At 59.8% G+C, this 57,671-nt stretch carries 48 protein-coding genes, 1 tRNA gene, 2 pseudogenes and 2 riboswitches (2 of these 53 cut by a window edge); of the genes and pseudogenes, 28 read left to right on the top strand and 23 right to left on the bottom strand.

Annotation, left to right across the window (positions count from 1 at the left end; genetic code table 11):
* Positions 1–2,095, bottom strand: the 5' portion of a protein-coding gene (metH, locus tag KGB14_RS07190) for a methionine synthase (RefSeq protein WP_223485206.1). The gene continues 1,616 nt to the left of window position 1, outside the view; the window shows 2,095 of its 3,711 coding nt (coding positions 1–2,095); the start codon lies at positions 2,093–2,095; its stop codon lies beyond the left edge, outside the window.
* Positions 2,096–2,250: 155 nt separating this feature from the next.
* Here metH and KGB14_RS07185 point away from each other — a divergent pair, with 155 nt between their 5' ends.
* Together KGB14_RS07185 and nfuA are read left to right on the top strand one after the other, a co-directional pair.
* The gene (locus KGB14_RS07185; protein ID WP_223485204.1) at positions 2,251–4,536 is read left to right on the top strand and encodes a fatty acid cis/trans isomerase; all 2,286 of its coding nucleotides are present in this window, start codon (positions 2,251–2,253) and stop codon (positions 4,534–4,536) included.
* Positions 4,537–4,734: 198 nt separating this feature from the next.
* Entirely contained in the window at positions 4,735–5,319 is a 585-nt protein-coding gene (gene nfuA / locus KGB14_RS07180) for a Fe-S biogenesis protein NfuA (RefSeq protein WP_223485202.1), read from the top strand.
* 139 nt (positions 5,320–5,458) lie between these two features.
* Here the strand turns inward: nfuA and cobM are convergent, their stop codons facing one another.
* The 4 genes from cobM to KGB14_RS07160 all read right to left on the bottom strand — a co-directional run bounded on the left by cobM (position 5,459) and on the right by KGB14_RS07160 (position 7,608).
* Entirely contained in the window at positions 5,459–6,205 is a 747-nt protein-coding gene (gene cobM / locus KGB14_RS07175; RefSeq protein WP_223485200.1) for a precorrin-4 C(11)-methyltransferase, read from the bottom strand.
* 82 nt (positions 6,206–6,287) lie between these two features.
* On the bottom strand, positions 6,288–6,701 hold the full coding sequence (locus KGB14_RS07170) for a cobalamin biosynthesis protein (protein ID WP_223485198.1): 414 nt from the start codon (positions 6,699–6,701) through the stop codon (positions 6,288–6,290).
* Complete coding sequence (locus KGB14_RS07165; protein WP_223485196.1) at positions 6,698–7,399, bottom strand: CbtA family protein; 702 nt, start codon at positions 7,397–7,399, stop codon at positions 6,698–6,700. The genes KGB14_RS07170 and KGB14_RS07165 overlap by 4 nt, the downstream gene beginning before the upstream one ends.
* Positions 7,400–7,410: 11 nt before the next feature.
* Positions 7,411–7,608: a CbtB domain-containing protein gene (locus KGB14_RS07160; RefSeq protein ID WP_223485194.1), complete on the bottom strand. Its 198-nt coding sequence runs from the start codon at positions 7,606–7,608 to the stop codon at positions 7,411–7,413.
* Positions 7,609–7,728: 120 nt separating this feature from the next.
* Positions 7,729–7,957, bottom strand: a riboswitch (cobalamin riboswitch).
* A 176-nt stretch (positions 7,958–8,133) separates the two neighbouring features.
* A riboswitch (cobalamin riboswitch) is annotated at positions 8,134–8,348 on the top strand.
* Between the two features lie 101 nt (positions 8,349–8,449).
* Here KGB14_RS07160 and cobW point away from each other — a divergent pair.
* The 5 genes from cobW to KGB14_RS07135 all read left to right on the top strand — a co-directional run bounded on the left by cobW (position 8,450) and on the right by KGB14_RS07135 (position 17,059).
* The gene (gene cobW / locus KGB14_RS07155; RefSeq protein WP_317851017.1) at positions 8,450–9,511 is read left to right on the top strand and encodes a cobalamin biosynthesis protein CobW; all 1,062 of its coding nucleotides are present in this window, start codon (positions 8,450–8,452) and stop codon (positions 9,509–9,511) included.
* Positions 9,512–9,514: 3 nt separating this feature from the next.
* On the top strand, positions 9,515–13,402 hold the full coding sequence (gene cobN / locus KGB14_RS07150; protein WP_223485190.1) for a cobaltochelatase subunit CobN: 3,888 nt from the start codon (positions 9,515–9,517) through the stop codon (positions 13,400–13,402).
* 153 nt (positions 13,403–13,555) lie between these two features.
* Entirely contained in the window at positions 13,556–14,563 is a 1,008-nt protein-coding gene (locus tag KGB14_RS07145) for an ATP-binding protein (protein WP_223485187.1), read from the top strand.
* 101 nt (positions 14,564–14,664) lie between these two features.
* Complete coding sequence (locus tag KGB14_RS07140) at positions 14,665–15,228, top strand: vWA domain-containing protein (RefSeq protein ID WP_317851019.1); 564 nt, start codon at positions 14,665–14,667, stop codon at positions 15,226–15,228.
* 184 nt (positions 15,229–15,412) lie between these two features.
* The gene (locus KGB14_RS07135; RefSeq protein WP_223485185.1) at positions 15,413–17,059 is read left to right on the top strand and encodes a phospholipase D-like domain-containing protein; all 1,647 of its coding nucleotides are present in this window, start codon (positions 15,413–15,415) and stop codon (positions 17,057–17,059) included.
* Between the two features lie 164 nt (positions 17,060–17,223).
* Here the strand turns inward: KGB14_RS07135 and KGB14_RS07130 are convergent, their stop codons facing one another.
* Positions 17,224–17,673: a thioredoxin family protein gene (locus tag KGB14_RS07130; RefSeq protein ID WP_223485182.1), complete on the bottom strand. Its 450-nt coding sequence runs from the start codon at positions 17,671–17,673 to the stop codon at positions 17,224–17,226.
* A gap of 339 nt (positions 17,674–18,012) precedes the next feature.
* Between KGB14_RS07130 and KGB14_RS07125 the strand changes: the two genes are divergently transcribed.
* The 8 genes from KGB14_RS07125 to KGB14_RS07090 all read left to right on the top strand — a co-directional run bounded on the left by KGB14_RS07125 (position 18,013) and on the right by KGB14_RS07090 (position 24,698).
* The gene (locus tag KGB14_RS07125) at positions 18,013–18,861 is read left to right on the top strand and encodes a transporter substrate-binding domain-containing protein (RefSeq protein WP_223485180.1); all 849 of its coding nucleotides are present in this window, start codon (positions 18,013–18,015) and stop codon (positions 18,859–18,861) included.
* 51 nt (positions 18,862–18,912) lie between these two features.
* Entirely contained in the window at positions 18,913–19,575 is a 663-nt protein-coding gene (locus KGB14_RS07120) for an amino acid ABC transporter permease (protein WP_105341167.1), read from the top strand.
* A gap of 9 nt (positions 19,576–19,584) precedes the next feature.
* A complete protein-coding gene (locus KGB14_RS07115; RefSeq protein ID WP_223485178.1) occupies positions 19,585–20,247 on the top strand; it encodes an amino acid ABC transporter permease in 663 nt (220 codons plus the stop codon).
* Complete coding sequence (locus KGB14_RS07110) at positions 20,244–21,035, top strand: amino acid ABC transporter ATP-binding protein (protein ID WP_223485176.1); 792 nt, start codon at positions 20,244–20,246, stop codon at positions 21,033–21,035. Before KGB14_RS07115 ends, KGB14_RS07110 begins: the two co-directional genes overlap by 4 nt.
* A 40-nt stretch (positions 21,036–21,075) precedes the next feature.
* Positions 21,076–21,465, top strand: coding sequence for a RidA family protein (locus KGB14_RS07105; RefSeq protein ID WP_038982964.1), 390 nt, complete (start codon positions 21,076–21,078; stop codon positions 21,463–21,465).
* Between the two features lie 143 nt (positions 21,466–21,608).
* Positions 21,609–22,373, top strand: coding sequence for an IclR family transcriptional regulator (locus KGB14_RS07100; protein WP_223485175.1), 765 nt, complete (start codon positions 21,609–21,611; stop codon positions 22,371–22,373).
* 39 nt (positions 22,374–22,412) lie between these two features.
* Positions 22,413–23,630, top strand: a complete 1,218-nt coding sequence (locus KGB14_RS07095) for an amino acid deaminase (protein WP_223485174.1) — start codon at positions 22,413–22,415, stop codon at positions 23,628–23,630.
* A 132-nt stretch (positions 23,631–23,762) separates the two neighbouring features.
* Positions 23,763–24,698 carry a sugar kinase gene (locus KGB14_RS07090; RefSeq protein WP_223485173.1) on the top strand — a complete coding sequence of 312 codons (936 nt, stop codon included), beginning with the start codon at positions 23,763–23,765 and terminating at the stop codon, positions 24,696–24,698.
* Between the two features lie 156 nt (positions 24,699–24,854).
* Here the strand turns inward: KGB14_RS07090 and KGB14_RS07085 are convergent, their stop codons facing one another.
* Together KGB14_RS07085 and KGB14_RS07080 are read right to left on the bottom strand one after the other, a co-directional pair.
* Complete coding sequence (locus KGB14_RS07085; protein WP_007898282.1) at positions 24,855–25,130, bottom strand: peptidylprolyl isomerase; 276 nt, start codon at positions 25,128–25,130, stop codon at positions 24,855–24,857.
* A gap of 75 nt (positions 25,131–25,205) precedes the next feature.
* Positions 25,206–27,734: a PAS domain S-box protein gene (locus KGB14_RS07080; RefSeq protein ID WP_223485172.1), complete on the bottom strand. Its 2,529-nt coding sequence runs from the start codon at positions 27,732–27,734 to the stop codon at positions 25,206–25,208.
* Between the two features lie 116 nt (positions 27,735–27,850).
* Here KGB14_RS07080 and KGB14_RS07075 point away from each other — a divergent pair, with 116 nt between their 5' ends.
* The gene (locus KGB14_RS07075; protein ID WP_223485171.1) at positions 27,851–28,960 is read left to right on the top strand and encodes a PilT/PilU family type 4a pilus ATPase; all 1,110 of its coding nucleotides are present in this window, start codon (positions 27,851–27,853) and stop codon (positions 28,958–28,960) included.
* Between the two features lie 126 nt (positions 28,961–29,086).
* On the opposite strand, the gene KGB14_RS07070 is transcribed toward KGB14_RS07075, so the two are convergent.
* The 10 genes from KGB14_RS07070 to KGB14_RS07025 form a co-directional block, all read right to left on the bottom strand.
* Positions 29,087–31,042 carry an acetoacetate--CoA ligase gene (locus KGB14_RS07070; protein WP_223485170.1) on the bottom strand — a complete coding sequence of 652 codons (1,956 nt, stop codon included), beginning with the start codon at positions 31,040–31,042 and terminating at the stop codon, positions 29,087–29,089.
* A 155-nt stretch (positions 31,043–31,197) separates the two neighbouring features.
* Positions 31,198–31,971 (bottom strand): 3-hydroxybutyrate dehydrogenase, encoded by a 774-nt coding sequence (hbdH, locus tag KGB14_RS07065; protein WP_223485168.1) that lies wholly within the window; start codon positions 31,969–31,971, stop codon positions 31,198–31,200.
* A gap of 7 nt (positions 31,972–31,978) precedes the next feature.
* The gene (locus KGB14_RS07060; RefSeq protein WP_223485166.1) at positions 31,979–33,370 is read right to left on the bottom strand and encodes a GntP family permease; all 1,392 of its coding nucleotides are present in this window, start codon (positions 33,368–33,370) and stop codon (positions 31,979–31,981) included.
* Positions 33,371–33,659: 289 nt separating this feature from the next.
* Positions 33,660–35,075 carry a sigma-54 interaction domain-containing protein gene (locus KGB14_RS07055; protein WP_223485165.1) on the bottom strand — a complete coding sequence of 472 codons (1,416 nt, stop codon included), beginning with the start codon at positions 35,073–35,075 and terminating at the stop codon, positions 33,660–33,662.
* A gap of 148 nt (positions 35,076–35,223) precedes the next feature.
* Positions 35,224–36,804, bottom strand: coding sequence for an ABC transporter ATP-binding protein (locus KGB14_RS07050; protein WP_223485163.1), 1,581 nt, complete (start codon positions 36,802–36,804; stop codon positions 35,224–35,226).
* A gap of 27 nt (positions 36,805–36,831) precedes the next feature.
* Positions 36,832–37,854, bottom strand: a complete 1,023-nt coding sequence (locus KGB14_RS07045; protein ID WP_223485161.1) for an ABC transporter permease — start codon at positions 37,852–37,854, stop codon at positions 36,832–36,834.
* Positions 37,854–38,915 (bottom strand): microcin C ABC transporter permease YejB, encoded by a 1,062-nt coding sequence (locus KGB14_RS07040; RefSeq protein ID WP_223485159.1) that lies wholly within the window; start codon positions 38,913–38,915, stop codon positions 37,854–37,856. Before KGB14_RS07040 ends, KGB14_RS07045 begins: the two co-directional genes overlap by 1 nt.
* The gene (locus tag KGB14_RS07035) at positions 38,915–40,783 is read right to left on the bottom strand and encodes an extracellular solute-binding protein (RefSeq protein ID WP_223485156.1); all 1,869 of its coding nucleotides are present in this window, start codon (positions 40,781–40,783) and stop codon (positions 38,915–38,917) included. Before KGB14_RS07035 ends, KGB14_RS07040 begins: the two co-directional genes overlap by 1 nt.
* Before the next feature lie 135 nt (positions 40,784–40,918).
* Entirely contained in the window at positions 40,919–41,200 is a 282-nt protein-coding gene (locus KGB14_RS07030; RefSeq protein WP_223485155.1) for a peptidylprolyl isomerase, read from the bottom strand.
* 104 nt (positions 41,201–41,304) lie between these two features.
* The gene (locus KGB14_RS07025; RefSeq protein WP_223485152.1) at positions 41,305–42,186 is read right to left on the bottom strand and encodes a lipase family alpha/beta hydrolase; all 882 of its coding nucleotides are present in this window, start codon (positions 42,184–42,186) and stop codon (positions 41,305–41,307) included.
* 338 nt (positions 42,187–42,524) lie between these two features.
* On the opposite strand from KGB14_RS07025, the gene KGB14_RS07020 reads away from it, so the two are divergent.
* A complete protein-coding gene (locus KGB14_RS07020; RefSeq protein ID WP_223485150.1) occupies positions 42,525–43,577 on the top strand; it encodes a hypothetical protein in 1,053 nt (350 codons plus the stop codon).
* Between the two features lie 68 nt (positions 43,578–43,645).
* On the opposite strand, the gene KGB14_RS07015 is transcribed toward KGB14_RS07020, so the two are convergent.
* A complete protein-coding gene (locus tag KGB14_RS07015; RefSeq protein ID WP_223485148.1) occupies positions 43,646–44,725 on the bottom strand; it encodes a 3-deoxy-7-phosphoheptulonate synthase in 1,080 nt (359 codons plus the stop codon).
* 626 nt (positions 44,726–45,351) lie between these two features.
* Between KGB14_RS07015 and KGB14_RS07010 the strand changes: the two genes are divergently transcribed.
* The 7 genes and pseudogenes from KGB14_RS07010 to KGB14_RS06980 all read left to right on the top strand — a co-directional run.
* On the top strand, positions 45,352–46,110 hold the full coding sequence (locus tag KGB14_RS07010) for a carbon-nitrogen hydrolase family protein (protein ID WP_223485146.1): 759 nt from the start codon (positions 45,352–45,354) through the stop codon (positions 46,108–46,110).
* Entirely contained in the window at positions 46,111–46,554 is a 444-nt protein-coding gene (locus KGB14_RS07005; protein WP_223485144.1) for a GNAT family N-acetyltransferase, read from the top strand.
* 127 nt (positions 46,555–46,681) lie between these two features.
* A complete protein-coding gene (gene uvrY, locus KGB14_RS07000) occupies positions 46,682–47,323 on the top strand; it encodes a UvrY/SirA/GacA family response regulator transcription factor (protein ID WP_008015884.1) in 642 nt (213 codons plus the stop codon).
* Positions 47,324–47,325: 2 nt separating this feature from the next.
* A complete protein-coding gene (uvrC, locus tag KGB14_RS06995; RefSeq protein ID WP_223485142.1) occupies positions 47,326–49,149 on the top strand; it encodes an excinuclease ABC subunit UvrC in 1,824 nt (607 codons plus the stop codon).
* Positions 49,150–49,182: 33 nt separating this feature from the next.
* Entirely contained in the window at positions 49,183–49,743 is a 561-nt protein-coding gene (pgsA, locus tag KGB14_RS06990; RefSeq protein WP_223485140.1) for a CDP-diacylglycerol--glycerol-3-phosphate 3-phosphatidyltransferase, read from the top strand.
* A gap of 63 nt (positions 49,744–49,806) precedes the next feature.
* Positions 49,807–49,882 (top strand) — tRNA-Gly (locus KGB14_RS06985).
* Between the two features lie 237 nt (positions 49,883–50,119).
* A pseudogene (locus tag KGB14_RS06980) lies at positions 50,120–50,212 on the top strand (IS66 family transposase); the annotation flags it as partial.
* On the opposite strand, the gene KGB14_RS06975 reads toward KGB14_RS06980, so the two are convergent.
* Both KGB14_RS06975 and KGB14_RS06970 read right to left on the bottom strand, forming a co-directional pair.
* Positions 50,182–50,736: a DUF2867 domain-containing protein gene (locus KGB14_RS06975; RefSeq protein WP_317851016.1), complete on the bottom strand. Its 555-nt coding sequence runs from the start codon at positions 50,734–50,736 to the stop codon at positions 50,182–50,184. The pseudogene KGB14_RS06980 and the gene KGB14_RS06975 sit on opposite strands and share 31 nt — an antisense overlap.
* Before the next feature lie 160 nt (positions 50,737–50,896).
* Entirely contained in the window at positions 50,897–51,520 is a 624-nt protein-coding gene (locus KGB14_RS06970) for a DJ-1/PfpI family protein (protein ID WP_223485138.1), read from the bottom strand.
* 126 nt (positions 51,521–51,646) lie between these two features.
* Here KGB14_RS06970 and KGB14_RS06965 point away from each other — a divergent pair, with 126 nt between their 5' ends.
* Complete coding sequence (locus tag KGB14_RS06965) at positions 51,647–52,201, top strand: TetR/AcrR family transcriptional regulator (protein ID WP_223485136.1); 555 nt, start codon at positions 51,647–51,649, stop codon at positions 52,199–52,201.
* A gap of 32 nt (positions 52,202–52,233) precedes the next feature.
* Here KGB14_RS06965 and KGB14_RS28540 read toward each other — a convergent pair.
* Positions 52,234–52,362 (bottom strand): annotated as a pseudogene (locus tag KGB14_RS28540) (type II toxin-antitoxin system RelE/ParE family toxin); the annotation flags it as partial.
* Positions 52,363–52,465: 103 nt separating this feature from the next.
* A complete protein-coding gene (locus KGB14_RS06960; protein ID WP_223485134.1) occupies positions 52,466–53,935 on the bottom strand; it encodes an efflux transporter outer membrane subunit in 1,470 nt (489 codons plus the stop codon).
* A gap of 87 nt (positions 53,936–54,022) precedes the next feature.
* Between KGB14_RS06960 and KGB14_RS06955 the strand changes: the two genes are divergently transcribed.
* From KGB14_RS06955 to KGB14_RS06945, 3 genes are all read left to right on the top strand, one after another.
* Positions 54,023–54,643: a TetR/AcrR family transcriptional regulator gene (locus KGB14_RS06955; protein ID WP_030132395.1), complete on the top strand. Its 621-nt coding sequence runs from the start codon at positions 54,023–54,025 to the stop codon at positions 54,641–54,643.
* 177 nt (positions 54,644–54,820) lie between these two features.
* A complete protein-coding gene (locus tag KGB14_RS06950; RefSeq protein ID WP_223485132.1) occupies positions 54,821–55,942 on the top strand; it encodes an efflux RND transporter periplasmic adaptor subunit in 1,122 nt (373 codons plus the stop codon).
* Positions 55,939–57,671, top strand: partial view of an efflux RND transporter permease subunit gene (locus KGB14_RS06945; RefSeq protein WP_223485130.1) — the 5' portion only. 1,354 nt of this gene lie beyond the right edge of the window; the window shows 1,733 of its 3,087 coding nt (coding positions 1–1,733); its start codon is at positions 55,939–55,941; its stop codon lies off the right edge, out of view. Before KGB14_RS06950 ends, KGB14_RS06945 begins: the two co-directional genes overlap by 4 nt.

The raw sequence follows: 57,671 nt of genomic DNA, 5'->3' as shown, positions 1-57,671 counted from the left end.
TCAACGGGCCTTCGATGACTTCGATCGGACGCGAGAACGACAGGCGCGATTCTTCGGTGTCTTCGACGATGTGGGTGGTGATGCCCTTGACCAGCGCATGTTCCAGACGCTTGTTGACGTCCCAGTTGCGCCACTCTTCGGTCTCGGCTTCCTTGACGCTGCCGTCGCCCTTGTACTTGTCGGCGATGGCGAGGAGGGCGTCAGTGCCTTCCGGAGTGCGGTTGAGGATCACGTCTTCGACGGCGTCGCGCAGTTCCGCCGGAATCTGATCGTAGATCTCCAGCTGACCGGCGTTGACGATACCCATGGTCAGACCGTTACGGATTGCATACAGCAGGAACACCGAGTGAATCGCCTCGCGCACCGGGTTGTTGCCACGGAACGAGAACGACACGTTCGACACGCCGCCGGAGGTCAGGGCGTACGGCAGTTCGTCGCGGATGTAGGCACAGGCATTGATGAAGTCCACAGCATAGTTGTTGTGTTCTTCAATGCCGGTGGCCACGGCGAAGATGTTCGGGTCGAAGATGATGTCTTCCGGCGGGAAGCCGACGTCGTTGACCAGAATGTCGTAGGAGCGCTTGCAGATTTCTTTCTTGCGCGCTTCGGTGTCGGCCTGGCCGGCTTCGTCAAAGGCCATCACCACCACTGCGGCGCCGTAGCGTTTGCACAGTTTGGCGTGATGAATGAACTGCTCGACGCCTTCTTTCATGCTGATCGAGTTGACGATGCCTTTGCCCTGGATGCACTTGAGGCCGGCTTCGATCACTTCCCACTTGGAGGAGTCGATCATGATTGGCACGCGAGAGATGTCCGGTTCACCGGCAATCAGATTGAGGAAGGTCACCATGGCCTTCTTCGAATCGAGCATCCCTTCGTCCATGTTGATGTCGATCACCTGGGCGCCGGCTTCAACCTGCTGCAGGGCGACTTCCAGGGCTTCGGTGTAGTTGTCTTCACGGATCAGACGGGCGAATTTGGCGGAACCGGTGATGTTCGTCCGCTCGCCGACGTTGACGAACAGCGAGCTGCGATCGATGGTGAACGGTTCCAGGCCCGAGAGGCGGCAGGCCTTGGGAATGTCCGGGATTTCACGCGGCGCATAACCGGCCACCGCTTTGGCGATGGCTTCGATGTGGCCCGGCGTGGTGCCGCAGCAGCCGCCGACGATGTTGAGGAAACCGCTTTGAGCGAATTCTTCGATGACCTTGGCGGTTTGCGCTGGCAGCTCGTCGTACTCGCCGAACTCGTTCGGCAGACCGGCATTCGGGTGCGCCGACACGTAGGTGCTGGCCTTGTTCGACAGCTCTTCAAGATACGGACGCAACTCACTGGCGCCAAGGGCGCAGTTCAGGCCGACCGAGATCGGCTTGGCGTGGGCCACGGAGTTCCAGAACGCTTCGGTGGTCTGGCCGGAGAGGGTGCGGCCGGAGGCGTCGGTGATGGTGCCGGAAATCATGATCGGCAACTCGACGCCCAGCTCTTCGTAAACCCCTTGCACGGCGAAGATCGCCGCCTTGGCGTTCAAGGTGTCGAAAATGGTTTCGATCAGGATCAGGTCGGCGCCGCCTTCGATCAGGCCTTTGGTGGCCTCGGTGTAGTTCTCCACCAGTTCATCGAAGGTCACGTTGCGGTAGCCGGGGTTGTTCACGTCGGGCGACAGCGAGCAGGTACGGCTGGTAGGGCCGAGCACGCCCGCGACGAAACGCGGTTTGTCCGGGGTTTCCAGGGTCTTGGCGTCCGCCACCTTGCGCGCCAGGCGTGCGCCTTCTACGTTGAGTTCATACGCCAGGCCCTGCATGCCGTAGTCGGCCTGGGACACTTGGGTGGCGTTGAAGGTGTTGGTTTCCAGAATATCGGCGCCGGCGTCCAGGTAGGCTTTTTCGATGGCGCCAATCACGTCCGGGCGCGTCAGCACCAACAAGTCGTTGTTGCCTTTTACATCGCTCGGCCAGTCGGCGAAGCGTTTGCCACGGTAATCCTGCTCCTCGAGCTTGTAGCTCTGGATCATCGTACCCATGCCGCCGTCGAGAATCAGGATGCGCTCTTTGAGGGCGTGCTTGAGAGCTTGAAGGCGAACGCTACGATCGGACATTTGGACTACTCGGTAAGGCCATGACGAAGGGCCGGGATAATAGCAAACCTGTGCGCTTTTGGAGCATGTGCGGGTTTTGCATGAATATCGTTCATGTTGGTGCGCAGCCCAGCCCGGTAGAATCACGGCGTTTTCTAATGATCAGGACCAGGGATATGTCGTATCGCGTCGTCACCAGCCTATTGATGCTGTTTTTAAGCGGGGGCGCCGCTGCGCAAGGTTCGGACATTTCCTACACCCGCGACATCCAACCGATCTTCACTGAAAAGTGCGTGGCTTGCCATGCCTGCTATGACTCCGCCTGTCAGCTCAATCTGGGCAGTGGCGAAGGGGCGTCCCGAGGTGGGACGAAGGCGCTTGTCTATGACGGCGAGCGCCGCCAGGCCGCAGTGCCAACCCGGCTGTTTTATGACGCCTTTGGCAAACGTGCCTGGCAGCAAAAGGGCTTTTATTCGGTGCTTGACGCCCAAGGCAGCCAAGCGGCGCTGATGGCGCGGATGCTCGAACTGGGCCACAAAACCCCGTTGCAACCCAACGCCAAATTACCGGAAGAGATCGTCCTGGGTCTGAACCGGGAAAACATGTGCGCCATGCCGACGGAGTTCGACGGCTATGCCAGTACTCACCCGAAAGAGGGCATGCCGCTGGCAGTCACCGGCCTGACCGATCAGCAGTACCAGACGTTGCAACGCTGGCTGGCTTCTGGCGCGCCGATCGATGAGCAGGGCCTGGTGCCCAGCGCCAAGGAAGCCTTGCAGGTGGTGCAGTGGGAACGCTTGCTCAACGCGCCGGGCGCCCGGGAGAGTCTGGTGGGGCGCTGGTTGTTTGAGCATTGGTTCCTGGCGCATGTCTATTTCAAGGACGGCGAGCCAGGGCATTTCTTCCAGTGGGTGCGTTCGCGCACGCCGACGGGTCAGCCCATTGACTTGATCAACACCCGCCGACCGAATGACGATCCGGGCACTCAGGTCTATTACCGTTTGTGGCCGGTGCAGGGCGTGATCGTGCACAAGACCCACATCACCTATCCGCTGAGCGCGGCGAAGATGGCGCGGATCAAAAGCCTGTTTTACAGCGGCAACTGGCAGGTCAGCGCATTACCGGGTTATGGGCCGGAGCGACGGGCCAATCCGTTCACGACCTTTGAGGCAATCCCGGCCCAGGCGCGTTACCAGTTCATGCTCGATAACGCCGAATACTTCGTGCGCACCTTTATTCGTGGTCCGGTCTGCCGTGGCCAGATCGCCACCGACGTGATCCGTGACAACTTCTGGGCACTGTTCCAGGCCCCGGAACACGACCTTTACATCACCGACCCGAATTATCGCGGCCAGGCCACGCCGTTGCTGGCGATGCCGGGGCAGAACGATGACGTCGGCAGTATTCTGAGCCTGTGGCGCGACTACCGTAATAAACGCAACGAATATGAAGCCTTGCGCCGGGACAGCTACGCCGATCTGCCGCCCCCGAGCTGGTCGACCCTGTGGGCCTGCAATGACAACGCGTTGCTGAGCATTTTCCGGCATTTCGACAGCGCCTCGGTGGACAAAGGCCTGATCGGCGATGTCCCGCAAACCATTTGGCTGTTCGATTATCCGCTGCTCGAACGCACGTATTACCAGTTGGCGGTTAACTTCGATGTGTTCGGCAACGTGTCCCATCAGGCCCAGACCCGGTTGTACTTCGATCTGATCCGCAACGGTGCCGAGCAGAACTTCTTGCGTCTGATGCCGGCCGATTCCCGCGATGGCTATCTCGACGATTGGTATCAGAACAGCGGCAAATTCAAGATGTGGCTGGATTACGAGGACATCGACAATGACAAACCAACGGCGCTGACGCTGGACGAAAAGGATCCGAAGCGCGATTTCGTCCTGCAGTTGCTGGCCCGATACGGCGAGCTCAACGCCAGACCTGACCCAATCAACCGCTGTGACGGTGCTTACTGCTCGCGTCCGAACATCGATCCGGCCTTACAGAATGCCGAGCAGGCCTTGAGCCGCCTGACTTCGCGCCCGGCCGCCGGTTTGAAAGTCATTGATCAATTGCCGGAAGCCACGATGTTGCGCATCGAGACTCAAAGCGGCAAACGCGAGGTCTACAGCCTGCTGCGCAACCGGGCCCACAGCAACGTGGCGTTCCTGCTCGGTGAATCGCTGCGCTATCAGCCGGGGCTCGATACGTTGACGATTTATCCGGGCGTGCTCAGCAGCTATCCCAACTTCATGTTCAACATCCCGGCCGGGCAAGTGCCGGCATTTGTCGACGCGATGGAAAATGCCAGGGACGCCGCCAGCTTCGAGAAAGTCGTCGAGCGCTGGGGCATTCGCCGCAGCCATCCGCAGTTCTGGCAGTATTTCCATGATCTGAGCCGTTACATCCACGATACCGATCCGGTGGAAGAGGGCGTGCTGGATATGAACCGCTACGAAAACCTCTGAAATGTCTGCAATTCAATGTGGGAGCGAGCCTGCTCGCGATGAGGGCCTGACAGTCACCTGATAGGTTGACCGTGAAATGGTCATCGCGAGCAGGCTCGCTCCCACAAGGGATCAGCGTATCTTTCCTGACAAAAATACTAGGACTTTGTCCGGCGCGATGATTGGCGTAAACTGCGTCCAAGCCTGCGAGGAGTTTCCATGACCGCTATTACCATTACCGACGCCGCCCACGATTACCTGGCTGATCTGCTCTCCAAGCAGAACACCCCGGGTATCGGCATCCGCGTCTTCATCACCCAGCCTGGCACCCAGTACGCCGAAACCTGCATTGCCTACTGCAAGCCGGGCGAAGAAAAACCTGAAGACACGGCGCTGGGGCTCAAGAGCTTCACCGCTTACATCGACTCGTTCAGCGAAGCGTTTCTGGACGATGCGGTTGTCGACTACGCCACCGACCGCATGGGCGGCCAGCTGACCATCAAGGCGCCAAACGCCAAAGTACCGATGGTCAACGCCGACAGCCCGGTCAACGAGCGCATCAACTATTACCTGCAAACCGAGATCAACCCGGGACTTGCCAGCCACGGCGGTCAGGTCAGCCTGATCGAGGTGGTCGAAGACGGCATCGCCGTGCTGAAGTTCGGCGGCGGTTGCCAGGGCTGCGGCCAGGCAGACGTTACCCTGAAGGAAGGCATCGAGCGCACCTTGCTCGAGCGTATTCCCGAGCTCAAGGGCGTTCGTGACGTGACCGACCACACGCAGAAAGAAAACGCCTACTACTAAGGTGTTCGCTGCGACATAAAAAACGGTGCCCGTGAGCACCGTTTTTTTATGGGTGAAATTCATTGCCCCATCGCGAGCAGGCTCGCTCCCTCATTGGAATGAGGTCAACTGTGGGAGCGAGCCTGCTCGCGATGGGGCCCTATGGCCTGTACAAATGCGCATGCCCCGCCCGATACAACGACGACTCACTGAAATGATCGCTGCCCAACACCCGACCCACCAGAATCAACGCTGTCCTGCGAAACCCCTTGGCTTCAACCTTCCCGGCTATGTCCTCAAGCGTTCCCACCACCCAATCCTGATCCGGCCAGGTCGCCCGATGAATCACCGCGATCGGGCAGTCGGCGCCATAGTGCGGCAGCAGTTCGACGAGGATCTTCTCGAGATGATTGACCCCCAAGTGGATCGCCATGGTCGCCCCATGCTGCGCCAGACTGCCCAGCTCTTCACCGGCGGGCATCGCGGTCTTGTCGGCGTAGCGGGTCAGAATCACGCTTTGTGACACGTCCGGCAGGGTTAGCTCGGCACCCAAAAGCGCCGCGCAGGCGGCAGTGGCGGTGACGCCGGGAATGATTTCGAAAGGGATGTCGAGTTCACGCAGGTAACGAATCTGCTCGCCAATCGCGCCGTACAGGCTCGGATCGCCGGAATGCACCCGGGCCACATCCTGGCCGTTGGCATGGGCGGTCTTGATCAGTTCGACGATCTGTTCCAGGTGCAGTTCTGCGCTATTGACCACCTGTTCGGCCCGGTGACCTTCCAGCACAGCGGCGGGGACCAGAGAGCCTGCATAGATGATGACCGGGCAGCTACGAATCAGCCGCTGGCCTTTGACGGTGATCAGTTCCGGGTCGCCGGGACCTGCGCCAATGAAGTAGACGGTCATCGTCGTTTCCTGTCAGAAAAAGGGCATGGGCACACCTCAGATGAAGATTGCTCATGATCGAAGGTGGGGATTATCGGGGATTTTACGCGGCGCAAGCCAATGCCAAGGTGGCCTGGGCGTATTTTTGTCGCGCAATCAGCAACTTTGCCGGAGCCTGAGCCAATTGTTCGGCCAGTGCCAGGGCGGCACTTTCCGCCACGCCGTAGCAGCCAGTGCGTTCGAACGCGATGTCCGAGTGGTGGCTGAGTTGCGGTTTATAACCGGCCAATTGTTCGCTGCTGAAATACATCAACGGCAATGCGAGTTGCTCGGCCAGTTCGATCAGGCCAGGCTCTTCGCGCTTGAGGTCGATGCTGGCCAGGGCCTTGATCTCACGGAGCTCGATGTGATGGGCCTGTAACGCCTGATCAAGTAGCGCCCGCAGCGTGCTGGCGGGGCAGCCGCGCTGGCAGCCCAGGCCGACCACCAGGGTCGGCGCTGCGCTGACGTCAGTCATGCGCGGTATTGGCCATCGCTTTTGCGGCGGAACAACCAGGCGCTGATCAGGCCCAAGGCCAGCCAGAACACCACGTTGGTCAACTGCGAAGCGATTTTGAATTGGCTTTCCAGAGCTTGCGGCGCCAGCATCGAATGGACTTCCGGTTGCGGCGCACCGATCACATGAGGCACGGCCAGAATCGCCACGCCGAGGATCTTCATCAGCCAGTGGCGGCTGAACACAATCAGCGCGATGCCGACAGCCGTGGATGCGGCAGTGCCAATCCACCAGATCTGCCGTTGCGCCAGATCCGCCGCGGCAGTGCCCGGCAGCTCAGGTGGCAGGCCCAGCGTTGGCGCCAGCACGAACGTCGCATAACCGGCCAAACCCCAGAGCAGGCCCTGGGAGGTGCGGCGTGGAGCACGCAAAGTGTAGAGGCCCGCGAGCATCAGGGCGAAACCCACTGCAACCACCAGATTGCCGCCAGTGGTCGACAGCACACGCTGCCAGCCGTCTTCAGGCTCCCAGGCTTGCGCATCGTGGGTATGAACGGCGACGGCGCCTTCAGCGTGTTCGTGGACTTCAGTAGCCGGAGCCTTCTCAAAGGTTTCCGCCTGCAAAATCAGCGGCGCGACCCAAAAGCTTTGCAGCAGGGTCAACAGCAGGGCGGCCAGCAACCCGGTGAAACCTGCGGTTTGCGCAATACGCTTGATCATCTCAGCAGGTCTCAATGGCACGGAAAGGCAGAACTGTGACGGGTATCGTGCGCGGCATTGTGCACCGCTTCGATGTGCGAGAAACCGGCGAAATACACAAGGCACGCGCCAAGGATCGACGCACAAAAAGCGGCGGTCAGGCGTTGGCTCAGGGTTGTGGTGGTGCTGGCCGTTGCATGGCCGGTGCTGGTGCTGCTGATAATCGACATGGCGCTTCCCTCTGGTCTGTCAGCGGGTGAATAGAGCGCATGAAAACCTCCGCACGCCGGGGGCTCGCAGAGATTTGAACAGCGCCCGCCCACCGCGGGTTTGTCATTCAGTGAACGTAAAAGTCACTTTGTGTTGCGGGCCGGTCTCCGGGCTCGCGAGGGGCAGGGCTAACGCCGAAACCTGCAAGCATCACCTTCCCATGCCGTATGACGGGCACAGTGGATCTGACACTTCACTCGCTTACCGTTGCGGGGGCAGCACCGGACTGACATGGCTTTAGAGTAAAGCACATGATTCACCGGTTTCCCGTTTCACCCTGTGAAGGGCACCCGTAACAAGGCGTGTAGGAGAGCATGGGCGGGGGTTGGGCGTCAATTGGCAAGGGTTCTCAACTCGACACCGAGGCGTTTCCATCGCGAGCAGGCTCGCTCCCACAGGCGACCGCATTTCAATGTGGGAGCGAGCCTGCTCGCGATGGGGCCGGTGGCGGCGCTACAAGACATTGACCCGCCCCCACACGATGCGTAGCCTTGCGCTTTCGAGGTTCTTCGGCATCTGCCGAAGCTAAGAAGGGAACGCGGTCGATGCCGCGGCTGCCCCCGCAACTGTGAACGGTGATGTTCGCTGCCACGCCACTGCAAGCCCTGATCCATCAGGTTCGCGGGAAGGCGCAGCAAACGCCAGTCGAACGATTGGCACACCGTCAGCCAGGAGACCTGCCTCGGTACAGATTCTCACTTTCAACCGGGCGGGGTGATCCGGTGGCGAACTCTTCAGGCACGCGCGCCCGCGTTGCCGGTCGTCGTCCCGTATGCCCGCCACCTTGCCAAAGGGCATCCGATGAAAACACTGGCCAAACTCCCCGTCACCATCGTTACCGGCTTTCTCGGCTCGGGCAAAACCACCTTGCTGCGGCACATGCTCGACAACGCCCAGGGCCGTCGCATCGCGGTGATCGTCAACGAGTTCGGCGAGCTGGGCATCGACGGTGAAATCCTCAAGCAGTGCTCGATCGGCTGCACCGAAGAAGAAGCCAGCGGTCGCGTCTACGAACTGGCCAACGGCTGCCTGTGCTGCACGGTTCAGGAAGAGTTCTTCCCGGTGATGCGCGAACTGGTCGCTCGTCGCGGCGACCTCGACCATATCCTCATCGAAACTTCGGGTCTGGCCCTGCCAAAGCCTTTGGTTCAAGCCTTCCAGTGGCCAGAAATCCGCAGCGCCTGCACCGTTGACGCGGTGATCACCGTGGTCGACAGCCCGGCCGTCGCTGCTGGCACCTTCGCGGCGTTCCCGGATCAAGTGGACGCCCAGCGTAAACTCGACCCGAACCTGGACCACGAATCGCCGCTGCATGAGCTGTTCGCCGATCAACTGGCCAGCGCCGATCTGGTGATCCTCAACAAGGCCGACCTGATCAGCGCCACAGACCTGGCCCGCGTGCGCCTGGAAGTCGCCGAAGAACTGCCGCCAGCGGTGAAAGTCATCGAAGCCAGCAGCGGTCGTCTGCCACTGGACGTGTTGATCGGCCTCGGTGCCGGTTCTGAAGAACACATCGACAGCCGCCACAGCCATCACGATCATCACCATGAAGGTGAAGACGACCACGACCACGACGCGTTTGACTCCATCTCTATTGAGCTGCCACAAGCCGACGAAAGCCTGCTGATGGATGCGCTGACTCAATTGGTGGTTCAGCACGGCATCCTGCGGGTCAAAGGCTTCGCTGCGGTCCCGAGTAAACCGATGCGCCTGCTGATCCAGGGCGTGGGCACGCGTTTCGACAAGCACTTCGACCGTCAGTGGGGCGCCGAAGAATCGCGTACCACGCGTCTGGTGTTGATCGGACAGGATCTGGACGCCGCTGCGCTCGAAGCGCAATTGCGCGCTGCGCTCAGCGTTTAAATCATGCACTTGCTCAGGACTCAGCCCGGCGGTTTCGTGTCGGATGACAATATTGCCGACCTTGGACAAACCCCCGCCGAGCTGGTGATCCTGTGCAGCGGCGATTCCAGCCTGGCGTTGCTCGCCGAAGCGGCGCAGCAGTTGCCCGACGATTACCCGAGCCTGCGCCTGGCCAATCCGATGCAGGTGCAGAATCACGCCTCGGTCGATCTCTACGTCGACGAAGTGCTGCGCCACGCCAAGGTGATTCTGATCTCGCTGCACGGTGGCATCGCCTATTGGCGTTATGGCATTGAGCGGCTGGTGGAGTTATCCGAACGCGGCGTGCAGCTGATTCTGGTGCCGGGGGACGATCGCCCGGACCCGGAACTCAGCGACCTGAGCACCGTAACCGCGCAAGACCGCGACCGGCTCTGGCACTTCCTGCGTCAGGGCGGCATGGCCAATGCGCTGGACCTGTTTCGCTGCCTGGCCAATCGCTGGTTGGGCCGTGATTACGCCTGGTCCGAGCCGCAAACCCTGCCACGCACCGCGATTTACCATCCGCAAAAAAGCCCCGCTGAGCTGAGTGATTGGCAAGCCGACTGGCAGGCTGATCAGCCGGTGGCGGCGGTGCTGTTTTATCGCTCGCACTTGCAGGCGGCGAACACCGGTTTCATCGATATTTTCTGCCAGCGTCTGCAGGCGGCGGGGTTGAACCCGTTACCGATTGCGCTGGCCAGTTTGAAAGAGCCCGGCTGCCTGACGGTGGTTGAGGACCTGCTGGATGAAGTCGAAACGGGGGTGATTCTCAACACCACCGGTTTCGCCCAGTCCAGCCCCGAAGCGCCGCACTTGCGACCGTTTCGCCGCAACATCCCGGTGATCCAGGCCATCTGCGCCCAGGACAACGAGCCGGGTTGGCGCGCCAGCGAACAAGGCCTGGGGCCCCGCGATCTGGCGATGCACATTGCACTGCCGGAACTGGACGGGCGGATCATCAGCCGGCCGATCAGCTTCAAGGACCTGGCCTGGCGCAGCGAGCGCAGTCAGTCCGACGTGGTCTGCTACCGGCCGCAACCTGAGCGCATGGATTTTGTCGCCGAACTGGCGCGGCGCTGGATCGATCTGGCGCGAGTGCCCAACGGCGAAAAACGCATCGCCCTGATCCTCGCCAACTACCCGACTCGCGACGGGCGCATCGGCAATGGCGTCGGCCTCGACACTCCGGCTGCGGCATTGAATATCCTCCGAGCGCTGCACGCCGAAGGTTATCCGCTGCCCGCCACGTTGCCGGACAGCGGCACCGCGTTGATCCAGCAATTGCTCGGCGGCGTCAGCAACGACCTCGATACCCTCGACCAGCGTCCCTGCCACCAAAGCCTCGCGCTGGACGACTACAACCTGATGTTCAACGCGCTGCCCGAGGCCAATCGCCAAGCCGTGCTGGATCGTTGGGGCGCGCCCGAAAACGACCCTATGTTCCGTGGCGGACGAATGATGATTGCCGGTCTGCGCTTCGGCCTGACCTTCGTCGGCATTCAACCGGCCCGGGGTTATCAGGTGGACCCGAGCGCGGTGTATCACGACCCGGACCTGGTGCCGCCTCACGGCTATCTGGCGTTCTACTTCTGGTTACGCAACACCTACGGCGCTCACGGCGTGATTCATGTGGGCAAGCACGGCAATCTCGAATGGCTGCCGGGCAAGGGTGTCGGGCTGTCGGAAAACTGCTGGCCGGACGCGTTGCTCGGGCCGTTGCCGAATATCTATCCGTTTATCGTCAATGACCCGGGCGAGGGCGCCCAGGCCAAACGTCGTACCCAAGCGGTGATTATCGATCACCTGATGCCGCCGCTGACCCGCGCCGAAACTTACGGCCCGCTGCGCAATCTCGAATTGTTGGCCGACGAGTATTACGAAGCGCAATTGCTCGATCCACGCCGCGCCCGGGAGCTGCAACGCGACATCCTGCAACTGGTGCGCGACACGCACATCGACCGCGAACTGCAGCTCGACGCAAAGCTCGACAGCGATGCCGATGCGGCGATCTGGTTGCCGCGCCTGGACACATACCTGTGCGACTTGAAGGAGTCGCAGATCCGCGATGGCTTGCACGTGTTTGGCGAGTCGCCGGTCGGGCGGTTGCGCATCGACACCTTGGTGGCCTTGCTGCGTATTCCTCGCGGCGATGGCCGTGGGGCGCAATCGAGCTTGCTGCGGGCGCTGGCCAAGGCGTTCGCGTTGGGCTTCGATCCGCTGGATTGCGTTTTGGCCGAGCCCTGGAACGGTCCTCGACCGGACGCATTGCTGTCGCTCAGTGATGAACTGTGGCGTACGGCCGGCGATACCCGCGAACGTCTGGAACTGTTCGCCGCGCAGTTGATCTCGCAGACTTTGAATGCCGAGGTCGAACTACTGAACCCTCCTCAAACCATGCCCGGACCTTGTGGGAGCGAGCCTGCTCGCGAAGCGGTTGATCATTCAATATTGATGTCGATTGACCCACCGCTTTCGCGAACAGGCTCGCTCCCACAGGAGGGTGGTTGGTCCGATGTGAGCGCGATCATCGACAGCTTGCGCGAGGTCGTTGCTCCACGCCTGGACGCCTGCGGCCCGGCAGAAATGCGCGGCTTGCTGGACGCCCTCAGCGGTCGGTTCGTCCCGGCCGGCCCCAGCGGCGCACCCAGTCGCGGACGTCTGGACGTGCTGCCCACCGGGCGCAATTTCTATTCGGTGGACGTGCGCAACCTGCCGACCACCACCGCGTGGCGCATCGGCTTCCAATCCGCGAACCTGATTCTTGAGCGGCACCTGCAGGACCACGGCGATCACCTGCGTCAGCTCGGTCTGTCGGTCTGGGGCACCGCGACCATGCGCACTGGCGGCGACGACATTGCCCAGGCCATGGCGCTGATGGGCGTGCGGCCGGTGTGGGCAACCGGTAGCCAGCGGGTCGATGATTTTGAGATTTTGCCACTGAGCTTGCTCGACCGTCCGCGCGTGGACGTGACCTTGCGCGTCTCTGGATTCTTCCGGGATGCTTTTGCCAACCTGATCCGCCTGTTCGATGCCGCCGTGCAAGCGGTCGCCGCGCTGGATGAGCCAGACGATCTCAACCCGTTGGCGGCCAAGGTCCGTGCCGAGCGCAAAGCGCTGCTGGAATCCGGTCTCGATGAAGACGCGGCTCGGCGACAGGCTGGCTGGCGCATTTTCGGGGCCAAACCGGGTGCTTATGGCGCGGGTGTGCAAGGCGCCATCGACGGTCGCTTGTGGCAAAGCCGTGAGGACTTGGCCGAGGTTTACCTGAACTGGGGCGGCTACGCTTACGGCGGCTCCGATGAAGGCACCGCCGCCCGCGAACAGTTCGCCCAGCGTCTGAGCCAGGTGCAGGCAGTGCTGCAAAATCAGGACAACCGCGAGCACGACTTGCTCGATTCCAACGATTATTACCAGTTCCAGGGTGGCATGCTGGCGGCCGTCGAAAGCCTCAGCGGTGAAGCAGCGGCCAGTTATCACGGCGATCACAGTCAGCCGGACTTGCCGAAGATCCGCACGTTGAAGGAAGAGCTGAACCGGGTGATCCGTTCCCGGGCAGCCAATCCGAAATGGATCGACGGGGTCAAGCGTCATGGCTATAAAGGCGCGTTCGAACTGGCGGCGACAGTCGATAACCTGTTTGCGTTCGACGCCACCACGCAGTTGATTGACGATCACCAATATGCGTTGCTGGCGGACGCCTATTTGCTTGATCCGGCGACCCGGGAGTTTGTCCGCGAACACAATCCCCATGCCCTGCGCGACATGACCGAGCGCATGCTGGAGGCGCAGCAACGAGGAATGTGGAAAGAACCGGGCGAGTACCGCGAGGCGCTGGAGAACTTGTTGCTGGATATAGAAGAAGACGGGTAACTCTGTGGCACCGCTAACCTGTGGGAGCGTGGCTTGCCCGCGAAGAGGCCCTCACATCAACATTGATTTCGACTGAGCGGACGCCTTCGCGGGCAAGCCACGCTCCCACAGGTACAAGGTGTGCCTGCCACCGACCATGACTGAGATTTTAAAATGATCGACACCCCCCATTTCCCGCTCTCCGCTGTGGTCGGCGCCGATGATTTGAAGCTCGCGCTGTACCTCACCGCCATCGACCCGAAAATCGGCGGCGTGCTGATCGAGGGCCCGCGCGGTATGGCCAAGTCGACTCTGGCCCGAGGTCTGGCGGACCTGTTGGCCAGCGGTCAATTCGTCACCTTGCCCCTGGGCGCCACTGAAGAACGGCTGGTGGGCACTCTCGACCTCGACGCGGCCCTGAGCAACGGTCGCGCACAGTTTTCTCCCGGTGTGCTGGCCAAGGCCGACGGCGGCGTGCTGTATGTCGATGAAGTCAATCTGCTGCCCGATCACTTGGTTGACTTGCTGCTCGACGTGGCTGCCAGCGGCACCAACCTGATCGAGCGCGACGGGATTTCCCATCGGCATTCGGCGAAGTTTGTGCTGATCGGCACCATGAACCCGGAAGAGGGCGAGCTGCGTCCGCAACTGCTCGACCGCTTTGGTCTGAACGTCGCCCTCAGTGGCCACACCGCACCGGCCGAGCGGGGCCAGATCATCCGTCGTCGACTGGATTTCGACAGCGACCCGCAGGGGTTTTGCACCGAATGGGAAAATCAGCAACACGCACTGCGCGAGCGTTGCCAAAAGGCGCGTGCCGTACTGGCGAGCATCCCGCTCGATGATGCCGCACTGGCGCAGATCACCGAACGCTGTTTTGCTGCCAGCGTCGATGGCCTGCGGGCGGATCTGGTCTGGTTGCGCGCCGCCCGGGCTCACGCCGCCTGGCGAGGCGCGAGCGCGATCAGCGAAGACGATATCGACGCGGTCGCCGAGTTCGCCTTGCGCCATCGCCGTCGCGAACACTCGCCACCGACGCCGCAACAGTCCCAGGCACCACAACCGCCCTCGACCCGGCATGCCAACCCGAGCGAAGGTCAGGGTCTGTGGGGCGAAATGCCTGCCCAGGCGCTGCCGGTCGGCGCTCGACGTGAAGTGCCGAGCTGGCCAAAAAAGCCCTAGGCATTCGCCCTCGATCAGACGCGGGGGCGAATGCCAGACCCCGTGCAGGACGGCTGGATCACGGTAAGCAGGGCAAGCATCACGCAGCCCGCAGCGGATCGATCAATTGGCCCGGCACGTTACTCAATGGCCGACCGCGTCAACGCGACGATGTGCTGTTTCACCTGCGCACCCGCAGTCCTCATGAATTATGGCTGGTGATCGTCGATGCCTCGGCCTCGACCCGGCGTCATCAAGCGTTGAGCGATGCCAAGGGCCTGCTGGCGCAACTGTTCGATGATGCCTATCGTCAGCGTGCGCGCTTGGCGTTGCTGACCGCCAGCGGTCATGTGCCGAAGTGGCAGGTGCAAGGGTTGAAAGCCTGCGCTGGCTTGCGCGACTGGCTCGAGGAACTCGGGGCTGGTGGCGGTACGCCGATGCTGGCGGCGCTGGGCGAGGCGGGGCGTTGGTTGGCGGCACGGCAAAAGCGCTTTCCAGCAGAGCAGCAGCGGCTGTTGCTGGTGACGGATGGGCGGATGAAGGAATGGTCAATGTTGCCGGCACTGGATTGCCCGGGGCTGCTGATCGATATCGAGCGCGGGCCGATTCGTCTTGGCCGGGCTAAAGTGTTGGCAGCGCAGTTGCAGGTTGATTATCGACATGTCGACGAGCTGATTTCAGGTTGATTGTTGTGCTGAAAGTGCTGGCCCCATCGCGAGCAGGCTCGCTCCCACATTTGATCTGCGGCGTTCACAAATCCCATGTGGGAGCGAGCCTGCTCGCGATGGCATCACCTGAATATCGGATAATCACCGAGACCCCACATCGCTACCCTATGCTCTGTAAGCAAGCCAATCACAGGAGTGACCCATGCGCGTTCTAGTCCGCAACAATCAGGACGATTTCCGCGTCAAAGCCTACGCGGGTACCAACGGCGTATTGCTGGCCATCGACCTGGCCGAACCCCGCCGCAAAGGCCTGCTGGGTTTCGCCATCGAAAAACAGCAAGGCGACAAACCGTGGCTGTTTCTGTTCAACAGCCTGACCTTCCCCGGCAAGGCTCATACGTTCCCGCAGTTTCACGCCACCCCCAGCGATATCGCGCCGTTACAGAAATTTCGCTGGGCCGATTACGCGGTCAATCCGGGTGTGACGATCCACTATCGGGTCCACTTGGCCTATGGCAACGCTGACGCGCCACAGCTGGGTGAGTTTCTCGAAGTGACGGTCACCACGGACAACGGCCTGCCCAAGGGCCAGAACGTCATTTTCAACCGGGCGGTGGCCGCGAGTCAGGCCTTCCAGCGCAAGTTCGCCGACCTCGATGCGCAGCTCAGCGCCAACAAGACACTGCCCATCGAAGCCTGGCCCGACGCGCCGCGGCAATGGCTGGAAAATGGTTTGCTCGCTCGCTTGCTGGGGTTTATCGAGCGTGCCGAGGATGGCCAGTGGGCGCTGGACATCGCGATTTATGAATACCAGTTGCAGGTGATCGTCGATGCGGTGAACGCAGCCTTCGAGCGCGGCGTAAAGGTTCGGGTCCTGTACCACGCTCAACCGGGTGAAGACACCACGGTACTGAATGAAGCCAGCCTGGAAAAAATCCCGGCGGCGAACAAACGCGGGCGAGTCACCCACAACATCTTCCACAACAAATTCATCGTCCTGAGCCGGCTCGACGGGGCAGGGCAGCATCAGCCCGAAGCGGTGCTCTGCGGCAGTACCAACTTCACCGCCAATGGTGTCTACCGTCAGGCTAACGTCGTGCATGTGCTGGACGATGCCCGGATCGGCGCCAGTTACCTGCGAACCTTCGAGCAAGTCTGGGCCACACCGGCGGACGTCGCGGCCACCCGGGAATGGCTGACGGAAAACAATCCGATGCAGCCGGACCAGCCGCTGTTCGCAGGGTTCTCACCGCGCACGGGTCAGGGCGACTTGCGTGAGTTTGTCGAGATCATCAACGCCGCCAAAAAAGACCTGCTGTTTGTCACGGCATTCACCTTGCCGGATGAAATACTCAACGCCTTGCTCGGCGAGCCCCACGACGACATCTTGCGTTACGGCCTGCAAAACACCGTCAGCAGCATCACCGGTTTCCACGCCGACCGCACCGCCGAGTTCGCCGCCACCGCGCTGCTCAACACCGGCCTGGAAGGCTGGCTCAAGGAAAACATGAAAGGCCAGAAGGGCAACCTGCTGGTGCACACCAAAGCCATCGTCGTCGACTTCACCAGCGATACACCGACCATCATCAGCGGCAGCCACAATCTCAGTACCGCGGCCAGTAACGGCAATGACGAAAATTACCTGATCATCCGTGGCGACACCGACCTGGCCGATCGTTACGGCTTGGAACTGCTGCGCTTTTACGAGCATTACCGGTTCCGCTACTTTGCAAAAAAACTGTCGCTCAAACAGGTCCGGCCGTTGACTCCGGACGACAGCTGGACCGATGACTATTACCTCGAAGGTGATTTGCGCATGCTGTCGCGGCTGCGCTTTTCGGGACGATAAACAGCCTGGCGAACCTCCTGTGGGAGCGAGCCTGCTCGCGATAGCAGTAGATCAGTCAACAGAGATGTTGAATGTGAGGCCCTCATCGCGAGCAGGCTCGCTCCCACAGATTTTGCGTGTCACCGGCATCAGGGCCTGCTCGCGATAGTGGTCTGTCAGATGACTCAAACATGACTCATCAACCGTACATTCAACAGCTCCCGTGCCCGTGGCGCGGTGGATAAAGTGCTGAGGGTTTTCTGCAACCACGGCAAGTCATGGCGGGGTTTGTGGGCAACCGGCTTGGGCCTGAGCTTGCCGATGTGCTTTTTGAAGTCTTCTTCCAGGGTTTCTCGGGTGCCAATCCCCTTGAGTTTCTTCAGCAGCTTCCCTTCCTTGTAAAACAGCACAGTGGGTGTGCCGGTGACTTCCGGATGCCGGGGCGATTCGCCGGTGTTGAGCATGTAGATTTGCGCGTGATGCCGATACGGCTCGGCAATCTGACGAAAAATCGGCCCGGCCATTTCGCAGGCGGGACAGTGTTGGCTGCCGAAATACAGGATCACCGGGCGCCAGGTTTTGAGCGCCTTGCGGTAGACCGCAGCCATGGTCGGGTGGGTGGACATCGAGCTCATTGAAATCTCCTTTTCAAAGACTGTCGAAGGCCTGTTGACGTTAAAGGAGGTGAGCAGGTGGGTCTACTGTCAGAAATTACAGGTGGGGGCTGCTTCATTTTGAATCGCTACGGCTTCAAATGTGGTGCAAGTACTCGAGCGTTGTGTCCCACGGTAGCGTTCTCTTATTTGTGCGTTTCGTAACGCCTTCCTCGCGCTCACGCGCATCCATCTGATTCAAAACACTTTTCAATTCCCCGAGATTCCGTCCCCTGCCTGTGGCACACTTTCTGCTGTCTATTCCGTTGTTACATACCAAGTTCCGGTACAGCGGAATAAACATGACCTGGAGTGCTTGCCATGCATCGCCGACCTTCTTTGTTTAAAGCGTGTGTTTTCGTTCTCGCGGCTTCGGCCGCTGTCATGGGTGTCGCCCACGCGGCAGACAGCAAGCTCGATAGCGTGCTGGCCCGTGGGAAATTGATCGTGGGCACGGGCAGTACCAATGCGCCGTGGCACTTCCAGGGAGCGGATGGCAAGTTGCAGGGGTTTGATATTGATATCGCGCGGATGGTGGCCAAAGGGTTGTTCAACGACCCGAGCAAGGTCGAGTTCGTGGTGCAGTCGTCCGATGCGCGGATCCCGAATCTGCTGACCGACAAGGTCGATATGAGTTGTCAGTTCATCACCGTGACCGCCAGCCGCGCCCAACAGGTCGCGTTCACCCTGCCGTACTACCGCGAAGGCGTCGGTCTGCTGTTGCCAGCCAACAGCAAGTACAAGGAAATCGACGACCTGAAAGCCGCCGGCGACGGCGTGATCGTGGCGGTGCTGCAGAACGTGTACGCCGAAGAACTGGTGCATCAGGCGCTGCCCAAGGCCAAGGTCGATCAGTACGACAGCGTGGATTTGATGTATCAGGCGGTGAACTCCGGCCGTGCCGACGCGGCGGCCACCGATCAGTCATCGGTGAAATACCTGATGGTGCAGAACCCTGGTCGTTATCGCAGCCCGGCTTATGCCTGGAGCCCGCAAACCTATGCGTGCGCCGTCAAACGCGGCGATCAGGACTGGCTGAACTTCGTCAACACCGTCCTGCACGAAGGCATGACGGGCGTTGAGTTCCCGACGTATGCGGCGTCGTTCAAGCAGTGGTTCGGTGTCGATTTGCCGACCCCAGCCATCGGTTTCCCCGTCGAATACAAATGATCCCGTGAGAGCGGGGCGGTTTGAATCGCCCCGCTCAAGGTACTGCTGACCATGAACTATCAGTTGAATTTTGCCGCCGTCTGGCGCGACTTCGACACCTTGCTGGCGGGGCTCGGTCTGGGTCTTGAACTGGCGCTGGTATCGATCGCCATCGGCTGCGTGATCGGCTTGCTGATGGCGTTTGCTTTGCTGTCAAAGCATCGCGCATTGCGGGTGCTGGCGTCGGTGTATGTGACGGTGATCCGTAATACGCCGATTCTGGTGTTGATCCTGTTGATCTACTTCGCGTTGCCCAGCCTTGGGATTCGTCTGGACAAGATCCCCTCGTTCATCATCACCCTGTCGCTGTATGCCGGGGCTTACCTGACCGAAGTGTTCCGCGGTGGGCTGTTGAGCATTCCCAAGGGGTTACGTGAAGCCGGCCTGGCCATCGGGCTCGGTGAGTGGCAGGTCAAGGCGTACATCACCGTGCCGGTGATGCTGCGCAATGTGCTGCCGGCCCTGTCGAACAACTTCATTTCGCTGTTCAAGGACACCTCGCTGGCGGCGGCGATTGCCGTGCCGGAGCTGACCTATTACGCGCGCAAGATCAATGTCGAGAGCTACCGGGTAATTGAAACCTGGCTGGTGACCACAGCGCTCTATGTTGCGGCCTGTTACCTCATTGCCATGATGCTGCGTTACCTCGAACAGCGTCTGGCGATTCGCCGATAGGAGGCCCCCATGTACGAATCTCCCAGTTGGTTGCATGAGTTATGGGTGGCGCGGGACGTCCTGTGGCAGGGCTTTGTGACCAGTGTGCAGTGCTCGGCCCTGGCGATTTTGCTGGGCACGCTGGTCGGTATCGTTGCAGGTCTGGTACTCACCTACGGCACGGTCTGGATGCGCGCGCCATTCCGGTTTTACGTCGACATCATTCGCGGCACGCCGGTGTTTGTATTGGTGTTGGCCTGCTTCTACATGGCGCCGGCATTGGGCTGGCAGATCAGCGCATTCGGGGCCGGCACCCTGGGGCTGACGCTGTTTTGCGGCTCCCACGTCGCCGAGATTGTACGCGGTGCGTTGCAGGCGCTGCCCAGAGGCCAGATGGAAGCGAGCAAGGCCATCGGCCTGACGTTTTACCAGGCGCTGGGCTATGTGTTGTTGCCCCAGGCGTTGCGGCAGATTCTGCCGACCTGGGTCAACTCGTCCACCGAGATCGTCAAGGCGTCGACGCTGTTGTCGGTGATCGGCGTCGCCGAATTGCTGCTCAGCACCCAACAGATCATCGCCCGGACGTTCATGACCCTGGAGTTTTACCTGTTCGCCGGATTGCTGTTTTTCGTCATCAACTACGCCATCGAATTACTCGGCCGGCACATTGAAAAGCGGGTGGCCTTGCCATGACTCAAGCTCAAGTCTCGACACAGAATCAAGCGCTGCTGGACATCCGCGGCCTGCACAAACAATACGGCCAGCTCGAAGTGCTCAAGGGCGTCGACTTGACCATGCAGCGCGGCAACGTGGTCACGCTGATCGGCTCCAGCGGCTCGGGCAAGACTACGCTGCTGCGCTGCGTGAACATGCTTGAAGAGTTCCAGGGCGGACAGATTCTGCTCGACGGCGAATCCATCGGTTATCACGAGGTTAACGGCAAGCGCGTGCGGCACCCGGAAAAGGTCATCGCCCGCCATCGCGCCATGACTGGCATGGCGTTCCAGCAATTCAATCTGTTCCCGCACCTCACCGCGTTGCAGAACGTCACCCTCGGGTTGCTCAAGGTCAAAAAACTGCACAAGGATGAGGCCGTGGCGCTGGCGGAAAAATGGCTGGAGCGGGTTGGCCTGCTGGAACGTCGCGATCATTACCCCGGGCAGTTGTCTGGCGGCCAGCAACAGCGCGTGGCGATTGCCCGGGCGATTGCGATGAACCCCAGCCTGATGCTGTTTGATGAAGTCACTTCGGCCCTCGATCCGGAGCTGGTGGGCGAAGTGTTGAACGTGATCAAGGGCCTGGCCGAAGACGGCATGACCATGCTGCTGGTGACCCACGAAATGCGCTTTGCCTTCGAGGTGTCGGACAAGATCGTGTTCATGAATCAGGGGCGGATCGAAGAGCAGGGGCCACCCAAGGCATTGTTCGAACGCCCACAGTCGCCACGCCTGGCGGAATTTCTCAAGAACACCCGTTTCTGAATTTACAAAAACATTTCACTTTCAATCAGGAGAACCACTCATGAGCATTACCCGTTACGGCACCGGCAGCACCGCCGGTGGCGGCCAGCCCCGTCCTTTCGCCCGCGCCGTCGAAGCCGATGGCTGGCTGCATGTATCCGGTCAGGTGCCGGCGCTGGATGGCGAAATCATCGTGGGCGGCATTGTCGAGCAGACTCACCAGACCATGAAAAACCTGATCGCGATCCTGGAAGAAGCCGGTTACGGACTCGAAGATGTGGTCCGTACCGGCGTGTGGCTGGAAGATCCACGGGACTTCTGGAGTTTCAACAAGGTGTTCTCCGAGTACTTCAAGAGCGAACATGCCCCGGCGAGGGCCTGTGTGCAGGCGAACATGATGGTCGATTGCAAGGTCGAGATCGATTGCGTCGCGTACAAGAAAAAGGCCTGAACCGCGGTGACTTCATCGCGAGCAGGCTCGCTCCCACAGGGTAACGCAATCCAATGTGGGAGCGAGCCTGCTCGCGATGGCGGCCTAACAGTCGCCACCGCACTCTGGTTAAACTCCCGGCACTTTGAATGGGAACCTGAAACATGATCGAAGACACCATCAAGCGCCGGGCTCGCGGTCTGGACCGGGCGTTCGACATTCTCGATTTCCTCAAGGAGATCGGCCAGCCCCTGCGCCCGAATGAAATCGCCAGTGGCATCGGCAGCCCGAAATCCACGGTCTACGAACTGGTCGCCTCGTTGTTGGAACGTCGCATTCTTGAACCCGTGGGCAAGGACGGTCACGTTTACCTCGGCCGTCAGCTGTACTTCCTCGGGCAGGCGCATTTGCGCCATTTCGACCTGACCCGCGAAGCCGATCTTGCCTTGCAGGAAATCGTCAGCCAGACCCGTGAAACCGCGCAGATGTGCCTGCTCAACGGGCGCAAATACACCGTGGCGTTGATGAAAGAGGGCGAGCGGCATTTCCGTATTTCCTCGGACATCGGCGAGAACGCGCCAATCCCCTGGACCGCGTCCGGGCGTCTGCTGCTGGCGCACCTGAGCGATCAGCAGATCGTCGATTTGATCGACCCCGACGACTTCATTCTGCCCGACGGTGAACGTCTGCCGCTGGAGCGATTTCTCGAAGAAATCCGCCAGGCCGGTATCGATGGGTTCTTTTCCTTCGATAGCGTCGCCGACACCTTTACCCATTGTTTCGCCGCCCCGGTCAAAGACCCGAACGGCGTGGCCATCGCGACCCTGTGCATCGTCGCGCCACGGGCCGATGCGAAGAACAATTACAACGACTATCGCCGGGTGTTGATCGACAGCGCCAATAACCTCGCCCGGCGTATCAACGAATAACAGCGGCTGCCTGCGGCCGCGAATGTGAGGAGTTCGACCATGTCTTCTGCCAAAAATACTGCCGCCGTGGAAAAGGGCTTTGCCCACACAGGCGCCAATCTTGTGCGCGACGTCAGCCTGCCGGCGCTGGTGCTGCACCGCGACGCGCTGGAACACAACATTCGCTGGATGCAGGACTTCGTCAGCCACAGCGGTGCGGAACTGGCGCCCCACGGTAAAACCAGCATGACCCCGGCGCTGTTTCGTCGCCAACTGGACGCCGGTGCCTGGGGCATCACTCTGGCCAGCGCCACGCAAACCCGCGCGGCTTATGCCCATGGCGTGCATCGGGTGCTGATGGCCAACCAGTTGGTCGGTACGCCGAACATGGCGCTGATCGCTGATCTGTTGGCAGACCCGACCTTCGATTTCTACTGCATGGTCGATCACCCGGATAACGTCGCGGACCTCGGCGCGTATTTCGCTTCGCGCGGCGTGCGCCTGAACGTGATGATCGAGTACGGCGTGGTCGGCGGTCGTTGCGGTTGCCGCACTGAAGCCGAAGTGCTGGCGCTGGCCAAGGCGATCGCGGCTCAACCGGCACTGGCATTGACCGGCATTGAGGGGTACGAAGGGGTGATTCACGGCGATCATGCAGTGAGCGGCATTCGTGAGTTCGCCGATTCACTGGTGCGTCTGGCGGTGCAGTTGCAGGACAGCGGTGCGTTCGCCATTGCCAAGCCGATCATCACGGCGTCGGGTTCGGCCTGGTACGACCTGATCGCCGAGTCGTTCGAAGCGCAGAATGCCGGCGGGCGTTTTCTCAGCGTGTTGCGCCCCGGCAGTTACGTGGCCCACGACCATGGCATCTATAAAGAAGCGCAATGTTGTGTGCTCGACCGTCGCAGCGACCTGCACGAAGGTTTGCGCCCGGCGCTGGAAGTCTGGGCCCATGTGCAGTCGTTGCCGGAACCGGGTTTTGCGGTGATCGCCCTGGGCAAACGCGACGTCGCCTACGACGCCGGTTTGCCGGTGCCGTTGCTGCGTTACAAGGCCGGTGTGGTGCCGGCAACCGGCGATGATGTGAGTGCCTGCAAGGTGACGGCGGTGATGGACCAGCATGCGTTCATGACCGTGGCGCCGGGGGTTGAATTGCGGGTGGGCGATATCATCTCGTTCGGCACTTCGCACCCGTGCCTGACGTTCGACAAGTGGCGCATTGGGTGTCTGGTGGATGAGCAACTGAATGTCATCGAAACCATGGAAACCTGTTTTTAAGGTTCCGGACCGAGGCGCGGCCATCGCGAGCAGGCTCGCTCCCACAATGGAATGCGTTTCCCCTGTGGGAGCGAGCCTGCTCGCGATGGGGCCATACCAGACAACTCAGAAACACCAGAGATTACAAAAACAATGAACAGCATCAGGCCCCTAGGCCCCAACACCCCGCGCATCGCTCTGATCGGCGAGTGCATGATCGAATTGCAGCAGCGCGCCGATGGCACGCTGCAACAAAGCTTCGGCGGCGACACCCTGAACACCGCGGTCTATCTGGCCCGAGAACTGGGCGATGGCGGCACGGTGGATTACGTCACGGCCCTGGGCGATGACAGCTTCAGCGATGCGATGTGCCAGAGCTGGGCCAGCGAACACATTGGGCTGGGCATGGTTCAGCGTTTGCCCGGTCGCTTGCCCGGCCTGTATTGCATCCAGACCGACGCGGCCGGCGAGCGACGTTTTCTTTACTGGCGCAACGAAGCGGCAGTGCGCGATTGCTTCACCACTCCAGCGGCCGCGCCCATTCTGGCGGCGCTGCCGGATTACGACGTGTTGTATTTCAGCGGCATCACCCTGGCGGTGCTTGGTGTGCAGGGGCGGGAAAAACTTCTGGAAACCCTGATCGAAGCCCGGCAACGGGATGCGCGAATCGTGTTCGACAACAATTATCGACCACGCCTGTGGGCCTCGATCGAGGAAGCACGGGCGGCTTATCGCAGTGTTCTGCCCTATATCGACCTGGCGTTGCTGACGGTTGAGGATGAGCAGGCGCTGTTCCACTTTTCCGATTGCGCGGCGGTGTTTGCCGCTTACGAACAGATGGGCATACCCGAAGTGGTGCTCAAGCGCGGCGCCGAGGCGTGTCTGATTCGCTGTGACGGTGAGTCGTTCGAAGTGCCGGCGCAGGTGGTCGAACGGGTGGTGGACACCACGGCGGCGGGGGATTCGTTCAGTGCGGCGTATTTGGCTTGTCGGCTCAAGGGTGGCAACCCGGTAGAGGCAGCCGAGGCCGGGCATCGGTTGGCGAGCCGGGTGATTCAGGTGCCGGGGGCGCTGATCCCCAAGGATTGAAATGCAACCCCCTGTAGGAGCTGCCGAAGGCTGCGATCTTTTGATCTTGATCTTCTCGGGATCGCTGAAAATCAAGATCAAAAGATCGCAGCCTTCGGCAGCTCCTACGGGGATTGTGTTTATCAGGGGGAGGGGATTAGCCCAGCTTCCAACCGATCAATCCCGGTAAAACACCTGCACCAGGTGATACCCGAACTTGCTCTTGATCGGCCCATGCACCACCCGCAGCGGTTTTTTGAAGATCACCGCATCGATCACGCCGACCATCTGCCCGGGCCGCACTTCGCCCAGGTCGCCGCCGCGTTTGCCGGATGGGCACGTGGAGTATTTCTTGGCCAGCACATCGAAGGCTTCACCCTTGGCGATGCGTTGTTTGAGCTGCTCGGCTTCTTCCGAGGTCTTCACCAGGATATGGCGGGCTTGGGCTTTCATTGGCAGTACCTTGCAACGGTGGTGGCTATGTTGGTGCCAGCGTGGGGCGCGCGATTATGCCTTAACTCAGTCCGGTTAGCCGATCATCGTGCGAATCTTGTTGGCCAAAAGGTCGATGGAAAAGGGTTTGGCCACCATGTCCATGCCTTCCTCCAGGAAACCCTGGCGTTCGGTGGCTTTCTCCGCATAACCGGTCATGAACAGCACCTTGAGATCCGGGCGATGCTGGCGCGCGATTTCCGCCAGTTGCCGACCGTTCATGCCCGGCAGCCCGACATCGGTCACCAGCAGATCGACCCGCAGGTCGGACTCCAGCAAGGGCAGGGCAGCCTTCGCGTCTTCGGCTTCATGGGCGTGATAACCCAATTCATTGAGCAGGTCGAGCACCAGCATGCGCACCGCCGGATCGTCTTCCACCAACACCACGGTTTCACCGGCAACCGCTGCCGGTGTTTCGCCGTTGACCGGCACCAACGTGTGTTCCGGCACCGCGACGTGCAGCCGTGGCAAATACAGGCGAACGCTGGTGCCCTGGCCCGGCAAGCTGTGAAGGCTGACATGCCCACCCGACTGCTGGGCGAATCCATAGATCATCGACAGCCCAAGACCAGTGCCCTGGCCGATGGGTTTGGTGGTGAAGAACGGGTCGAACGCCTTGGCCAACACCAAAGGCGTCATGCCGGTGCCGTTGTCGCTGACGGCAATCATCAGGTAATCCCCGGCCCTGACCGGTTCCAGGGTGGTGCTGTCGCTACTGTCGAGGTGAACGTTAGCGGTTTCGATCAGCAACTCGCCGCCTTCGGGCATCGCATCCCGGGCATTGATGACGAGGTTGAGCAAGGCGTTTTCCAGTTGGCTGACGTCAGTGCTGACCGGCCAGACTTCATCGGCCAACTCCATTCTGAGTTCGATATGGTCGCCCTTGGTGCGGCGGAACAAATCTTCCAGGGAATGCACCAGCTGGTTGGCATTCAGCGGCTTGCGATCCAGCGACTGACGCCGGGAGAACGCCAGCAGCCGATGGGTCAGGGCGGCGGCGCGATGGGCCGAGGAGACCGCGGCTTCGGTAAAACGACCGATTTCGTCGGCGCGACCATTGGCAATGTAGCGTTGCATCAAATCGAGGCTGCCGATGATCCCGGTGAGCATGTTGTTGAAGTCATGGGCGATGCCGCCGGTAAGCTGTCCAACCGCTTCCATTTTCTGCGCATGCCGCAAGGCGTCTTCGGCGCGCTCGCGCTCGAACATCTCGTTCTGCAGCCGCTGGTTGGCCTCGGCCAGTTCTCGGGTGCGGGCGCTCACGCGTTCTTCAAGGGTTTCGTTGAGGTTACGCAGGGCTTCTTCGGTCTGTTTGCGCTCGGTCTCGTCGATCACGAAGATGTAGAAACCATTGACCGCGCCGTCCGGGCCATGACGCGGCAGGTAGTTCATCAGGGCCTGGCGGGTGCTGCCATCGCGGTGCGCGGTGCTGATACTGAAACTGCAGGCCTTGCCTTTCAACGCTTCGGCAATGTATTCGGCGCGCAGGGCATAGGCTTCGTCGCCCAGCACTTCCCGGACGGTGCGCCCGTAAAGCTCCTGGGGCGTCAGGCCGTACCATTCCAGGTAGGCGGCATTGTTGAGGCGAAAGCGCTCCTCGCTGTCCACATAGCTGATCAGGATCGGCATGGCGTTGATGATCAGTTGCAGCTCGGTCTGGCTCTGGCGCAAGGCCTGTTCGATGTGTTTGCGTTCGGTCAGGTCCAGTGCCGCGCCAAGGAAACGGATCGGCCGACCATGATGATCCTTGTAGCAACGACCCCGGGCAAACACCCAGCGCAGTTGGCCGTCGGCTTGCAGCAAGCGATATTCCTCGGCGTACTCGCTGCCATGGGTGATGCAATGCTTGATGCTGCGGGCAATCATGGCGCGGTCTTGCGGGTGCACGCCGTGGAGGTATTCGCTGATGGGCAACTGGCTGGCCATGGACGGGTCGACGCCATGCAATTGGGCAAAGTGCGCATCGGCGATGAAGCGGTCTTCGCCGATGTCCCAGTCCCAGGTGCCGACGGCATCGGTGGCGGCCAGCGCCAATTGCAAACGCTGCTCGGTTTCGTGCTGGGCCTTGAGGCTGGCGGCGGAGCGTTGTTCGAGTTCCAGCGCAATGCGGCGGCGTTCGTTGGTTTCAATGGCCGTGACCAGAATCCCGGCGACCTGGGCGCTTTCATTGCGAATGGGGCTGTAGGTCAGGTCGAGCCAGAAGTCGGAATCCTGACCGTCGCGCTGCAAGGTGAAGCGCTGTTCACTGTAGGTGCGCACCTGACCCTGTAGGACGGCGCTGTAAATCGGGTCAGTGAAGTCTTTCAATTCCGGCCAGATCAGGTGCGTCGGTTGTCCGAAAGCGTGAGGGTGTTTGCTGCCGGCGAGAATGGCGAAGCCATCGTTGTAGATCTGGGTGAGCTGCGGGCCCCACAGCAACAACATCGGCATTGGCGAGTGAATCACGATGTCCACGGCGGTACGCAGGCTCTGCGGCCAGTGATCAGCGGCGCCCAGCGGGTTGCTTGTCCAGTCCAGTCGGGCTATCAAGGCCTGGGCATCACTGCCGGTCGGTGGTGCGTTCATCAACATGTCCTGCGTCAGTCGGTGTGGCGGCATCTACTATCCTTGCAAGGCAGTAGACGCTGGATGAGCCGTTTTGGGTCATTTTTTCATTGAATGCTTCGCGGGTGCTTTTTGCCATGGAAATCGATGCACTGTTGCAGATTCTGGCCAGCCAGAATGGCTCCGACCTTTACCTGTCCACGGGCGCGCCACCCAGCGCGCGATTCGATGGTGTGCTCAAACCCTTGGGCGATCAACCGTTTAAACCGGGAGAGGTCGCGGCCATCGCCGCGTCCATCATGGACGCCGAACAACGCCTGGAGTTCGATCGGGAACTGGAAATGAACCTGGCGCTTTCCCTGGCGGGGATCGGGCGCTTTCGCCTCAATATTTTCAAGCAGCGTAACGATGTGTCCATCGTGGCGCGCAACATCAAACTTGATATTCCACGCTTCGAAGACCTCAAACTGCCACCGGTGCTGCTTGAAACCGTCATGCTCAAACAAGGGCTGATGCTGTTCGTCGGTGCTACCGGCTCGGGCAAGTCTACCTCACTGGCGGCGTTGATCGATTACCGCAACCGCCACAGCAGCGGCCATATCATCACCATTGAGGACCCGGTCGAGTTTATCCATCGGCACAAGAAGTCGATCGTCAACCAGCGTGAGGTCGGCGTCGATACCCGCAGTTTTCATGCGGCGTTGAAAAACACCCTCCGTCAGGCGCCGGACGTGGTGCTGATCGGCGAGATCCGCGACCGCGAGACTATGGAGCATGCGCTGGCGTTTGCCGATACCGGTCATCTGGTCATTTCCACGTTGCATGCTCACAACGCCAACCAGGCGCTGGACCGCATCATCAACTTCTTCCCCGAAGAGCGCCGGGGGCAACTGCTGCATGACCTGGGCAACAATCTCAAGGCGTTCGTTTCCCAGCGCTTGGTGCGTACCCGCGATGGGCAGCGTCGGGCGGCGGTGGAGGTGATGCTGGGAACACCGACCATCGGCGATCTGATCCGGCGCAATGAGCTTTCCGAACTCAAGGGGATTATGGAGAAGTCTTCAGAGGTCGGGATGCAGACTTTTGATGGGGCGCTGTTCGAGCTGTTTGCCGAGGGCGCGATCGATGAAGCGGAGGCGCTGAAACATGCGGACTCGGTGAACAACTTGCGCCTGCGGCTGAAGTTGCACGCCGAGACCGAACCCGGGCCCCATACACCGCCGGGTGAGTGGAATTTGATGGACTGAAGGGGCCGACGCTGATCAAAAATGTGGGAGCGAGCCTGCTCGCGATAGCGGTGTGTCAGGCGACATCAATATTGATTGACCCGGCGCCATCGCGAGCAGGCTCGCTCCCACAGTGGATCTATGGCTTCAATCATTCAGTTCGGGGCGGTCGCGAAACTGCTCCAGTGCCTCGGGATTGGCCAGTGCATCGGTGTTCTTCACCTTCTGGCCATGCACCACATTCCTCACCGCCAGCTCGACCACCTTGCCGCTGATAGTCCGCGGGATGTCCGTCACCGCGACAATCTTCGCCGGTACATGCCGCGGCGTGGTGTTGGCGCGGATGACCTGGCGAATCTGTTGTTGCAGCGCTTCGTCCAGTTTTACGCCATCGCGCAAACGCACGAACAGCACCACTCGCACATCATCCTGCCATTGCTGACCGATGGCCACGCTGTCCAGCACCTGCGGGACTTTTTCCACCTGACGGTAAATTTCCGCCGTGCCGATGCGTACGCCGCCGGGGTTGAGCACCGCATCGGAGCGGCCGTGGATCAGCATGCCGCCGTGGGGCAGTTGTTCGGCGTAATCGCCTTGGGCCCAGACGCCGGGGAACAGACTGAAATAGGACTTTCGCAGCTTTTCCCCGTCAGGGTCATGCCACAGGCCGATGGGCATGGCCGGAAAATGTCGGGTGCACACCAGCTCGCCTTTTTCCCCGATCACAGGCTGCCCGGCGTCGTTCCAGACTTCGACCGCCATGCCCAGGCCCTTGCACTGCATTTCGCCACGGCGCACCGGCAGGACCGGGTTACCGATCACAAAGCACGAAACGATGTCGGTGCCGCCGGACATCGAGGACAGGCACAGGTCGGACTTGAACGCGCGATAAACGTAATCGAAGCTTTGCGGGGAAAGCGCGGAGCCGGTGGACAGCACGGTTTTCAGGCTGCTCAGATCATGACTTTCGCACGGCTTCACGCCGCTGCTTTCCAGTGCGGTGAGGAACTTGGGACTGGTGCCGAAGACATTGATGCGTTCATCGTCGATCAGGTCGATCAAACGCTCCGGACCTGGATGAAATGGCGAGCCGTCGTACAGCACCACAGCGCTGCCGACAGCGAGGGCCGAAACCAGCCAGTTCCACATCATCCAGCCGCAGGTGGTGTAGTAGAACAAACGGTCGCCGACGCCGAGATCGGTGTGCAGGCCATGTTCCTTGACGTGTTGCAGCAATACGCCGCCGGTGCTGTGCACAATGCACTTCGGCACGCCGGTGGTGCCGCTGGAATAGAGGATGTACAGCGGATGGGCGAAGGGCACGGGAACGAATTGCGGCTCGCCGCCCGGCTCATAGAAATCGTCCCACAGCGTCACGTTGGCCTGGCTGCGGAAGTCTTCGATGCGTGCCTCGGGTCGTGCGTAAGGCACCACGATCAACTGCTGCAAGGACGGCAGCTGCCCGAGGATTTCGTTGACCTTGGTTGTCTGGTCGATGTCTTTGCCGGCGTAGCGGTAACCGGCGCAGGTGATCAGCACTTTCGGCTCGATCTGACCGAAGCGGTCGATCACCCCGTGGGTGCCGAAATCGGGCGAAGAACAGGACCAGATCGCGCCCAGGCTGGTGGTGGCAAGCATCGCCACCAATGTTTGCCAGGTGTTCGGCATGCACGCCGCCACGCGGTCGCCGAGACCGACACCGGCAGCTATCAGGCCGTTTTGAAAACCGGCGACGTGGCTCGCCAGCTCGGCCCAGGTCAGTTGTTCCCGTTGGCCGTTTTCGCCGATAGCCACCACCGCCACGGCATCGTCGCGACGGCGCAGCAGGTGCTCGGCGAAGTTCAGGGTGGCGCCGGGGAACCACTGGGCGCTGGGCATTTGCGTGCCTTCTATCAGCACGGCGTCTGGTTGATCGTGAAAACGGATGTCGAAGAAATCGACGATGGCCTGCCAGAAGGCGTCCCGCTGATCGATGCTCCATTGGTGCAGGGCAGGGTAGTCGGCGATCTCAAGGGTGTGTCGCTGATTGACGAAACGCCGGAAGGCCTCCATGCGGGTCTTGCCGATGCGCTCGGTGCCGGGTTGCCAGAGGATGTCGGACATGGCTTGGCCTCTTCTTCTATCTTCAGATCTGTTCGCGGGCAAGCCTCGCTCCTACAGGTCATACAGTTTTTCGTAAATTGCCACAATCCTGTAGGAGCGAGCGGTGCGGCGATCCGACTTGCCCGCGAAGAACGATAACGCGGTCTGGCGCTGGGTTACTGCGCCAACCACCCACCATCAATATTCCACGCAGCGCCACGCACCTGGCTACCGGCCTCGCTGCATAAAAACAGCACCAACTCGCCCAACTGCGGTGGCGTCACGAACTCCAGGGACGGCTGCTTCTCGGCCAGCAAATCATGTTGCGCCTGCTGCGGGTCGATCCCGGTCGCGGCGCGATCATCGATCTGCTTCTGCACCAGTGGCGTCAGCACCCAGCCCGGGCAAATGGCATTGCAGGTGACGTTTGTCGTAGCGGTTTCCAGGCCAACCACTTTGGTCAAACCGATCACGCCATGCTTGGCCGCGACGTACGCCGCCTTGCCCACCGAGCCCACCTGCCCATGCACCGAAGCGATGTTGATGATCCGTCCCCAGCCCTTGGCGCGCATGCCTGGCAGGCTCAAACGAGTGCTGTGGAACACCGACGACAGGTTGATCGCAATGATCGAGTCCCAGCGCTCCACCGGAAAATCTTCCACCGCCGCCACGTGCTGGATGCCCGCGTTGTTGACCAGGATATCCACGCTACCGAACTCACGCTCGGCGTACTCGATCATGTCGGCGATCTGCGCCGGGTCGCTGACGTCGGCGGGGTGATGGCCGACCTTGCCACCGAATTGTTCAACTTCGGCAATCACCGTGGACGCATCGCCGAAACCGTTGAGGATCAGGTTGGCGCCAGCCTTGGCCAGGCTCAGGGCGATCCCCAGGCCAATGCCGCTGGTGGAACCGGTGACCAGTGCGGTCTTGCCCGAAAGAGTCGTCATGAATACCTCACACAATGCCAGTGGCGTAGAAAGTACCGATCACCACAAAAACAGCGAGTGTCTTGATCAGCGTAATACAGAAAATGTCTTTGTAGGCCTCGCGGTGGGTCAAACCGGTGACCGCCAGCAAGGTAATCACCGCGCCGTTATGCGGCAGGGTGTCCATGCCGCCACTGGCCATCGCGGCGACCCGGTGCAGCACTTCCAGCGGAATATTGGCGGCGTGGGCGGCGCTGATGAAACTCTCGGACATCGCCGCCAGGGCAATGCTCATGCCGCCCGACGCCGAACCGGTGATACCGGCCAGCAGGGTCACGGTAATCGCTTCGTTGACCAGCGGATTGGGAATGCTCTTGAGCCAGTCGGCCAGCACCAGAAAACCTGGCAACGATGCGATCACTGCGCCAAAACCGTACTCCGATGCCGTGTTCATCGCCGCCAACAGCGCGCCGCTGACCGCACTTTTGCTGCCTTCGGCCAACTTGCCGCGAATCGTCTGAAAGGCGAACACCAGCACCATGACGATGCCCACCAGCAAGGCTGCCTGGACCGCCCAGATCGCCGTCAGTTTGGCGATGTCGGTGGTCACGGGGGCGGCCATGCCCGGCAACGAGAGGCTGTGGGTCTTGCCATACCACAGCGGAATCCAGCGGGTGAACAGCAGGTTCATCAGGCCCACCATCAACAGCGGCGACAGCGCGATCCATGGGTTGGGCAGCTTGATGTCCGGCGCGGTTTCCGGTTCGTTGCGCAGCTCTGAACCATAACCTTCACCGCTGCGCTGGGCCTTGTTGCGCTGGCGCTGAAGAAACAGCATGCCGGCACAGAACACGAAAATCGTGCCGATCAGTCCCAGCCACGGCGCCGCCCAGGCGGTGGTGTTGAAAAAGGTGCTGGGGATGATGTTCTGGATCTGCGGCGTGCCGGGCAGGGCGTCCATGGTGAACGAGAACGCGCCGAGGGCAATGGTCGCCGGGATCAGGCGCTTGGGAATATTGCTCTGGCGGAACATCTCGGCGGCAAACGGGTAGACCGCAAACACCACCACAAACAGCGACACGCCACCATACGTGAGCAGGGCGCAGACCAGTACGATCACCAGCATCGCCTGACGCGTGCCGAGCAAGCGAATCGCCGCCGCGACGATGGAGCGGGAGAAGCCCGACAACTCGATCAGCTTGCCGAACACGGCACCGAGCAGGAACACCGGGAAATACAGTTTGACGAAGCCGACCATTTTTTCCATGAACACCCCGGTGAACACTGGGGCGACGGCGGAAGGGTCGGTGAGCAGGACGGCGCCGAGGGCGGCGATCGGGGCAAAGAGGATAACGCTGTAGCCACGGTAAGCAGCCACCATCAGCAGCGTGAGGGCTGCCAAGGCAATGATCACACTCATGGTGTGTCTCCTTCGATTGTTATTTTTGTAGGGTGAAGCTTTTGTAGGAGAGGGCTTTAGCGAGTTTCGTGCCAGAAGTTAAGTTGTTGAAATATAAAGAAATTATTGAGTTGTGAGATGGCTGTGTGAGTTCTTGTCTCTGGATTGAGATTTTTGGTGGCTGGGCTGACGCTTTCGCGGGCAAGCCTCGCTCCTACGGGGTTGTGGTGATTTACAACATGTGCACTACCTGTAGGAGCGAGGCTTGCCCGCGAAGAGGCCATATCTACCAATGTAGATCTGAGTCTCTTTATTGAGACTCGGCAATCCCCAACGCCACCATCTTCTTGTACAACGTCGACCGCCCCAACCCCAACCGCGCCGCCGCTTCGATCACCTTCCCACCGCATTGCGCGAGGGCGGATTCAATCAACTGTCGATCAAACCGTTCGCGAGCTTCGCTGAAGGTTTCATGGGCAATCGGTTGAAGGGGCAGAGGCGCCACACGCTCAACCGGCGTAAAACTGCCAATCGCTGCGCGGATATCCGTCGCATTCAGCATCAAATCATCACTGAGCAACGCCGCGCGCTCCAGCACGTTGCGCAGTTCGCGGATGTTCCCTGGCCAGGCGTGTTGCCCCAGCAACTCCAAGGCTTCGGGGTTCAGTTCGTGCTGACTGCGCAGCTCTTCAAGGATCGCTTCACTGAGGGCCGGCAGGTCATCGAGGCGATCACGCAGGGGCGGGACCTGAATCGGCAGCACGTTGAGGCGGTAATACAAATCGGCACGAAACTCGCCGCGTTTGATCGCCGCTTCCAGATCGGTGGAGGTGGCCGCGATCACTCGCACATCGCTCTGGATCACTTCGTTTGAGCCTACCGGTTCGAATTCCTTTTCCTGCAACACACGAAGCAATTTGCTTTGCAGTGGCAGCGGCATGTCGCCGATCTCGTCGAGAAACAGCGTGCCGCCCTGAGCGATTTGCAACTTGCCGGCGCGGCCCTTGCGGTCGGCGCCGGTGAACGCACCGGGGGCGGTACCAAAGAATTCGGCTTCCAGCAGCGCCTCGGGAATCGCCGCGCTGTTGATGCTGACGAAGGCTTTGTGCGCCCGAGGCGAGGCGCCGTGGATCGCCTGGGCCAGCAGCTCTTTGCCGGTGCCGGTTTCGCCGAGCAGCAACACCGGTGACTCGGCGCTGGCGCTGCGCCGGGCGCGGCGTTTGACTTCCAGGCTGGCGGCGCTGGTGCCGATGAAGTGAGCGAAGGTGTACTTGGTTTGCCGCGCTCGCAGCAGCGAGCGGGTCGATGCCAGTTCTTCCTGCATGCTCAGGTAGCGCTTGAGCATCGGCGACAAGCTACGCAATTCATCGAACAAGGCAAAACCGATGGCGCCGATCACCGCACCGGCATCGTCGTGAATCGGCAGGCGCATCACCACCAGCGGTTCCTTGGGGGTGTCCTGCATGTCCAGCAGGATTGGCCGTCCGGTGCGCACCACCTCGCGCAACAGGCTGCCGGGGATCACGCTTTCACAGGCCCTGCCGATCGCACCTTCGGCCGACTCCAGCCCGAAACGCCGGGCATAACGCTCGTTCATCCAGACGATGTTCGCGTCGCGGTCGACAATCACCGTGCCTTCGCTCGATTGCTCGATGATCTCGAACAGCGAGCGGATCGCCAGGGTGCGAACGCGCTGGTAGTCCTTGAGGCTTTCGGTGGTGTTCATGGGCTTCATGTCCAGAATGTGTGGTGTTTGTTCGGACCCCATCGCGAGCAGGCTCGCTCCCACATTTGAATTGAGGTGTTAATGCAATCCAGTGTGGGAGCGAGCCTGCTCGCGATGGCCGCGACGCGGTCTGACGGCATGACGCCGATTATGCCCACCCCGGATGCGCCGCCGCCAACAGCTCTTTGGTATAGGGATGCTGCGGTGAGTCGAACACGTCATGGCTGGCGCCGCTTTCCACCACTTTGCCGTCCTTGATCACAATCATGTCGTGGGCCAGGGCGCGCACCACCGCCAGGTCGTGGCTGATGAACAGGTAGGTCAGGCCATATTTCTCCTGAAGCTGGCGGAGCAGGGCGACCACTTGTTTTTGCACCGTGCGATCCAGCGCCGAGGTCGGTTCATCAAGCAGGATCAGCGCCGGTTTGAGCACCAGCGCGCGGGCAATGGCGATGCGCTGGCGTTGGCCGCCGGAGAATTCGTGCGGGTAGCGATGGCGGCTTTGCGGGTCCAGGCCGACTTCTTCCAGCACCCGGATCACTTGCGCTTCGCACTCCTCAGGGGTGGACTGGCTGTGCACCTCAAGGCCTTCACTGATGATCTGCGCCACGGACATCCGCGGGCTGAGACTGCCGAAAGGGTCCTGGAACACCACCTGCATCTTCTTGCGCCACGGTCGCAGCTGCTTTTGCGTCAGGCCATCCAGCGCCTCACCCTGAAAGCGAATGCTGCCTGCCGAGTCGAGCAAGCGCAGGATCGCCTGACCGAGGGTCGACTTGCCCGAACCGGACTCACCGACGATACCCAGCGTTTTGCCGTGCTGAACATTCAGACTGATGCCGTCCACGGCGCGCAGGTAAGTTTTGCGCTGAAACAGCCCGCCACCGATGGCGAACTGCACCTGTAGATTATTCACCTCCAATACGTTTTCGCGCTCGTCCCGGGGCAGGGCTTCACCTTCCGGTTCGGCGTTCAGCAGTACGCAGCTGTAAGGATGTTTCGGCTCGGTGAACAGTGTCTCGCAGGGTGCCTGCTCGACGATTTCCCCGGCGTGCATCACGCACACCCGCTGGGCGATGCTGCGCACCAGATTGAGGTCGTGGCTGATCAGCAGCAGCGACATGCCGAGCCGCTGTTGCAGGGATTTGAGCAGCAACAGGATCTTGCGCTGTACCGTCACATCCAGCGCGGTGGTCGGCTCGTCGGCGATCAGCAATTCCGGCTCGCAGGCCAGGGCCATGGCAATCATCACCCGTTGCCGCTGGCCGCCGGATAATTGGTGGGGATAGGCCTTGAGCCGCTCTTCGGGCTTCTGGATGCCCACCAGTTGCAGCAACTCGAGAATCCGCGCTTGCGCCGCTTTGCCGCCCAACCCTTTATGCAGCAACAGGGTCTCGCCGATCTGTTTTTCGATGTTGTGCAGCGGGTTGAGGGAGGTCATCGGCTCCTGAAAGATCATCGCGATCCGGTTGCCGCGCAGCGCGCGCAAAGTCTTGATGTCGGCGCCGATCAACTCCTGGCCACGATAGCAAATGCTGCCGGTGGTTTCAGTGCCGCTTTCGGGCAGCAGTTGCAGGACTGAGTGGGCGGTCACCGATTTGCCGGAACCCGACTCGCCAACCAGCGCCAGGCATTCGCCGGGACGGATGTCCAGGCACAGGTTGCGCACCACGGTCTGGCCGCTGAAGGCCACGCTGAGGTCACGGATTTCGATCAGGTTGTCACTCATATCAACAGTCCGCTTCATGATCGTGGATCAAGATCTTGGATCAAAGGCATCTCGCAACGCCTCGCCAATGAACACCAGTAAAGAAAGAATCAGCGCCAGGGTGAAAAACGCTGTCAGCCCCAGCCACGGTGCTTGCAGGTTCTGCTTGCCTTGACCGATCAATTCGCCCAGCGATGCACTGCCGGCCGGCATGCCGAAGCCGAGGAAATCCAATGCTGTAAGGGTGGAAATCGCCCCGGTCAGGATGAACGGCAAATAGCTCAGCGTCGCGTTCATCGCATTGGGCAGAATGTGCCGCACGATCACCTTGCGGTCAGTCAGGCCCAATGCACGGGCGGCCTTGACGTATTCCAGATTGCGCCCGCGCAGGAACTCGGCGCGCACCACGTCCACCAGCGCCAGCCAGGAAAACAGCGCCATGATCCCCAGCAGCCACCAGAAATTCGGCTCGACGAACCCCGACAGAATGATCAACAGGTACAGCACTGGCAGCCCCGACCAGACTTCCAGCAAGCGCTGACCGATCAGGTCGACCCAGCCGCCGTAATAGCCTTGCAGGGCACCGGCGGCGATGCCGATCAGCGCGCTGATAAAGGTCAACGCCAGCGCGAACAGAATCGACACCCGCGCCCCGAAAATCACCCGGGCCAATACGTCGCGGGCCTGATCGTCGGTGCCCAGCCAGTTGACCTTCGACGGCGGGCTGGGGGCTGGTTGATTGAGATCGTAATTGGGCGTGTCGTCGCTGAACGGGATCGGCGCAAACAGCATCCAGCCGCCGTCCTTGTGGATCAGCTTCTGCACGTAATCGCTGCGGTAGTCGGCCTGAAATGGCAGTTGCCCACCGAACTCCTGCTCGGTATGGCGTTTGAAGGCCGGGAAGAACAGCGAACCCTGATAACTGAGCATCAGTGGTTGGTCGTTGGCGATCAGTTCTCCGCCCAGGGTCAGCAGGAACAGGCCGACAAACAACCACAGTGACCACCAGCCCCGGCGGTTTTTCTTGAACCGTTCGAAACGGCGACGGCCCAGCGGCGAGAGCTTGAACATCAGGCGTTCCTCGCGGCGAAGTCGATGCGCGGGTCGACCAGGGTGTAGCAGAGGTCACCGATGATTTTTATCAGCAGGCCAAACAAGGTGAAGATGAACAGCGAACCGAATACCACCGGATAGTCCCGTGATACCGCAGCTTCGTAACTCATGCGCCCCAGGCCATCGAGAGAGAAGATCACTTCGATCAGGAGCGAGCCGGCGAAAAATACGCTGATGAAAGCCTGCGGAATCCCCGACACCACCAGCAGCATCGCGTTGCGAAACACATGGCCGTAAAGCACCCGGCGTTCGCTCAAGCCCTTGGCTCGGGCGGTGACCACATACTGGCGGGTGATTTCATTGAGAAAGGAGTTTTTGGTCAGGATGGTCAGGGTCGCGAAACCACCGACCACCAGCGCCGTTACCGGCAGCACCAGGTGCCAGAAGTAGTCAGCGATTTTGCCCAGGGTCGACAGCGAATCGAAGTCGTCCGAGACCAGGCCGCGCACCGGGAACCAGTTCAGTGAGGTGCCGCCGGCGAAGACCACGATCAGGAACATCGCGAACAGGAACGCCGGCATGGCGTAACCGATGATGATCGCGGTGCTGCTCCAGATATCGAAATGGCTGCCATGGTGCACCGCCTTGCGGATGCCCAGCGGGATCGACACCAGGTAGGTGATCAGCGTCGCCCAGAGCCCGAGGGAAATGGTCACCGGCATTTTTTCCAGAATCAGGTCGGTAACGGTGGCACCACGGAAAAAGCTCTTGCCGAAGTCGAGGCGGGCGTAGCTCTTGAGCATCAGCCACAAGCGTTCCGGTGCGGGTTTGTCGAAGCCGTATTGCTTTTCAATCTCTTTGATCAGCTTCGGGTCGAGCCCGCGACTGGCACGGGAACTGCCTTGCACGGCTTCGCTGGAACCGCCCCCGACACTCGCGCCGCCGATGCCTTGCAAGTGCGCGATGGCCTGTTCCACCGGGCCACCGGGCGCGGCCTGGACGATGACGAAATTGACCAGAAGAATGATCACCAGCGTCGGAATAATCAGCAGCAAGCGCCTCAGTACATAAGCCCACATCAGTGCGGCCCTCCGGAGTTGCCGCGCTTGATGAGTTCGGCGGTCATCTGTTCATTGGTCAGGGGGGTGGTGCTGACTTCCCACCAACTCTCGATGGCTTCGTCATTACTGGCTTGCACGGACGGAATGCCGAAGCGGTTCCACCACACGGTCGAGCTGCCTGGCGGGTAATAGTTGGGTATCCAGTAGAAGTTCCATTGCAGCACGCGGTCCAGGGCATGGGCGTAACGCAGCATGTCGGCCTGGGTGGTGGCGCGGACCAGACCATTGACCAGCGTATCGACCGCCGGGTTCTTCAGCACCATATAGTTGTTGGAACCCGGATCGTTGGCCGCCGCGGAGCCGAAGTAGTTGTACAGTTCGTTGCCCGGCGAGTTGGTCACCGGGTAGCCGGTGACGATCATGTCGTAGTCCCGGGACATCAGACGGTTGACGTACTGGGAAGCGTCGATGCGGCGAATGTTCAGGTCGATGCCGATTTGTTTCAGGGTGCGCTTATAGGGCAGCAGCAGTCGATCCATGCCGTTCTGGCTGATCAGGAAGGTGAAGCTCAGCGGTTGACCTTCGGCGTTGACCAGTTGATCGCCATCGGGTTTCCAGCCAGCCTGTTCCAGCAAGTCCAGGGCTTGTAGTTGTTTGTCGCGAATCACACCGCTGCCGTCGGTTTTCGGTGCTTCGAAGACCTGGGTGAAGACTTCATCGGGAATCTGCCCGCGCAGTGGTTCGAGAATCGCCCGTTCACCTGCGTCGGGCAGTTGCCGGGCGGCGAGGCCGGTGTTGGAAAAAAAGCTCTGCTGGCGGATGTAGAGGTCGCGCATCATCTGCCGGTTGCTCCACTCGAAATCCCAGAGCATGGCCAGGGCCTGACGCACTCGACGGTCCTGGAACATCGGGTTTTGCAGATTGAACACAAAGCCCTGGGCCGGTTGCGGTGCCTCTTTGGCGAGGTGGGCCTTTTGCAGGCGACCGTCGCTCAGGGCCGGGCTGTCATAGCCGATGGAATAGGCGGTGGCGGAGAATTCGCGGTTGTAGTCGTAGGCCCCGCCACGCAGCACCTGACGGGCGACGTCGGTGTCGCCGAAGTACTCGATGCTGAAATGATCGAAGTTGTACAGGCCGCGGCTGACCGGTAAATCCTTGCCCCACCAGTCGGCGTTACGCTCGAAGGTGATGCTGCGCCCGGAGTCGACCTTGCTCACGCGATACGGCCCGCTACCCAGCGGTGGTTCGTAACCGCCACCATTGGCGAAGTCACGGGTTTTCCACCAGTGCTCGGGAAGCACCGGCAAGGTGGCGATGTCGAGGGGCAGGGTGCGGTTTTCGTTGCTCTTGAAGTCGAAGCGAATGGTTAGCGGTGACTCCAGTTCCAGGCCTTTGACGTCGGCGAATTGCGTGCGATAACGCAGGCTGCCCTGGGTCATCAGCAGGTCGAAGGTGTAGCGCACGTCTTCGGCGGTGATCGGCTTGCCGTCGGCGAAGCGAGCTTTGGGGTTCAGGTAGAAACGCAGGGACAGTCCGTCATCGGAACGCTCCATCTTCTGCGCCACCAGGCCGTACACGGTATAGGGTTCGTCCAGTGAACGCTGGGCCAGGGGCGAATAGATCAGGCCGTCGATCTGCGTGACGCCGATGCCCTTGTCTATATATGGAAGGATATGGTCGAAATGGCCGATTTCCATCGCCGAACGACGCATTGTGCCGCCCTTGGGTGCTTGCGGGTTGGTGTAGGCAAAATGACTGAAGCCAGCGGGATACTTCGCCGGTTCACCGTACACGGTCAATGCATGTTGCGGTGCCGCGTTCACACCGGCGGCGCCCAACAGCAGGGCCACGGCAGTGAATAATAAAGTGGGGAAAGCCAGTCGCATTGTCAGCCTTAGAGCCGGGTGGTCAATAACCACAATTTGTACGCTAGCGGCGCGTCCCTCGCCAGCCGTATCACGTAACGAAAACACAACGGCCCACCAAAAGGCGGGCCGTTGTGTAGCAAACTCAAGGGTTGATCAGTCCTGACGGCTGGTCACTTCCAGCAGGTGATAACCGAACTGGGTCTTGACCGGGCCTTGCACTACGTTAACCGGTGCGCTGAAGACCACGGTGTCGAATTCCTTGACCATCTGGCCTGGGCCGAACGAACCCAGGTCACCGCCCTGGCGGCTGGACGGGCAGGACGAGTTGGCTTTGGCAACTTCGGCGAAATCGGCACCGGCCTCGATCTGGGCCTTGAGTTCGTTGCACTTTTCTTCGCTGGAAACCAGGATGTGACGGGCAGTGGCTTTGGCCATGGGAAAACTCTCCATTCAATGTTCAATAAAGTGTGGAGCCTACCGGATTCAGTGGGCTATTTCTCCCTCAAAGTTCCGTTCATATGCTGCTTTTATGGCATTGCCTAAAGGCCGGCATTTCTCAAGCGTTCGGCATGCTGCACATACAGGACGATCGGGTCGATGCCCTTGCGGACCTGACCGGTTGTCTGGCTGAGGCTGTCCAGATGATCCAGCGGATAGTTCGAACGGATCACTTTACCCAGATGAGAGCTGAATCGGCCGACCATACCGTCGTTCTGCTCGGCTTCGGTGGTGAAGTATTGGGAAAAGGCCCGGAGGAACCCATGCAGTGGATGCAGCGCATGGAGTCCCTCGACAAGGCTGTTTGCCGGCAAGGTGCCGCTCCAGGAGTAATAACGCACACCATTGACCAGTTCGCGGCCCTTGCCGCCCCAGGTTTTCGGCAATCCTTGAGGGTACTGGTCATTGAATGCGCCAACGCCTTCGGTGGTCAGTGCGTTGAGCGCAGCGATTGCATTCTGCGGCAGATGCCGGTTGCCACTGAGCAACGACAGGAAGTCGGCGAACAGGGTCGCCACCGCTGCGGCGACATGCTCTGGCAGGCGCCCGGGCGTCAGCGCCTTGCGCAAAAAATCGGCCAGTTCCGAGCCGTGGTTCGGCCCGCTGACCGATGTCACCGAAGCGACTGCTTCTGGTGCCAGCGCCGCGGCGTATCGTGCCGCCAATGCGCCCTGGCTATGACCGATCAGGTTGACTTTGCTTGCACCGGTTCCTTCCAGAACCCGGTCAATCTGTGCCAACAGTTGTTCTCCGCGGGCTTCATTGCTGTGGGTCGCCGATAGATGCGGGATGAAGACCCGAGCGCCAGCGCTTCTCAGGGCCAGTTTGACGTCATGGAACAGTTCCAGATTGCCGATGCGATCGAAGCCGAATAGCCCATGGACCAGCAGGATCGGATACTGAGTGGTTGCATTCCGTAGCATGTACATTCCTTTTTCGCAGTAGGTCAGGTGTGTGCTCAAGGGGGCACTCTAAAGCACACCACCTGCTCGGCGATGTATGAAAAAGCCGCTGTAACCTGATGAAAACGGAATAGAAATTGTACGAAAGCTCGAATGAACATGAGGTCTTGGTCGGAATATCCGGACATCCTTTTAACGATGGCTGCACACTTCTTCGTAATGACCTACCTCTGAAACGTCCTTTTACCGTGCAAACCGACGCGATTGTCCGGCAGCGAGAATCAGCACCACGGGTTTCAATAGGCTTCGTTCGATGCCGACCTCAAGGCGGCATTGATTCCAAGGACTGGAGTGTATGAATGACTACTTATAAAGCCGATTACTTGAGCGTTTTAGAGCAATGCATGGCGGCACCACAGCTGGATCAGGCGGATAACGCCACGCTCGATCCGGCCGACAATAAGGCCATTATCACCGTCGCGCCTTACCCGGACATGGCCTGCGGAGACAAACTGGTCATGTACTGGTCAGGTATCGATGCGCAGGGGGCTTTGTATCGGCATGAAGTGTCGCGCTTTGTCAGCGAAGCTCAGGTGGGCAGGGCGATGGTCTTTTGCGTAGGGGGCGCGCACATTGCCGCACTGGACGGTGGTTCACTCGAGGTTTACTACGCGCTCTACAGCGCCCTCCTTTGTGAACCTGTGGAGTCCAGGCGTTTATACCTGAATGTCGGTGACGTCCGGCCAGCGTTGCTGCCTCTGGTTGTTGACGATGCGGTGGGCGGCACGCTCGATCCGGACAGGGTTGCCGAGGGCGTGCGCATAACGATCAAACCGTATGCACGGATGGCGGTTGGTGATCGGGTCTTGCTGTCCTGGACAGGTGTTACGCCACAAGCGAGCTTCGATGACACATTGAAAGTCGAATTCTTTGCAGTCGGCGGTGAACTGTCATTCTGGGTAGATCCCGACTGTATTGCCCCCAATCTCGGGGCAGCCGTTACGGTTAGCTACTGCGTCGAGCGGAAGGGGCAAGCGTCACGCTTCTCGGAGCCTGTACAACTGTTGATAGGCCCGCTGGAGCGAGGGCCGCTTTTGCCTCCGACCGTGCTGGAAGCCGATGAGGGTTGGCTGGATCTGCAAGATGCGATCGATGGTGTCACCGTCGTGATCGACAATGCCCAGGCGGAAGAGGGCGAGCTGGTCTATCTGAAATGTGACGGGGAGCATTTCAATCATCGTGATGATCGTGAGATTTCGAGGGAAATGGCCGGTCAACCGCTGGTGTTTATCGTTCCCTACAGGTTCTGGCGTGAACATCGGGATTTGACGGTCCGAGTAGCCTATTCGGTCGAGCGCCTCGATGATGTGAGCCAGCAGTCCGAAGCCACGCTGGTGCAAGTGCAGTCGTAAACCGGTTTAACGTCAACCGCCTTCCGGTTTTCGATTGAAAACCGGAAGGCGGGCGCTGGTCACTTTAGCTATTGAGTACGGCGCTGAGCACGAAGTCGCTCGGCTGCCTGCTGCAACAACTGCTCCGTCCCTGTCCAGCCCAGGCAGCCGTCCGTTACCGACACGCCGTAATGCAGTGAAGGGCTCAACGGCTGGCAGCCTTCGAACAAATGGCTTTCAATCATCATGCCGACCAGCGAACGATCACCTTGCAGCCGTTGTTCAAGCACGTCGTTGAACACGGCTGGCTGACGCAACGGGTCTTTACCACTGTTGGCATGGCTGCAGTCGACCATGATCCGCGCCGGGATCTTGAGCCTGGTCAAATCGCTGTGTACCTGGGCGATGCTGTCGCGGTTGTAGTTCGGCCCTCGATGGCCCCCGCGCAATACCAGATGGGTGTCGGGGTTGCCCTGTGTCTGAATAATTGCAGGATGCCCTTGGCTATCGACGCCGAAATGGCGATGCGGATGAGCAGCCGAACGCATGGCGTCGCTGGCGACAGCCACACCGCCATCGGTGCCGTTCTTGAACCCTACCGGCATGCTCAGGCCGCTGGCCATCTCCCGGTGGATTTGCGATTCGGTGGTACGGGCGCCAATCGCTACCCAGCTCAGCAGGTCGTCAAAGTAGCCGGCGGCCATCGGTTGCAGCAGTTCAGTGGCAACGGGTAAACCCAGTTGGAGCATGTCTCGCATCAATTCGCGGGACAGCGTCAAACCGCCCGCCATGTCGTCGCTGCCATCCAGATGCGGGTCGTAGGCCAGGCCTTTCCAGCCGACCGTGGTGCGGGGTTTTTCGACGTAGGCGCGCATCACCAGCAGCATCTCATCGCTGACGTGTGCAGACAGGCGGGCCAGGTTGGCGGCGTATTCGAGGGCTGAGCGGGGATCGTGAAGCGAGCAGGGCCCGACGATGACCAGCAGACGGGAGTCTTCACCGTTGAGGATCGCGCGAACCGCTTGACGGTGGGCGGCGACTTGCCGAGTCAGGGCGTTGCTGAGGGGTAATTGCTGTTTGAGCTGCAATGAGCTGGGCAGACGCAAGGTCAACGCTTCATTGGCAGGGCTCAGGGTGGACAGCGGCAGAGCAGAGGCGGACGAGTTCATATTCGGGCTTCCTGGGCTGGCGGCGGGTTCGTTCCCGCGCGCTCGCCCTACTGGGGTGTTCGACAATTGGCCGGATTGGCTGCGTGTGTGTGCTTGCCACCTGTGGGTGACCGATCGGAGGCGGCAGGCTGTCCCGAGCGGAGGCTGCTAAATCGCCAGGCGGTAAAACTGTCGTAACGGTAATAAGTGGCGTAGTTCATGTCGTGAATCCTCAAATGGTCTGGTTGACGCAAAACTGTTCAGGGCTGAAAAAACAAAACCCCCGGTCGGGAGGCCGACCGGGGGTTGAGAATTCTCTGGTGGCGACCCGTTTTAAAGTGGGCGCCGTGTGGGTATCAGGCGCGCCAGTGGCTAAACCAATACCCAAAATAAAAGCTGACCGAAGCACAAACGTCATTCGCCCAGGCAGCCGCAACCGAGCGCGGGGCGCTGGCGGTATGAAGCTGTGAGAGGGCGTTGAGCATGGTCTGTCTCCGATGAATGCGCCGAGCTTACTAGAGGCCGGTACGCAGATTCAATCAGAAAATGCTATCGATGATCATGGGCTTTTCTATCGCTTGAGTACGTCAGGGGTTATGACACACTTTGCGCTGCGCCCAACTACCACAACGCCACAAGGACGAACCATGACGACACTGACCATTGCCGCCGCGCAAACGATCTCTATCGCCGGTGATCTTGCCGCCAATATTGCCTGGCATCGGCGCTTCATGCAGGTTGCCGCTGAGCAGGGTGTGCAGTTGCTGGTGTTTCCCGAGTTATCGCTGACCGGATACGAGCGCGGCCTGGCGGCGGAGTTGGCCATCGCACCAGACGACGGAGTGCTGCAACCGCTTCGCGATTTCGCGCAGGAAGTCGGTGTGACCAGTGTCGTTGGGATGCCGATTCGTCTGTCGGACGAGTTGCCGGTATTGATCGGTGCTCTGGTGTTCGGTGCCGATGGTTCGCTCGGGGTTTACAGCAAGCAGCATCTGCACCCGGGCGAGGAAGTGGCGTTTTCCCCGGGAACGGGCGGTTCGACATTAAAGGTCGGTACCGACACCGTCGCGCTGGCGGTCTGCGCCGATTTTTCTCACGCCAGTCACGCGGCAGCCGCGGCACGGCAGGGCGCTGATCTTTATGCCGCGGGCGTGTTGATTACAGAAAACGGCTACGCTCCAGATACCGCGCTATTGCAAGGCTATGCTTGCACCCATTCGATGGCGGTGCTGATGGCCAACCATGGTGGCGTAACCGGTGGCTGGGCGTCGGCAGGACGCAGTGCAATCTGGGCGGCGGACGGGACGTTGATTGTGGTGGCGCCGGGCACGGGGAACCTTATGGTCGTCGCACGCCGCAATGCTGACGGCTGGAAAGGACAAATCGTGACTGTGGTGGAGGCTTGAATGGGTTTCGAATTGCGTCCGGCAAGGCCCCAGGACCTGGACTTTGCTCGTGACCTGACTTGTCGAAATATGCTTCGCTACTACATTCAACATGATCTGTTGTGGCTGGACGAGGCCTTCGATGTGGCTTGGGCCGGCCGCGAGAACTGGCTGATTGTGGGTGATGTTGCGCTGATCGGTTATGTCAGTCTGAGCCGTGACGCCAGCGCCTTGTACATCCGTGAATTGCAGATACTTGAAGCGTTTCGAGGGCAGGGTGCCGGTTCATGGGTGATTGATCAGGTATTTGCCATGGCGTGCAAGGAGCGACGCCCTGCATTGCGCCTGACGGTTTTTGAAAATAATCCGGCGAAAGTGCTTTACGAGAGAAAGGGCCTGAAGGTGGTCGGCAAAGACCAGTGTTTCCTGAGAATGCAGCGGGATATCAATGAACTGCATCGCTGAAACACGCAGGTGGCAAGCCTTGCAAGAAGAATTGACACTTTTTATATGTTGCTTGCCGCTAGGTCTGTCAGTCGCTTTTTGCTAAGGTGTCCGGCAACCCAATAAGACCAAATCGCGAGGTGTCTGCTTGATTAGGGTGCTAGTAGTCGATGACCATGATCTCGTTCGTACAGGCATTACACGAATGCTGGCTGACATCGATGGCCTGCAAGTAGTCGGCCAGGCTGAATCAGGTGAGGAATCCCTGCTCAAAGCGCGTGAGTTGAAGCCCGATGTGGTGCTGATGGACGTCAAGATGCCCGGGATCGGCGGTCTTGAAGCCACGCGCAAATTATTGCGCAGTCATCCCGACATCAAAGTCGTCGCCGTCACCGTGTGCGAGGAAGATCCGTTTCCTACCCGATTGTTGCAGGCCGGTGCGGCAGGCTATCTGACCAAGGGCGCGGGATTACCGGAAATGGTCCAGGCTATTCGCCTGGTATTTGCCGGGCAACGCTACATCAGCCCGCAGATTGCCCAGCAGCTGGCGATCAAATCCTTCCAGCCAACCAATGATTCACCCTTCGACGCGTTGTCTGAGCGGGAAATCCAGATTGCGTTGATGATTGTCGGTTGTCAGAAGGTGCAGATCATCTCCGACAAACTGTGCTTGTCACCCAAAACAGTGAACACCTACCGTTACCGAATTTTCGAGAAGCTTTCGATCAGCAGCGATGTCGAGTTGACGCTGCTGGCGGTTCGTCACGGCATGGTTGATGCCAGCCTCTGAAAATGACTGATGCCTTTGATCCAAGCGCTTTTCTGTCGACGGTTAGCGGGCGCCCGGGTGTTTATCGCATGTTCGACAGCGATGCACGCCTGCTTTATGTCGGCAAAGCCAAAAACCTCAAGAAGCGTTTGGCGAGCTACTTCCGCAAAACCGGTCTTGCCCCCAAGACCGCTGCGCTGGTTGGCCGTATCGCCCAGGTCGAAACCACCATCACGGCCAACGAAACCGAGGCCTTGCTGCTCGAGCAGACGCTGATCAAGGAATGGCGCCCGCCGTACAACATCCTGCTGCGCGACGACAAATCCTACCCTTATGTCTTTCTCTCGGATGGCCAGTTCCCACGCTTGAGCATCCATCGCGGCGCGAAAAAGGCCAAGGGCAAATATTTCGGCCCTTATCCCAGCGCAGGTGCGATTCGCGAAAGCCTGAGTCTGCTGCAAAAGGCTTTTTTTGTTCGTCAGTGTGAAGACAGCTTTTACAAAAACCGCACTCGACCTTGTCTGCAATATCAGATCAAGCGCTGCAAGGCGCCATGTGTGGGTTTCGTGGAGCCCGAGGTGTATGCCGAAGATGTACGCCACTCGGTGATGTTTCTTGAAGGGCGCAGCAACGCCTTGGCGGACGAGTTGTCTGCGGCCATGGAGGAAGCAGCGGTCAACCTCGAGTTCGAACGCGCCGCCGAGTTGCGCGACCAGATCTCATTGCTGCGTCGGGTCCAGGATCAGCAGAGCATGGAAGGCGGGACGGGTGATGTCGATGTGATAGCGGCGTTCGTCAATCCAGGTGGCGCCTGCGTGCACTTGATCAGCGTGCGCGGAGGCCGAGTGTTGGGGAGCAAGAACTTCTTTCCTCAGGTGGGTATTGAGGAAGACGTTTCCGAAGTCATGGCGGCGTTTCTCGGCCAATACTTCATCAGCAGTCCCGAGCGCGACTTGCCGAGCGAGCTGATCGTCAACGTGGTTCACGAAGACTTCCCGACCCTGATCGCCGCCATCGAAGAATTACGCGGTCGCGAACTGACGATCAGTCATCGTGTCCGCGGCACCCGAGCGCGCTGGCAGCAATTGGCGGTCACTAATGCCGAGCAAGCGCTGGGCGCACGTCTGGCGAACCGGCAACACGTTGCGGCACGTTTTGATGCCCTGGCCCAAGTGCTGAAACTGGACGAGCCGCCGCAACGTCTTGAGTGCTACGACATCAGCCATTCCAGCGGCGAAGCCACCGTGGCGTCCTGTGTGGTGTTCGGCCCGGAAGGCCCGATAAAATCCGACTACCGACGCTACAACATCGAAGGCGTTACGCCGGGCGATGACTATGCCGCGATGCACCAGGCCCTGACCCGACGCTTCAGCAAATTGAAGGACGGGGAGGGCAAGTTACCGGACATCCTGCTGGTGGACGGCGGTAAAGGTCAGCTATCGATGGCCCGTGACGTGCTCAATGAGCTGGCCGTGCCTGACCTGATTCTTTTGGGCGTGGCCAAGGGCGCGACGCGCAAGGCCGGTTTTGAAACCCTGTACCTCAACGACGCGGCCCACGAATTCACCTTGCGCGGCGATTCTCCCGCGCTGCATTTGATCCAGCAGATACGCGACGAAGCGCACCGTTTCGCCATTACCGGGCACCGCGCACGTCGTGGGAAAACTCGGCGCACGTCTACACTTGAGGGCGTTGCCGGCGTCGGACCGACACGTCGACGCGATTTGTTGAAACATTTTGGTGGATTGCAGGAGCTGTCTCGTGCCAGCATCGAAGAGATCGCCAAAGCACCCGGAATCAGCAAAAAGCTCGCGGAGTTGATTTATGCAAATCTGCACAGCGAGTAGAATGCCCAACTCACCTCGTAGCCAGTTGTGCCGATGAATATCCCTAATCTGATTACCGTTCTACGCGTCCTGCTCATCCCGATCTTCATTTTGCTGTTTTATTTGCCGTACCACTGGAGCTATTTGGCGTCCGCCTCGGTCTTCGCATTTGCCGCCGCGACTGACTGGCTGGACGGGTACCTGGCCCGTCGTCTGGAACAAAGCACACCGTTCGGGGCCTTCCTCGATCCTGTTGCGGACAAGCTGATGGTCGCCGTTGCCCTGGTTTTACTGGTGCAAGAGCATGGCAACCTGTGGCTCACGCTGCCGGCCGCCGTTATCATCGGTCGCGAAATTGTCGTCTCGGCACTGCGCGAATGGATGGCCGAACTCGGTGCCCGCGCTCACGTAGCGGTGTCGAACCTGGGTAAATGGAAAACCGCCGCGCAAATGCTGGCGCTGGTGATCCTGCTGGCCAATCCGTCGGACTTCAGCTTCTGGGTCTTGGTGGGTTACGCCTTGCTGCTGGTGTCTGCGGGCCTGACACTGTGGTCCATGGTCCAATACTTGCGGGCTGCCTGGCCGCATCTGAAAACGGACGTGGATAATAAATAAAACTTTTTTGAATCAAGGGGTTGACGGGGGATGTGGATTCTATAGAATGCGCATCACCAAGACGCGGGAATAGCTCAGTTGGTAGAGCACGACCTTGCCAAGGTCGGGGTCGCGAGTTCGAGTCTCGTTTCCCGCTCCAAGCATTAAAAAATGGATCTCTGAAAAGAGGTCCATTTTTTTCGTCCAAAGAAAAGTTCTTCATTGGTTCTTTCCGCAACCTTTTTTCGTTCTAGTGATCTCTACTGAAAACCACCCCCAGCCACGCTTTTTTTGTACATTAAAATGTACATCGAAATCCGGGCCCAGAACGTGCCAGTTTTCAGATAGAGGATGCATTGCTGGAACCCGTACATCTTTCCTCAATCGTGTGATGCGCAATGGATCAGCAACGGCCAAAACTCTGGATTACAGCCTTAAACGCTGGGTAGCGCTGACGCGCTACTTGGAAGACGGGGCCGTGCCCATCGACAAGGTGGCCAGAGGCCAACCGACGCGCGCTGCGCGGAGGAGGCTGGCCTTAACAACCAAGCGGTGAAATGGGGCAATAACGAAGATGTAGGCCCGGCCCAGACGGTTGTGGCACTGGACCACGGTTGAAAAAACGAGTTGGCGACTGCCTTCTGGCTCTGACTCTCCAGAACACAGAACCGATATCCGGAAGTCGAGGTGCTTGTCGTCCTCTCCCAACACGATTTCAGTCTGGTTCGTGCTATAGACCTTGAAGACTCCAATCCGATTAGCAAGTGATGCCAAGTGTTTGGCTGTCTTGAGACCGAAACAGGCAACGATAGTGTCTCGGACTTTCATGAGCCATCCGATCCAGGATGGCTGGTGGGAAAAGATGAATCGAGCCAGCAAATCTGGATTGCTAGATGTGCCCGCGGGGAGCCGAATCGCAAAAGCGTCCGCTAGGTTCATCGACTTGTAAAAGTGGGAGATGCCGGACCTCGAGGGGACTGGCACGGACGTAATGAACTCGAACTCTCTGGGCATCGGGGATCTCTCCTGAGATCTAACTACCAATTAGGCGACCTGCCATGTCACGTTTCTTTGCAATGGCTTGTCGTATAACGCGCCTCGTCGCCCTGTCAGTGCTTGTCTAGCTTAGAAGTGACGGTTACCCGACTTTCAAGCCGGACAGGGACAACCGCGCTCACTGTTCATTCCCTGTTGAGGCGCCAACTTCTCCTTGTCGGATACTGAGCCCGATCAAGGCATCATAGAGCTCTTGCTGCCCAGTTGGCAGAACAGGGAGCAACGTCGCACGGCGCTTGTCGACATCGAACCAGGATTCTACCAACCATCCCACCAGATAGAGCGCCGAAAGGCATCCGCCAGCGGTTGCAACGTTCCCCTGGCATACAAGAGGCTGGTTCACGGGCTCGAGTCCCAGAGCTTGCAAGCCCGATCGTGCATCCGGGTGTGTAGTTGCCTGGCCGCTGAGCAGCCCAAGCCGTTCGAGAATGAAGGCCCCGGCGCATATGGAGCCGATTCGCTGGCGTCTGGAATCAAGTTCAAACGACGGCAGGAAATCTGGAGCGGCAAGTGCGGCGGGTATCCCTTCCTTGCCGCTGACGAACAGTACCGCGTCGGCGCTATTGGCCTCGGAAAGCGGACCGTGCACCGGAACAGGCAGGCCGTGCGCCGATCGCACGATAGAGCTGGAACCCAATATTCGGACGTGCCAGTCCTCAGTGTTGCGGCCTAATATGTCCCACATCAGGAATAGGTCGATATCAGTGAATTGGTCGAAAGCAACCAGAACGATTTTCTTCAAGGCGAGCTCCATGAAAAGTGTTGGCGTGCAAAACGCAACGGCCGTCTTTGCTGGTGTTCGCAGCGTATCAATCGGTTGCGCACCATACACAGTCTGTATGGCGCTAAATATGGAGCGAAATAACTGGTGAGAAAGCTAACTCGTAACCATTGGATCGCGGCTGGTTTTGAGGCCCTCGACCAAGTAGGGCATATTGGCGTTTCGGCCGAGAGTCTATCGCGCCGATTGAATGTGACCCGCGGATCGTTCTATCACCATTTCCGCAATCGCGAAGACTTTGTCCGCACCTTGCTGGCCGCTTGGGAAGAAGACTACACGGAGCGCATGCTCGCTTATGCGGCGCAGGGGCGTAGCGCGGGCGAAACCTTGAAACGCTATTTGAGTATTGCCGCTGAGAAACAACCTGGGCGGGAAGTTTCCATCCGAGCCTGGTCGCTGCACGATCCGTTGGTAGGCGAGTTTCAGCAGCGTGTTGACACAAGACGACTGGACTTCGCGATACGGACGTGCCGCCGCTTGGTCCATATGCCAGGCGAAGCAGAAGTGATTGGTCAGGTGGCCCATCTGTGCCTGATTGGTGGTCAACAGGCAGGGCTGCGGCGTGATGCCGCTCGCTTCAACAGTTTCCTGCATCGAGCCTTTTCACTTTTCGAAGGGGCTCTTCCACCGTGGCGGGCCTGAGTCATGAGCTGAATTGGGTGACTGAATAAGTTGAGGTGCCGTGGGCTTTTGACCGTCCCATGGGGGTGTTTTGCCTGCTGGCTTGAGTCGTTGAGGTGATAGCCGCGAAGGCCTGGTGCAAGCTCATCGCGTTCGTGGTTGCCAATGCAATAGGGTATGCCCTCACAAGAGTTGGGTCATGCGCTGGCCCCTACGATGACCGCGCTTATCGACTGGGCCGAACTGCGTCACGTGCACGATGCAAAGCGGGTCGAAACCAAGGCCTTATAGTGCCTTTGAGGCAACATGCGCCCCTGAGTCGTCTCGCTGCCAACCGCCGCCCAATGCTTTGAACATGGCCACTGCGGCGCGAGCCGATTCAGTTTGTGCCTGGGCTCTGCCATCAGATGCCGCCAGGAGATGTTCATCGGCATCCAGCACTTCGAACAAGCTGACCACGCCTTTTTCATAGGCGGCAAATGACGTCGCTCTGGCTTTCGCATACGCCGACTCGCCCTGGGCGAGCTGGGTCGATTGTTGCTCGCGGTTGAGCCGTGCCGAAACAGCGCTTTCCACATCTTCGCAAGCCCGCAGAACGGACTGGCGGTAAGCGGCCAAGGCTTCGGCTTCCTGGCCCTTTGCCAAATCAATCTGGGCGTTGATGCGGCCAAAATCGAACAGCCGCCAGCGTAATCCCAGTGCCGCCGAAGCCTGACTGGCGCCGTTGCTGAACAGGTTTGCGCTGGATACCGATGTAGCACTGCCGAGTAGCGCAGCTACAGACAGTTTGGGGTAGTACTCGGACATGGCTTCTCCGATGCGCGCGCTGGATGCCGCAAGACGGCGCTCAGCGACGATCAAGTCTGGACGCCGACGCAGCAGGTCGGCCGGAGAGCCCATGTAGGCGAGGCCTGGCACATCAGGGATGGGCGCCAGCTTAGTCAGCTGCACGCTATAAGTGCCCGGTGCCTTGCCCAGCATTACATCCAGCGCGTTCATTGCCGCGTCAAGGCCGGCTTGCAGTACCGGCACGGTTGCCTGCGCTTGATTCAGCGCGCCTTGGGTCTGGTTCAATTGCAGTTCAGCTGCCAGTCCTTTTGCATAGAGGTGTTCGATGGTGGTGAGCAGTTGTTGTCGCGTGTCTACTTGATGCCGGGCAATTTCCAGGCGTGCTTGAAGGCCACGGATGCTGATGTAAAGATCGGCTGTCTGCGCGACCACTGCCAGGCGTGTGGCAATCGCTCCGGCTTGCGAGGCCTGATAATCGGCGAAGGCGGCTTCTTTACCTCGGCGCAGCCCGCCAAACACATCCAGCTCCCAGCTGGCATTCAAATTCGCCTCATAGGCACTGCCGTAGCGATTATAGGAAGGGTCTGAATTCAGCACTTGGCCCAACGGAGTCTCCAATGACTGACGGGCTCGGGCCGCTTGACCATTGACGGTAGCCGACGGCAGGAGGGCTGCGTCAGCTGCGCCCAAACCGGCGCGAGCCTGCTCGATCCTTGCGCTTGCCTGGGCTAAATCGAGGTTCTGTTCAAGTGCTCGATTTATCAGTTGACTGAGTATCGGGTCATTAAATGCATTCCACCAAGCGGCGAGATCGGCATTTGCGGCGTCCACTTGTCGAGCCTTGGACGTTTGCGCCGAGAAATGCTCGGGCAATTCCACACCGGGTTTTGAGTAGTCGGGGCCCGCTGCGCAACCTGCAACCATACCCAGACACAGTAAGACGGCGAAACGAGGAGGAGGGTGCATGCGGTACCTGCGAAAGGGGCGATTTGTGACGATATTACAATTTGGTCACAAGTTGTCAACCACCTTTGGGATGAGTAAGCTGCTCGCATGAATCAGCCATCAGTTTCTTCGCCCAGCGCCCGTGGCCCAGCCGATCACGACATTCGAGACCAGATTGTTGCGGCGGCCAACGAACATTTCAGTCAATACGGTTATGGCAAAACAACGGTTTCTGACCTGGCCAAGGCCATCGGCTTTTCCAAGGCTTACATCTACAAATTCTTTGAATCCAAGCAGGCGATTGGTGAAGCAATCTGTACAAATTGCCTGACTGAAATCGTTGCGGCAGTGGAGCAAGCCATCAATGTAGATGGCATCTCGCCGACTGAACGTTTTCGGCGCCTGGTCAAAACCTTAATCGCTACAGGTGTGAGCCTGTTCTTTAACGACCGTAAACTTTATGACATCGCAGCGTTCGCCGCGTCGGAGCGATGGCCCAGCTCACAAGTCTATGACGCTCAGATCAAGAGCTTCGTGTTGCAAATCGTGCGTGAGGGGCGAGAGCTCGGCGAGTTTGAACGCAAGACACCGCTGGACGAGACGGTAGAGGCAATTCATCTCGCTCTGCGGCCCTTCATCAATCCTCTGCTATTGCAGTACAACCTCGATTTTGTTGAAGAAGCCCCTTCTCTCATCTCCAATCTTGTTCTGCGCAGCCTGATGCCTTAAACCTCTGCTGACGGATGCACTGCGCATCCGTATCAGCGTGTGCGCCTGAAAAAACCAAATATCAAGCCTCTTTGCTTTGCTCTGATCAAGTGGGCGATGTTCATTCGCTTCGGTGGTGACTATTGACAGAAATGGTCACTTGAATAAGCATGGTGCATCCGCTACCGAGAGGTCTTTATGATCCAGCGCCACCGCATATCACCCATTTTCATTGTCTTGTTGCCGTTTGCCCTGGCGGCCTGCAACGAGGCCACGCCTGCCGATCCTCGCCTTCAAGTGCACTTGGTGCGCATCGGCGTGGTTCAACCCTCCGCGCCTGCGACACGGGTATTCACCGGTATCGTCGCGGCTCGAGTTCAGAGCGATCTCGGTTTTCGGGTGCCAGGGAAAATCTTGGAGCGCTTGGTGGACTCTGGGCAGAGTGTCAAACGTGGGCAGCCACTCATGCGCATCGATGCCAACGACCTGACGCTGACCGCGAGGGCGCAGCAGGAATCGGTGCTGGCCGCTATGGCCCGATCCCGGCAGGCCTCCGATGATGAGCTTCGCTACCGTGATTTGGTGGCCGTCGGTGCGGTATCTGCCTCAGCTTACGCAGGGATCAAAGCGGCGGCCGACTCGGCGAAAGCTCAGCTAAACGCTGCCCAGGCCCAGGCTGATGTGGCGAAAAACGCGACCGGTTATTCGATGTTGCTGGCGGATGCTGACGGGGTGGTAGTGGACACATTGGCGGAACCGGGGCAGGTAGTCGGCGCTGGGCAGGTGGTGGTGCGCGTTGCCCATTCAGGGCAGCGCGAGGCCGTGATCCAGTTACCCGAGACGCTACGTCCTGCGCTGGGCTCGACGGCGACGGTTGAGCTCTACGGGCAGAACCAACGTGCAGGCAGCGCCCGTTTACGTCAGCTGTCCGACTCTGCGGACCGACAGACCCGAACGTTTGAAGCGCGTTATGTGCTGGAGGGGGCGCTCTCCAACGCCACCCTGGGTTCGACGATCTCAGTGGCTATCGCTGACACGGATGTTGCTGATGCCAAGGAATTACAGGTGCCCATTGGGGCCCTTTACGACGCGGGTAAAGGCCCGGGGGTCTGGGTAGTGGGCGGGGAACCGGAGCAGGTGGCTTGGCGCCCGATCAAGGTTCGCAGCCTGAATAATGAGGCCAGCGTGCGCGTGACGGGTGATCTGCAGGTGGGTGATCGTGTTGTCGCATTGGGTGCTCACTTGCTGAGTGAGGGAGAGAAGGTCAGGACTGAACTCGCCGATGCTCCGCAAAATTCAGTGGTTGAGGTAAGTCGATGAGCGGCTTCAATCTTTCGGCGCTGGCCGTACGCGAGCGCTCAATCACCCTGTTTTTGATCTTGCTGATTTCTGTGGGTGGGTTGTACGCCTTCTTCAAACTGGGGCGTGCGGAAGACCCCGCATTCACCATTAAACAAATGACGGTGGTCACTGCCTGGCCTGGGGCGACGGCCCAGGAGATGCAGGACCAGGTGGTAGAAAAGCTGGAAAAACGCATGCAGGAACTGCGTTGGTACGATAGGACCGAGACCTTTACCCGGCCCGGCTTGGCATTCACTACGGTTTATCTGCTCGATAGCACGCCACCCTCAGCTGTCCAGGAGGAGTTTTACCAGGCGCGCAAGAAAGTCCTTGATGAGCAGAAGGGGTTGCCGTCCGGGGTGATCGGCCCGATGGTCAATGATGAGTATTCCGATGTCACCTTCGCGCTCTATGCGCTCAAGGCCAAGGGCGAGCCGCAACGTCTGTTGGTGCGCGAAGCCGAGAGCTTGCGCCAGCGTTTGCTGCATGTAGCGGGTGTGAAGAAGGTCAACATCATCGGTGAACAGGCCGAGCGCGTTTTTGTCGAGCTGTCCTACGAGCGTCTGGCGACACTGGGCATTTCTGCACGAGACATCTTCAGTGCGTTGAACACGCAAAACATGATAACGCCGGCCGGTTCGGTCGAAGCGAAGGGGCCCCAGGTCTTCATCCGCCTGGATGGCGCGTTTGATGACCTGCAGAAGATTCGCAATACCCCGCTGACAGTGCAGGGCAGAACCCTCAAGTTGTCCGATGTGGCTGAGGTCAAGCGCGGTTATGAAGACCCCGCGACATTTCTGGTACGCAACAACGGCGAGCCGGCACTGTTGCTCGGCGTGGTCATGCGCGATGGCTGGAACGGCCTGGATTTGGGGAAGTCGCTGGACGCTGAGGCAACAGCGATCAATGAGCAGATGCCTTTGGGCATGAGCCTGACCAAGGTCACGGATCAGGCGGTGAATATTGGCGCCTCCGTCAACGAGTTCATGGTGAAGTTTTTTGCGGCCTTGGGCGTGGTGCTGCTGGTGTGTTTTCTCAGCATGGGCTGGCGTGTCGGCGTTGTGGTTGCCGCAGCGGTGCCGCTGACCCTGGCGGCCGTGTTCATTGTCATGGCGGCCACGGGCAAAGACTTCGATCGAATTACCCTGGGCTCGTTGATTCTGGCGCTGGGACTGCTGGTGGACGATGCAATCATTGCCATTGAAATGATGGTGGTGAAGATGGAGGAGGGCTACGACCGAATCAAGGCCTCCGCTTATGCCTGGAGCCACACGGCCGCGCCGATGTTGTCGGGGACGTTGGTGACGGCGATCGGCTTTATGCCCAACGGTTTTGCCAAGTCGACCGCTGGTGAGTACACCGCGAACATGTTCTGGATCGTTGGCATTGCGCTGATCACTTCCTGGGTGGTGGCCGTGGTGTTTACCCCTTACCTGGGCGTCAAACTGCTGCCGCAGATCAAGGTGCCTGAAGGCGGGCATACGGCGATTTACGGTACACCGAACTACCAGCGTTTCAGGCGCCTGCTGGGCAGTGTGATCCGCCGTAAAGGCCTGGTGGCGACATCCGTCGTGGGCTTGTTTGTTGTTGCGATTCTGGGCATGGGCGTGGTCAAGAAGCAGTTCTTTCCAACATCCGACCGACCTGAGGTGCTGGTTGAGGTGCAGATGCCTTACGGCACCTCCATCGAACAGACTGATGTGGCGGC

It is taken from the genome of Pseudomonas sp. A-RE-19 (genome assembly GCF_019956555.1).
Lineage (GTDB): Bacteria > Pseudomonadota > Gammaproteobacteria > Pseudomonadales > Pseudomonadaceae > Aquipseudomonas.
Note: the sequence above shows the minus strand (reverse complement) of the source record. Positions and strands in the feature narration are given on the sequence as shown.

Coding starts and splice junctions, on each gene's coding strand:
- KGB14_RS07185 (WP_223485204.1), top strand. CDS start 2,251: ATGTCGTATCGCGTCGTCACCAGCCTATTGATGCTGTTTTTAAGCGGG.
- nfuA (WP_223485202.1), top strand. CDS start 4,735: ATGACCGCTATTACCATTACCGACGCCGCCCACGATTACCTGGCTGAT.
- cobM (WP_223485200.1), bottom strand. CDS start 6,205: ATGACCGTCTACTTCATTGGCGCAGGTCCCGGCGACCCGGAACTGATC.
- KGB14_RS07170 (WP_223485198.1), bottom strand. CDS start 6,701: ATGACTGACGTCAGCGCAGCGCCGACCCTGGTGGTCGGCCTGGGCTGC.
- KGB14_RS07165 (WP_223485196.1), bottom strand. CDS start 7,399: ATGATCAAGCGTATTGCGCAAACCGCAGGTTTCACCGGGTTGCTGGCC.
- KGB14_RS07160 (WP_223485194.1), bottom strand. CDS start 7,608: ATGTCGATTATCAGCAGCACCAGCACCGGCCATGCAACGGCCAGCACC.
- cobW (WP_317851017.1), top strand. CDS start 8,450: ATGAAAACACTGGCCAAACTCCCCGTCACCATCGTTACCGGCTTTCTC.
- cobN (WP_223485190.1), top strand. CDS start 9,515: ATGCACTTGCTCAGGACTCAGCCCGGCGGTTTCGTGTCGGATGACAAT.
- KGB14_RS07145 (WP_223485187.1), top strand. CDS start 13,556: ATGATCGACACCCCCCATTTCCCGCTCTCCGCTGTGGTCGGCGCCGAT.
- KGB14_RS07135 (WP_223485185.1), top strand. CDS start 15,413: ATGCGCGTTCTAGTCCGCAACAATCAGGACGATTTCCGCGTCAAAGCC.
- KGB14_RS07130 (WP_223485182.1), bottom strand. CDS start 17,673: ATGAGCTCGATGTCCACCCACCCGACCATGGCTGCGGTCTACCGCAAG.
- KGB14_RS07125 (WP_223485180.1), top strand. CDS start 18,013: ATGCATCGCCGACCTTCTTTGTTTAAAGCGTGTGTTTTCGTTCTCGCG.
- KGB14_RS07120 (WP_105341167.1), top strand. CDS start 18,913: ATGAACTATCAGTTGAATTTTGCCGCCGTCTGGCGCGACTTCGACACC.
- KGB14_RS07115 (WP_223485178.1), top strand. CDS start 19,585: ATGTACGAATCTCCCAGTTGGTTGCATGAGTTATGGGTGGCGCGGGAC.
- KGB14_RS07110 (WP_223485176.1), top strand. CDS start 20,244: ATGACTCAAGCTCAAGTCTCGACACAGAATCAAGCGCTGCTGGACATC.
- KGB14_RS07105 (WP_038982964.1), top strand. CDS start 21,076: ATGAGCATTACCCGTTACGGCACCGGCAGCACCGCCGGTGGCGGCCAG.
- KGB14_RS07100 (WP_223485175.1), top strand. CDS start 21,609: ATGATCGAAGACACCATCAAGCGCCGGGCTCGCGGTCTGGACCGGGCG.
- KGB14_RS07095 (WP_223485174.1), top strand. CDS start 22,413: ATGTCTTCTGCCAAAAATACTGCCGCCGTGGAAAAGGGCTTTGCCCAC.
- KGB14_RS07090 (WP_223485173.1), top strand. CDS start 23,763: ATGAACAGCATCAGGCCCCTAGGCCCCAACACCCCGCGCATCGCTCTG.
- KGB14_RS07085 (WP_007898282.1), bottom strand. CDS start 25,130: ATGAAAGCCCAAGCCCGCCATATCCTGGTGAAGACCTCGGAAGAAGCC.
- KGB14_RS07080 (WP_223485172.1), bottom strand. CDS start 27,734: ATGAACGCACCACCGACCGGCAGTGATGCCCAGGCCTTGATAGCCCGA.
- KGB14_RS07075 (WP_223485171.1), top strand. CDS start 27,851: ATGGAAATCGATGCACTGTTGCAGATTCTGGCCAGCCAGAATGGCTCC.
- KGB14_RS07070 (WP_223485170.1), bottom strand. CDS start 31,042: ATGTCCGACATCCTCTGGCAACCCGGCACCGAGCGCATCGGCAAGACC.
- hbdH (WP_223485168.1), bottom strand. CDS start 31,971: ATGACGACTCTTTCGGGCAAGACCGCACTGGTCACCGGTTCCACCAGC.
- KGB14_RS07060 (WP_223485166.1), bottom strand. CDS start 33,370: ATGAGTGTGATCATTGCCTTGGCAGCCCTCACGCTGCTGATGGTGGCT.
- KGB14_RS07055 (WP_223485165.1), bottom strand. CDS start 35,075: ATGAACACCACCGAAAGCCTCAAGGACTACCAGCGCGTTCGCACCCTG.
- KGB14_RS07050 (WP_223485163.1), bottom strand. CDS start 36,804: ATGAGTGACAACCTGATCGAAATCCGTGACCTCAGCGTGGCCTTCAGC.
- KGB14_RS07045 (WP_223485161.1), bottom strand. CDS start 37,854: ATGTTCAAGCTCTCGCCGCTGGGCCGTCGCCGTTTCGAACGGTTCAAG.
- KGB14_RS07040 (WP_223485159.1), bottom strand. CDS start 38,915: ATGTGGGCTTATGTACTGAGGCGCTTGCTGCTGATTATTCCGACGCTG.
- KGB14_RS07035 (WP_223485156.1), bottom strand. CDS start 40,783: ATGCGACTGGCTTTCCCCACTTTATTATTCACTGCCGTGGCCCTGCTG.
- KGB14_RS07030 (WP_223485155.1), bottom strand. CDS start 41,200: ATGGCCAAAGCCACTGCCCGTCACATCCTGGTTTCCAGCGAAGAAAAG.
- KGB14_RS07025 (WP_223485152.1), bottom strand. CDS start 42,186: ATGCTACGGAATGCAACCACTCAGTATCCGATCCTGCTGGTCCATGGG.
- KGB14_RS07020 (WP_223485150.1), top strand. CDS start 42,525: ATGACTACTTATAAAGCCGATTACTTGAGCGTTTTAGAGCAATGCATG.
- KGB14_RS07015 (WP_223485148.1), bottom strand. CDS start 44,725: ATGAACTCGTCCGCCTCTGCTCTGCCGCTGTCCACCCTGAGCCCTGCC.
- KGB14_RS07010 (WP_223485146.1), top strand. CDS start 45,352: ATGACGACACTGACCATTGCCGCCGCGCAAACGATCTCTATCGCCGGT.
- KGB14_RS07005 (WP_223485144.1), top strand. CDS start 46,111: ATGGGTTTCGAATTGCGTCCGGCAAGGCCCCAGGACCTGGACTTTGCT.
- uvrC (WP_223485142.1), top strand. CDS start 47,326: ATGACTGATGCCTTTGATCCAAGCGCTTTTCTGTCGACGGTTAGCGGG.
- pgsA (WP_223485140.1), top strand. CDS start 49,183: ATGAATATCCCTAATCTGATTACCGTTCTACGCGTCCTGCTCATCCCG.
- KGB14_RS06975 (WP_317851016.1), bottom strand. CDS start 50,736: ATGCCCAGAGAGTTCGAGTTCATTACGTCCGTGCCAGTCCCCTCGAGG.
- KGB14_RS06960 (WP_223485134.1), bottom strand. CDS start 53,935: ATGCACCCTCCTCCTCGTTTCGCCGTCTTACTGTGTCTGGGTATGGTT.
- KGB14_RS06955 (WP_030132395.1), top strand. CDS start 54,023: ATGAATCAGCCATCAGTTTCTTCGCCCAGCGCCCGTGGCCCAGCCGAT.
- KGB14_RS06950 (WP_223485132.1), top strand. CDS start 54,821: ATGATCCAGCGCCACCGCATATCACCCATTTTCATTGTCTTGTTGCCG.